49 protein-coding genes (2 of these 49 running past the window's edge) are annotated in these 56,271 nt (G+C 62.6%); 25 read left to right on the top strand and 24 right to left on the bottom strand.

Annotation, left to right across the window (positions count from 1 at the left end):
* On the top strand, positions 1-2,562 hold the 3' portion of the coding sequence (locus tag AC2CQI_RS11830; protein ID WP_484580261.1) for an NAD-glutamate dehydrogenase. Its footprint begins 2,304 nt before the window's first position; the window shows 2,562 of its 4,866 coding nt (coding positions 2,305-4,866); its start codon lies beyond the left edge, outside the window; it ends in the stop codon at positions 2,560-2,562.
* A gap of 66 nt (positions 2,563-2,628) precedes the next feature.
* Here the strand turns inward: AC2CQI_RS11830 and AC2CQI_RS11825 are convergent, their stop codons facing one another.
* Entirely contained in the window at positions 2,629-3,198 is a 570-nt protein-coding gene (locus AC2CQI_RS11825) for a hypothetical protein (RefSeq protein WP_484580260.1), read from the bottom strand.
* Positions 3,167-3,340: a helix-turn-helix domain-containing protein gene (locus AC2CQI_RS11820; RefSeq protein ID WP_484580610.1), complete on the bottom strand. Its 174-nt coding sequence runs from the start codon at positions 3,338-3,340 to the stop codon at positions 3,167-3,169. The genes AC2CQI_RS11825 and AC2CQI_RS11820 overlap by 32 nt, the downstream gene beginning before the upstream one ends.
* A gap of 111 nt (positions 3,341-3,451) precedes the next feature.
* Between AC2CQI_RS11820 and AC2CQI_RS11815 the strand changes: the two genes are divergently transcribed.
* Positions 3,452-4,486, top strand: a complete 1,035-nt coding sequence (locus AC2CQI_RS11815) for a DNA-methyltransferase (protein ID WP_484580259.1) — start codon at positions 3,452-3,454, stop codon at positions 4,484-4,486.
* A 374-nt stretch (positions 4,487-4,860) separates the two neighbouring features.
* Here the strand turns inward: AC2CQI_RS11815 and AC2CQI_RS11810 are convergent, their stop codons facing one another.
* Positions 4,861-5,163 (bottom strand): hypothetical protein, encoded by a 303-nt coding sequence (locus AC2CQI_RS11810; protein ID WP_484580609.1) that lies wholly within the window; start codon positions 5,161-5,163, stop codon positions 4,861-4,863.
* A 532-nt stretch (positions 5,164-5,695) separates the two neighbouring features.
* Here AC2CQI_RS11810 and AC2CQI_RS11805 point away from each other — a divergent pair.
* Both AC2CQI_RS11805 and AC2CQI_RS11800 read left to right on the top strand, forming a co-directional pair.
* Positions 5,696-5,938 carry a hypothetical protein gene (locus AC2CQI_RS11805; protein ID WP_484580258.1) on the top strand — a complete coding sequence of 81 codons (243 nt, stop codon included), beginning with the start codon at positions 5,696-5,698 and terminating at the stop codon, positions 5,936-5,938.
* Positions 5,939-6,081: 143 nt separating this feature from the next.
* Positions 6,082-7,104 carry a restriction endonuclease gene (locus tag AC2CQI_RS11800; protein ID WP_484580257.1) on the top strand — a complete coding sequence of 341 codons (1,023 nt, stop codon included), beginning with the start codon at positions 6,082-6,084 and terminating at the stop codon, positions 7,102-7,104.
* Positions 7,105-7,235: 131 nt separating this feature from the next.
* On the opposite strand, the gene AC2CQI_RS11795 is transcribed toward AC2CQI_RS11800, so the two are convergent.
* Together AC2CQI_RS11795 and ppsR are read right to left on the bottom strand one after the other, a co-directional pair.
* Positions 7,236-8,039 (bottom strand): HNH endonuclease, encoded by an 804-nt coding sequence (locus AC2CQI_RS11795; protein WP_484580256.1) that lies wholly within the window; start codon positions 8,037-8,039, stop codon positions 7,236-7,238.
* A gap of 161 nt (positions 8,040-8,200) precedes the next feature.
* Positions 8,201-9,019 carry a posphoenolpyruvate synthetase regulatory kinase/phosphorylase PpsR gene (gene ppsR / locus AC2CQI_RS11790; RefSeq protein WP_075804000.1) on the bottom strand — a complete coding sequence of 273 codons (819 nt, stop codon included), beginning with the start codon at positions 9,017-9,019 and terminating at the stop codon, positions 8,201-8,203.
* Between the two features lie 188 nt (positions 9,020-9,207).
* Between ppsR and ppsA the strand changes: the two genes are divergently transcribed.
* The 9 genes from ppsA (at position 9,208) to AC2CQI_RS11745 (ending at position 17,968) form a co-directional block, all read left to right on the top strand.
* Positions 9,208-11,583, top strand: coding sequence for a phosphoenolpyruvate synthase (ppsA, locus tag AC2CQI_RS11785; RefSeq protein ID WP_484580255.1), 2,376 nt, complete (start codon positions 9,208-9,210; stop codon positions 11,581-11,583).
* A 241-nt stretch (positions 11,584-11,824) separates the two neighbouring features.
* On the top strand, positions 11,825-12,823 hold the full coding sequence (locus AC2CQI_RS11780) for an alpha/beta fold hydrolase (protein ID WP_484580254.1): 999 nt from the start codon (positions 11,825-11,827) through the stop codon (positions 12,821-12,823).
* Between the two features lie 45 nt (positions 12,824-12,868).
* The gene (locus AC2CQI_RS11775) at positions 12,869-13,168 is read left to right on the top strand and encodes a Rieske (2Fe-2S) protein (protein ID WP_484580253.1); all 300 of its coding nucleotides are present in this window, start codon (positions 12,869-12,871) and stop codon (positions 13,166-13,168) included.
* Between the two features lie 97 nt (positions 13,169-13,265).
* Entirely contained in the window at positions 13,266-13,754 is a 489-nt protein-coding gene (gene rraA / locus AC2CQI_RS11770) for a ribonuclease E activity regulator RraA (protein ID WP_075806019.1), read from the top strand.
* 27 nt (positions 13,755-13,781) lie between these two features.
* Positions 13,782-14,777: a zinc transporter ZntB gene (locus tag AC2CQI_RS11765; protein WP_075806018.1), complete on the top strand. Its 996-nt coding sequence runs from the start codon at positions 13,782-13,784 to the stop codon at positions 14,775-14,777.
* A gap of 289 nt (positions 14,778-15,066) precedes the next feature.
* Complete coding sequence (locus AC2CQI_RS11760; RefSeq protein ID WP_075803014.1) at positions 15,067-15,312, top strand: CrfX protein; 246 nt, start codon at positions 15,067-15,069, stop codon at positions 15,310-15,312.
* Between the two features lie 2 nt (positions 15,313-15,314).
* The gene (locus AC2CQI_RS11755; RefSeq protein WP_484580252.1) at positions 15,315-16,139 is read left to right on the top strand and encodes a mechanosensitive ion channel family protein; all 825 of its coding nucleotides are present in this window, start codon (positions 15,315-15,317) and stop codon (positions 16,137-16,139) included.
* Positions 16,140-16,252: 113 nt separating this feature from the next.
* Positions 16,253-16,819, top strand: coding sequence for an RNA polymerase sigma factor SigX (gene sigX, locus AC2CQI_RS11750; RefSeq protein ID WP_042124229.1), 567 nt, complete (start codon positions 16,253-16,255; stop codon positions 16,817-16,819).
* A gap of 111 nt (positions 16,820-16,930) precedes the next feature.
* Entirely contained in the window at positions 16,931-17,968 is a 1,038-nt protein-coding gene (locus AC2CQI_RS11745; protein ID WP_075803016.1) for an OmpA family protein, read from the top strand.
* A 114-nt stretch (positions 17,969-18,082) separates the two neighbouring features.
* Here the strand turns inward: AC2CQI_RS11745 and cobA are convergent, their stop codons facing one another.
* From cobA to AC2CQI_RS11720, 5 genes are all read right to left on the bottom strand, one after another.
* Entirely contained in the window at positions 18,083-18,847 is a 765-nt protein-coding gene (gene cobA, locus AC2CQI_RS11740) for a uroporphyrinogen-III C-methyltransferase (RefSeq protein WP_484580251.1), read from the bottom strand.
* A gap of 29 nt (positions 18,848-18,876) precedes the next feature.
* On the bottom strand, positions 18,877-20,547 hold the full coding sequence (locus AC2CQI_RS11735) for a bifunctional protein-serine/threonine kinase/phosphatase (RefSeq protein ID WP_484580250.1): 1,671 nt from the start codon (positions 20,545-20,547) through the stop codon (positions 18,877-18,879).
* Positions 20,548-20,556: 9 nt separating this feature from the next.
* Positions 20,557-21,768, bottom strand: a complete 1,212-nt coding sequence (locus tag AC2CQI_RS11730; protein WP_484580249.1) for a nitrate/nitrite transporter — start codon at positions 21,766-21,768, stop codon at positions 20,557-20,559.
* Positions 21,769-22,091: 323 nt separating this feature from the next.
* Entirely contained in the window at positions 22,092-22,667 is a 576-nt protein-coding gene (locus tag AC2CQI_RS11725; RefSeq protein ID WP_075803020.1) for an ANTAR domain-containing response regulator, read from the bottom strand.
* A gap of 14 nt (positions 22,668-22,681) precedes the next feature.
* On the bottom strand, positions 22,682-23,872 hold the full coding sequence (locus AC2CQI_RS11720; RefSeq protein ID WP_484580248.1) for a CmpA/NrtA family ABC transporter substrate-binding protein: 1,191 nt from the start codon (positions 23,870-23,872) through the stop codon (positions 22,682-22,684).
* A 158-nt stretch (positions 23,873-24,030) separates the two neighbouring features.
* Between AC2CQI_RS11720 and AC2CQI_RS11715 the strand changes: the two genes are divergently transcribed.
* Positions 24,031-25,056: a quinone-dependent dihydroorotate dehydrogenase gene (locus AC2CQI_RS11715; RefSeq protein WP_484580247.1), complete on the top strand. Its 1,026-nt coding sequence runs from the start codon at positions 24,031-24,033 to the stop codon at positions 25,054-25,056.
* Positions 25,057-25,157: 101 nt separating this feature from the next.
* Here AC2CQI_RS11715 and rmf read toward each other — a convergent pair whose 3' ends face one another.
* A complete protein-coding gene (gene rmf, locus AC2CQI_RS11710; protein WP_009404525.1) occupies positions 25,158-25,373 on the bottom strand; it encodes a ribosome modulation factor in 216 nt (71 codons plus the stop codon).
* Between the two features lie 530 nt (positions 25,374-25,903).
* Between rmf and rlmKL the strand changes: the two genes are divergently transcribed.
* Entirely contained in the window at positions 25,904-28,096 is a 2,193-nt protein-coding gene (rlmKL, locus tag AC2CQI_RS11705) for a bifunctional 23S rRNA (guanine(2069)-N(7))-methyltransferase RlmK/23S rRNA (guanine(2445)-N(2))-methyltransferase RlmL (protein ID WP_484580246.1), read from the top strand.
* Between the two features lie 99 nt (positions 28,097-28,195).
* Complete coding sequence (locus AC2CQI_RS11700; protein ID WP_484580245.1) at positions 28,196-30,574, top strand: sensor domain-containing diguanylate cyclase; 2,379 nt, start codon at positions 28,196-28,198, stop codon at positions 30,572-30,574.
* Positions 30,575-30,693: 119 nt separating this feature from the next.
* Here AC2CQI_RS11700 and dacB read toward each other — a convergent pair whose 3' ends face one another.
* Positions 30,694-32,148 carry a D-alanyl-D-alanine carboxypeptidase/D-alanyl-D-alanine endopeptidase gene (gene dacB / locus AC2CQI_RS11695; protein ID WP_075803025.1) on the bottom strand — a complete coding sequence of 485 codons (1,455 nt, stop codon included), beginning with the start codon at positions 32,146-32,148 and terminating at the stop codon, positions 30,694-30,696.
* Between the two features lie 216 nt (positions 32,149-32,364).
* Here dacB and AC2CQI_RS11690 point away from each other — a divergent pair, with 216 nt between their 5' ends.
* Entirely contained in the window at positions 32,365-32,706 is a 342-nt protein-coding gene (locus AC2CQI_RS11690; RefSeq protein WP_075803026.1) for a YggL family protein, read from the top strand.
* A 40-nt stretch (positions 32,707-32,746) separates the two neighbouring features.
* Here the strand turns inward: AC2CQI_RS11690 and AC2CQI_RS11685 are convergent, their stop codons facing one another.
* From AC2CQI_RS11685 to AC2CQI_RS11655, 7 genes are all read right to left on the bottom strand, one after another.
* On the bottom strand, positions 32,747-36,388 hold the full coding sequence (locus tag AC2CQI_RS11685) for a transporter substrate-binding domain-containing protein (RefSeq protein WP_075803027.1): 3,642 nt from the start codon (positions 36,386-36,388) through the stop codon (positions 32,747-32,749).
* A complete protein-coding gene (locus AC2CQI_RS11680; RefSeq protein WP_484580244.1) occupies positions 36,385-37,011 on the bottom strand; it encodes a response regulator in 627 nt (208 codons plus the stop codon). Before AC2CQI_RS11680 ends, AC2CQI_RS11685 begins: the two co-directional genes overlap by 4 nt.
* Positions 37,012-37,323: 312 nt before the next feature.
* Positions 37,324-38,655 carry a deoxyguanosinetriphosphate triphosphohydrolase gene (locus AC2CQI_RS11675; protein WP_075803029.1) on the bottom strand — a complete coding sequence of 444 codons (1,332 nt, stop codon included), beginning with the start codon at positions 38,653-38,655 and terminating at the stop codon, positions 37,324-37,326.
* Between the two features lie 78 nt (positions 38,656-38,733).
* Entirely contained in the window at positions 38,734-39,897 is a 1,164-nt protein-coding gene (locus tag AC2CQI_RS11670) for an EAL domain-containing protein (RefSeq protein ID WP_075803030.1), read from the bottom strand.
* Between the two features lie 79 nt (positions 39,898-39,976).
* A complete protein-coding gene (locus tag AC2CQI_RS11665; RefSeq protein ID WP_075803031.1) occupies positions 39,977-40,321 on the bottom strand; it encodes a hypothetical protein in 345 nt (114 codons plus the stop codon).
* Positions 40,318-40,686 carry a phage holin family protein gene (locus AC2CQI_RS11660; protein WP_484580243.1) on the bottom strand — a complete coding sequence of 123 codons (369 nt, stop codon included), beginning with the start codon at positions 40,684-40,686 and terminating at the stop codon, positions 40,318-40,320. Before AC2CQI_RS11660 ends, AC2CQI_RS11665 begins: the two co-directional genes overlap by 4 nt.
* Positions 40,687-40,696: 10 nt before the next feature.
* The gene (locus tag AC2CQI_RS11655; protein ID WP_484580242.1) at positions 40,697-41,011 is read right to left on the bottom strand and encodes an ElaB/YgaM/YqjD family protein; all 315 of its coding nucleotides are present in this window, start codon (positions 41,009-41,011) and stop codon (positions 40,697-40,699) included.
* A gap of 312 nt (positions 41,012-41,323) precedes the next feature.
* On the opposite strand from AC2CQI_RS11655, the gene AC2CQI_RS11650 reads away from it, so the two are divergent.
* Positions 41,324-42,532, top strand: a complete 1,209-nt coding sequence (locus AC2CQI_RS11650) for an ammonium transporter (protein ID WP_075803034.1) — start codon at positions 41,324-41,326, stop codon at positions 42,530-42,532.
* Positions 42,533-42,654: 122 nt separating this feature from the next.
* Here AC2CQI_RS11650 and AC2CQI_RS11645 read toward each other — a convergent pair whose 3' ends face one another.
* The gene (locus tag AC2CQI_RS11645; RefSeq protein WP_484580241.1) at positions 42,655-44,613 is read right to left on the bottom strand and encodes a monovalent cation:proton antiporter-2 (CPA2) family protein; all 1,959 of its coding nucleotides are present in this window, start codon (positions 44,611-44,613) and stop codon (positions 42,655-42,657) included.
* A gap of 169 nt (positions 44,614-44,782) precedes the next feature.
* Between AC2CQI_RS11645 and AC2CQI_RS11640 the strand changes: the two genes are divergently transcribed.
* The 4 genes from AC2CQI_RS11640 to AC2CQI_RS11625 all read left to right on the top strand — a co-directional run bounded on the left by AC2CQI_RS11640 (position 44,783) and on the right by AC2CQI_RS11625 (position 46,909).
* A complete protein-coding gene (locus AC2CQI_RS11640) occupies positions 44,783-45,019 on the top strand; it encodes a glutaredoxin family protein (RefSeq protein ID WP_075803036.1) in 237 nt (78 codons plus the stop codon).
* A 121-nt stretch (positions 45,020-45,140) separates the two neighbouring features.
* Positions 45,141-45,572: a D-Ala-D-Ala carboxypeptidase family metallohydrolase gene (locus AC2CQI_RS11635; RefSeq protein ID WP_075803037.1), complete on the top strand. Its 432-nt coding sequence runs from the start codon at positions 45,141-45,143 to the stop codon at positions 45,570-45,572.
* A gap of 93 nt (positions 45,573-45,665) precedes the next feature.
* A complete protein-coding gene (locus tag AC2CQI_RS11630) occupies positions 45,666-45,974 on the top strand; it encodes a transcriptional regulator (protein ID WP_484580608.1) in 309 nt (102 codons plus the stop codon).
* Between the two features lie 50 nt (positions 45,975-46,024).
* Complete coding sequence (locus AC2CQI_RS11625; protein WP_484580240.1) at positions 46,025-46,909, top strand: pseudouridine synthase; 885 nt, start codon at positions 46,025-46,027, stop codon at positions 46,907-46,909.
* Between the two features lie 160 nt (positions 46,910-47,069).
* Here AC2CQI_RS11625 and AC2CQI_RS11620 read toward each other — a convergent pair whose 3' ends face one another.
* The 3 genes from AC2CQI_RS11620 to acnA all read right to left on the bottom strand — a co-directional run bounded on the left by AC2CQI_RS11620 (position 47,070) and on the right by acnA (position 52,422).
* The gene (locus AC2CQI_RS11620) at positions 47,070-48,635 is read right to left on the bottom strand and encodes a methyl-accepting chemotaxis protein (protein WP_075803040.1); all 1,566 of its coding nucleotides are present in this window, start codon (positions 48,633-48,635) and stop codon (positions 47,070-47,072) included.
* Positions 48,636-48,826: 191 nt separating this feature from the next.
* On the bottom strand, positions 48,827-49,588 hold the full coding sequence (locus tag AC2CQI_RS11615; RefSeq protein WP_484580239.1) for a CPBP family intramembrane glutamic endopeptidase: 762 nt from the start codon (positions 49,586-49,588) through the stop codon (positions 48,827-48,829).
* Between the two features lie 146 nt (positions 49,589-49,734).
* On the bottom strand, positions 49,735-52,422 hold the full coding sequence (gene acnA, locus AC2CQI_RS11610) for an aconitate hydratase AcnA (RefSeq protein WP_484580238.1): 2,688 nt from the start codon (positions 52,420-52,422) through the stop codon (positions 49,735-49,737).
* Between the two features lie 226 nt (positions 52,423-52,648).
* On the opposite strand from acnA, the gene rlmM reads away from it, so the two are divergent.
* The 3 genes from rlmM (at position 52,649) to AC2CQI_RS11595 (ending at position 56,246) form a co-directional block, all read left to right on the top strand.
* Positions 52,649-53,713: a 23S rRNA (cytidine(2498)-2'-O)-methyltransferase RlmM gene (gene rlmM / locus AC2CQI_RS11605; protein WP_484580237.1), complete on the top strand. Its 1,065-nt coding sequence runs from the start codon at positions 52,649-52,651 to the stop codon at positions 53,711-53,713.
* 18 nt (positions 53,714-53,731) lie between these two features.
* The gene (gene tusA, locus AC2CQI_RS11600; protein ID WP_484580236.1) at positions 53,732-53,974 is read left to right on the top strand and encodes a sulfurtransferase TusA; all 243 of its coding nucleotides are present in this window, start codon (positions 53,732-53,734) and stop codon (positions 53,972-53,974) included.
* A gap of 214 nt (positions 53,975-54,188) precedes the next feature.
* Positions 54,189-56,246, top strand: a complete 2,058-nt coding sequence (locus tag AC2CQI_RS11595; RefSeq protein WP_484580235.1) for a methyl-accepting chemotaxis protein — start codon at positions 54,189-54,191, stop codon at positions 56,244-56,246.
* Here AC2CQI_RS11595 and AC2CQI_RS11590 read toward each other — a convergent pair.
* A protein-coding gene (locus AC2CQI_RS11590) for an MATE family efflux transporter (protein WP_484580234.1) crosses the window boundary here: on the bottom strand, positions 56,233-56,271 show its 3' portion. It continues 1,329 nt past the right edge of the window; the window shows 39 of its 1,368 coding nt (coding positions 1,330-1,368); the start codon falls outside the window, past its right edge — the gene reads right to left on this strand; it ends in the stop codon at positions 56,233-56,235. The genes AC2CQI_RS11595 and AC2CQI_RS11590 overlap by 14 nt on opposite strands.

Below are 56,271 nucleotides of genomic sequence, written 5' to 3'. Positions count from 1 at the left end.
AACGGCCAGAACAAGTCCTACTTCAGCTTCAAGTTCAACCCCAAGCTGATCCCGGAACTGCCGAAACCGGTACCGAAGTTCGAAATCTTCGTCTACTCGCCGCGTGTCGAAGGCGTGCACCTGCGCTTCGGCAACGTTGCCCGTGGTGGCCTGCGCTGGTCGGACCGCGAGGAAGACTTCCGCACCGAAGTCCTCGGCCTGGTCAAAGCCCAGCAGGTAAAGAACTCGGTCATCGTCCCGGTCGGCGCCAAGGGCGGCTTCCTGCCGCGACGCCTGCCACTGGGCGGCAGCCGCGACGACATCGCCGCCGAGGGCATCGCCTGCTACCGCATCTTCATCTCCGGCCTGCTGGACATCACCGACAACCTCAAGGACGGCGGCGTCGTGCCACCGGCCAACGTCGTCCGGCATGACGACGACGACCCGTACCTGGTCGTCGCTGCGGACAAAGGCACCGCCACCTTCTCCGACATCGCCAACGGCATCGCCATCGACTACGGCTTCTGGCTCGGCGACGCCTTCGCCTCGGGCGGCTCGGCCGGCTACGACCACAAGAAAATGGGCATCACCGCCCGTGGCGCCTGGGTCGGCGTGCAGCGACACTTCCGCGAGCGTGGCATCAACGTACAGAAGGACGTCATCACCGTGGTCGGCATCGGCGACATGGCCGGCGACGTCTTCGGCAACGGCCTGCTCATGTCCGAGACCCTGCAACTGGTCGCGGCCTTCAACCACCTGCACATCTTCATCGACCCCAACCCGGACCCGGCCACCAGCTTCGCCGAGCGCAAGCGCCTGTTCGACCTCCCGCGTTCGGCCTGGAGCGACTACGACAGCAGCATCATGTCCGAGGGCGGCGGTATCTTCCCGCGCAGCGCGAAAAGCATCGCCATCACCCCGCAAATGAAAGAACGCTTCGCCATCGAAGCCGACAAACTCACCCCGACCGAGCTGCTCAATGCGCTGCTCAAGGCCCCGGTCGACCTGCTCTGGAACGGCGGCATCGGCACCTACGTCAAATCCAGCGAGGAAAGCCACGCCGACGTCGGCGACAAGGCCAACGACGCCCTGCGCGTCAACGGTGACGAACTGCGCTGCAAGGTAGTGGGCGAGGGCGGCAACCTCGGCATGACCCAGCTCGGCCGTGTCGAATTCGGCCTCAATGGCGGCGCCACCAACACCGACTTTATCGATAACGCCGGTGGTGTGGATTGCTCCGACCACGAGGTCAACATCAAGATCCTGCTCAACGAAGTCGTGCAGGCCGGTGACATGACCGAGAAGCAGCGCAACCAGCTGCTCGGCAGCATGACCGAAGAGGTCTCCAGCCTCGTCCTCGGCAACAACTACAAGCAAACCCAGGCCCTGTCCCTCGCGGCGCGTCGTGCCAAGGAGCGCATTGCCGAATACAAACGCCTCATGGCCGACCTCGAAAGCCGCGGCAAGCTCGATCGCGCCATCGAATTCCTCCCGTCGGAAGAGCAACTGGCCGAGCGTATTGCTGCCAACCAGGGCCTCAGCCGTGCGGAGCTCTCGGTCCTCATCTCCTACAGCAAGATCGACCTCAAGGAAGCGCTGCTCAAATCCCAGGTCCCGGATGACGACTACCTCACCCGCGACATGGAGACAGCCTTCCCGCCGTCGCTGGTGCACAAGTTCGCCGACGCCATGCGTCGTCACCGTCTGAAGCGTGAAATCGTCAGCACCCAGATCGCCAACGACCTGGTCAACAACATGGGCATCACCTTCGTCCAGCGGCTCAAGGAGTCCACGGGCATGAGCCCGGCGAACGTGGCGGGCGCCTACGTCATCGTGCGCGACATCTTCCACCTCCCGCACTGGTTCCGGCAGATCGAAGCGCTGGACTACCAGGTGCCGGCGGAAGTGCAGCTCACCCTGATGGACGAGCTGATGCGCCTGGGCCGTCGGGCTACCCGCTGGTTCCTGCGCAGCCGTCGCAACGAGCAGGACGCCGGGCGCGATGTCGCGCACTTCGGGCCGCAGATTGCTGCCCTGGGCCTCAAGCTCGATGAACTGCTGGAAGGCCCGACCCGTGAGCGGTGGCAGACCCGGTACCAGAGCTTTGTAGAGGCTGGCGTGCCGGAATTGCTGGCGCGGATGGTCGCGGGGACTACGCACCTGTACACCTTACTGCCGATTATCGAAGCGTCCGACGTGACCGGGCAGAATCCGGCTCAGGTGGCCAAGGCGTTCTTCGCCGTGGGTAGTGCGCTGGATCTGACCTGGTATCTGCAGGAGATCAGCAACCTGCCAGTGGAGAACAACTGGCAGGCGCTGGCTCGGGAAGCGTTCCGGGATGATATTGATCTGCAGCAGCGGGCCATTACGATTTCCGTATTGCAGATGGCGGATGCGCCGGAGGATATGGATGCAAGGGTGGCGCTGTGGATGGAGCAGCATCGGGTGATGGTGGAGCGGTGGCGGGCTATGTTGGATGACCTGCGGGCGGCTACTGGGACTGACTACGCTATGTATGCGGTGGCTAACCGGGAGCTGGTGGATTTGGCGTTGAGTGGGCAGTCGGCGGTTTTGCCGTCTTGATGTGAAATGAGAAAGCCCCGGCGATCATGCCGGGGCTTTTCTTGTTTTCTGCAAATGCGTCAGGCACTAAAAGTCGTCTGCGGTGAATCCACCGGCATCCGGTGGTGTTGGTGCTCTGCGTCGCGAGTAGAATTCCGGATGGTTTCCATGCACAAGCTTACCGTTTTCGACTACAAACGCGACTGGGATTTTAGGGTTGTTAATATCTCTCCCCCCATCCCCATGCCATTTGTCTTCCCATTTAGAGAAGTAAAAATCTAAGTCTTCGGGTTCTAGCACGTAGACTGCATCGAGTTCGATGTGTCTGTATACTGCAAACACCCAAGGGACCTTCCGGTACTTTGCTATGATCGTGGGGTTCATGTGGTGGTGAGTAGAAAAACTCCGCGTCAGCTCAATGTTTACTGACTTGAGCTCGTATTCCCTTCCGCTTGTATCGACTGCATCATTTCCTTCTCTGCCTGGCAGTACTCTTAAATTGAGCAGAAGCAAGACCTGAAGTAGTTTTCCCCCATTATCTTGGAAGATATCATCGATTCCATGAGCTGTAGCGAGTGCTTGGTACTCTGAGATGGCTGGCCAAATCTCCTGTAGATTTTTAAAGTCAGGGTGTGGCGTCAAGGGGGTCGCTGACAACTTTTTTCTCCTCCATTAGAAATGCAGGCGGGACACTTAAAGCAAGTGCAAGCCGCTCGATGTTATCAATCGATATATTCCTCTCTCCTCGTTCTACTGAGCCCACGTAGGTTCGATGAAGGCCTGACATCTCAGCTAACATTTCCTGAGACCAGCCAAGCCGTTCACGCGCAGCTCTCAGGTTCAATGCGAATGCACGTCGTGTCGGGGAGGGGTTTATCTTCTTGATCATGCGAGAGATAATGGTGACCTGATGACTATGGATCTACAGCCGATGAGTAGCATTTTGCCTTCCCTTAGCTCGAAATTAAAGCCCGCGTACCACACTGACAGAGGGGCAACCTTCATAGGTGATTCGCGGGAATTACTTGAAGAGCTGCCGGATAATAGTATTAATTTGGTAATGACTAGTCCGCCTTTTGCCCTTCAGCGGCAGAAGGAATATGGGAATTTGGATCAGTTTGAGTATATCGATTGGTTTTTAAGCTTTGCAGAGGTTGTATATAGAAAGCTTGCTCCTGATGGAAGCTTCGTTGTTGATTTTGGCGGGGCTTATATGAAGGGGGTGCCAGCTCGGAGTCTGTACAACTTCCGGGTTTTGATTCGTATGGTGGATGAAATAGGTTTTTTCTTAGCTGAGGACTTCTACTGGTTCAATCCTTCTAAATTACCCAGCCCAATTGAGTGGGTGAATAAAAGGAAGATGCGGGTCAAGGATTCCGTAAATACCGTGTGGTGGTTTAGTAAGACGGAGTGGCCGAAAGCTAATGTGAGTAACGTCTTGGCACCATATAGTGATCGGATGAAGAAGCTTATTGAGGATCCAGAGAAGTTTTATACGCCAAAAGTTCGCCCTTCTGGTCATGATATTGGCAAGAGTTTTAGTAAAGATAATGGTGGGGCGATCCCCCCTAATCTGTTGCAGATACCCAATTCAGAGTCAAATGGTCAATATCAGGCAGGTTGTAAATCTGTTGGTATAAAGGCGCATCCTGCGCGGTTTCCAGCAAAGCTGCCCGAGTTTTTTATTAAAATGCTGACGGAGCCAGGTGATCTAGTCGTCGATATTTTCGGTGGTTCGAATACTACCGGGCAAGTTGCTGAGGCTGAGGGGCGCCGCTGGATGACTTTTGAAAAGCTACCAGAATATGTTGCTGCGTCCGCCTTTCGTTTTACGGAGAAGGGAATGGCGCCTGAGAAAATGCAAAGCATATTCGATGGTATTATTAGTGGAGGGTCTGTGAATTTGTCAGAGTGTAGGGTTCAGCCAAATCTTTCACTCTTATAAAGAGTTGCTAAGTTAGTTGTGTGGGTGTTTTGTGATGGGTGTTGTTTTGAAGGGGTAGTCCAAGAGATGGCGTTGTCGCAAGGTTGAGTGAGGATCCAGTCATGGTGCTTCCTTTTGCATTTTGCACTCGTTGTTGTGTATCGCTGTTTCTATATTTATGAGTTGATTGAGCTCAAAGCCCGTAAAATTAAGGGCTTTGGGCTCGTGATGAATTGAGTTGGGCTTGTTCGTGGCGGCGTGGTTGCTTTTAGTTTTAATCGTGTTTTTTTGGGGGGCTCACTCTGAAGCAGAATGGTTTACTTTTAGGTTTCAGTGTTTGCTAGTCTGTGCTTTGTGTTCTGCTCTTCTTTTGCAAATCAATAATTTTATTTTTATTATTCCCAATGGCTTGGGATGTCAACTTCATAGTTCTTTGCGATAATCCTTAGTGTGGTAATTATTTCTGTGTGGCGTACATTTTGTATTTCCGCCCAGCTTTTTTTTGATTTTAGAAGGGTTTGTAGTTCTTCTAGGTTATACATTCCAAGTCTATAAAAGTTTCCCCAGGTTGGTGTGCCGAATAGGTTGTAAATAATATCTGTGCCATCCCGCTCACTTGCAAGGCGCTTCTCACCTAGTAGTTTTTCGAGCGCTGCTTCAGCTTCGTCGCGGTCGTCGTAAGTATTGAGTAGTTTCATTTTCATGCTAAATGTTTTCGAAAGGGGTGATGATACCAGATTGGTTTGGTATGAGCACTTCATGGGTCTCGCTAGATTATAATTCGGTTGTGTACGGTTTGATCAAGTGTGTGGCATTTAGCATGGAAAGTCTGCGTCTCGTCGCTTCAGTGCATGAGGCAGTCACATAATCCCTTTTTCGCTGGTTTCGGTCACGACTTCGGCTTGTCCCGAAAATTACGCATCTCGCCTCAAAAAATTCCCTGATTCCGACTTTCTTGTAGGTAATTTCCCAAGCATACTTCCTGACACCGTCTGGTGGTTGCCTCCCTTGGAAACGCTGCTACTCTTTGCCGGTCGTTACAAATCGACGACCGGATTAGCAGTCCGAACAAAGGTAACCACTAGCAACCTCCTATGGCGGCTGTGCGTGTGGGCGCCTTTGTGCGCGCCGGGTTTTTCCTTTGTCTCGGTCTGCTACCCACGTACAGTCGCCACCCTTCGTATAGCAGCGATGTGTGGCGATAAATTTGATTACAAAGGAAGAATCGCCATGAAAAAGCTCGTCCCCGATCCACCACCTGTTCTCTGCGTCGGCCCCGGCCTCTCCCATGAGGAAGCGATTAGGCGCGCCGCGGAACACCTCAACAGAGCAATTCTTGACTCTGCTTACCTTCCTGACCCGCCCGATGGTCGCCATAAGGAAATGCTCGACAGCGCACGGCTGAACATGAGGATTACCAAAGCGCTGTTGGCGCTTGCGGTAGCCGCTTCTCCTGTGACTGTGCCCGTGTAAGTGAGGCCCGTGGAGGCCGGCGACTAACAGCTTGATGTTCAGCATCGCCGGGCTCCATGGCCTTTAGATGGGCAAAGAGTTCTTCCACCTCGCTATTCCATTCACAAAGATGATCCCCATTGCTACAGTCTCGCCTCGACTTCATGGACGTATTGAGTATTAGTATGCCGGCGATGTGGATGATTCGGGGTGATGGCGGCCGTCTCTATGACGATTTCAGGGATCGTAATCTCGCCGCAATTGGTTGGGCTCGGTTAGCGCAGGTCGCGAAGCCAGGAGTGTCCCGGAAGGCACTGATCCAGGCCTATAAAGAGGTTGAGCCTGGGATCAAGGACGCAAGTGCCGTATCGGGTGCCTCACAGGTTTTCCGTTTTGTGAACGAGATCAGCGTGGGCGATACGGTCGTCACCTATTCCCCTGCGAACCGTACCTATCTGGTGGGCCGCTTCACCGGTGCGTGTCAGCTTCGCCCTGATCTGGCGGACGAAGGTATGTCTTTCACCAGGCCCGTCGAGTGGTACGTGGAGGAGGTTGATCGCGATAAATTGACTGGTGCGAGCAGAAACAGTCTGGGGTCCACGCTGACTGTGTTCAACGTCGCGGAAGATGCTCAGAAAGAGCTACTGGCACTTGCGACTGGTAAAAAGATTTCCGGTACGCCAAAAGATGCCATTGAAGATGTGGAAACCTTGGAAGACCCATTGAAAGGTGTCCAGGAAATAGCTTTCGAGCGGATCAAAGACCAGATCAACAGCTTAGAGTGGGACGAGATGCAGGAGCTCGTTGCCGGGATACTGCGTGCTATGGGCTATAAAACGCTTGTATCGCCTGCCGGTGCTGATCGAGGAAAAGACATCATCGCTTCTCCTGATGGGTTCGGGTTTGAGCCGCCTCGGATCGTAGTAGAGGTGAAGCATCGAAATGCCCGCATGGGGAGCAACGAGATTCGCAGCTTCTTGGGCGGTCGGCACAAAGACGACCGGGGGCTGTATGTGAGTACCGGCGGTTTCACAAAAGAAGCTTTATATGAAGGAGAGCGGGCGAACGTTCATCTGACTATGTGGACGCTGGACGAACTTGCTCGCACGCTGATGGCTCACTACCCAGCGACGGATCCTGAGACCAAACGTTTGGTACCGTTGACCTACTTTTACGTTCCCGCGTAAACGGATTCTGAGTCCTTAGTTGTCGACCTCAGTCCAATCAAAAAAGACGTCCTCGGACGTCTTTTTTTATATTTGCTGGCTTGGGGGAGGGGAGCTTTCAAGCTGTCAGGTGATCACGACGTCATGTGGTTTCAAGTGTCGGCTACCCACCGCCCACGGATCATCCTTTTCAACTCGTCAAGACTCAACGTCATATCCCGCTTCCGATGTACTACCGCGTGGCAGTTTGCACACAGCGTCACGAGGTCAGTTTCCGGATCCACATCTTTCTCCCCACCAAAGTCCGAAATCGGCACCACGTGATGAACATGGATAAAGCCCTTCGCGTGCTCGCCATAGGCTTGCTCGAAATCAAACCCACACGCCTTGCACTCAAGCCCGTGGAAGGCGATAGCTTTCAATCTCAGATCTTTCCGGCGCTCGTATCGTGTTAAAAAGTAGCTGGACGTGCTGCCTTCTTTGGCTGATTCGAAGGTTAGTGGATCATCTTCGATGTCTGGAGTATCAGTTTGAGGCTGCGGGGGTAGGAGCTTCGCATGGTTCAGAATGGCATCGCGATCTGCCTGGGAGACCTGGCGAACGCCATCACGCCAGTAGTTTTTTACCCGGCTGGCCGGGATCGTCTCCAGATACTCGCCGCCAATTTTCGCGGGGACGGCGCTTTCAAATGGAGTGAAGTCTTCGACAAATGCGAAGAGATCACCCTTGTCACTGTTCGTATCGGGATAGACCTTTCCGATGCGTGCAACCCCAAAGTAGTGTGGAGCGTTGCTGAGGCGGGCGGAAGCGAAGGTTTTGTCGGTGATGCGGCCTTTGTAGTAGACCACCTCGGTTCCCTGAACGAGCAAGTCTCGGTAACGCTTGGGGAAGTGATAGACGGAGCCCGTTTCATCTTCCCATTGCGAAGTGTCGTTTTCGGTGATGACGACAGGCATTTCCATTTCCCCTTTCGTGATGGCAAAAGCCTATCAAAAAAGAGGAAATTTCCTACAGCTTGTTTGTGGATTTACACGTTCGTCGGTGTTGGAGTCTGGGGCCGCCTTTCGGTCCTTCGCGAGCAAGCCACGCTCCTACCTGGGAAGCGGCGCCGTTGAGGTTACTTAAACCGCCGCTCCACCCCCCTCTCCACCAAAATCTTCGCCGAAATCTCCTCCACCGAAAAATGCGTGGAATTGATATGCGGAATATTCTCCCGCCTGAACAGATTCTCCACCTCCCGCACCTCAAACTCGCACTGCGCAAAGCTCGCATACCGGCTATTCGGCTTCCGCTCATGCCGAATCGCGGTCAACCGATCCGGATCAATCGTCAACCCAAACAACTTGTTCTGATGCTTCTTCAACGCCGCCGGCAGCTGCAGCCGCTCCATATCGTCTTCGGTCAGAGGGTAATTGGCCGCCCGAATCCCAAACTGCATAGCCATGTACAGACAAGTCGGCGTCTTCCCACACCGCGACACGCCCACCAGGATCAGGTCCGCCTTGTCGTAGTAATGCGTCCGCGCCCCGTCATCGTTATCCAGCGCAAAGTTCACCGCCTCGATCCGCTCCATGTAGTTGGAGTTGCCGCCGATCGAGTGCGATTTCCCTACGGAATACGACGAGTGGGCCGTGAGCTCCTGCTCCAGCGGGGCGAGGAAGGTGGAGAAGATGTCGATCATGAAGCCGTTGGAGGTCGCGAGGATCTCGCGGATGTCCTGGTTGACGATGGTGTCGAAGATGATCGGGCGCACGCCGTCACGCTCGGCCGCAGCGTTGATCTGCTGGACCATGACACGGGCCTTTTCGACGCTGTCGATGTACGGCCTGGTGAACTTGTTGAACGGAATGTTCTCGAATTGAGCCAGGAGACTTTGTCCGAGGGTCTCCGCGGTGATGCCGGTGCCGTCGGAAATGAAGAAGGCAGATCGTTTCATTTGCGCCATGGGCCTTAAGCTGGTGACGATTCTTGGATATGATAGGTTCGGTTTGCCGAACGCCATCGGAACGACATCGTCGGCATTCTCACTTATTTTCCAGGTCCAGGCCACAAGCGCCCGGCCAGTCCCACAGGGGATTCGCCGGCGTCCTGAGCTTTTCCAATACAGTTAGTGGAGAGATCACCTTGGTAGAGTACGTAGTTTCCCTCGATAAGCTCGGCGTCCATGATGTGGAGCACGTAGGGGGCAAGAACGCATCCCTGGGCGAGATGATCAGTAACCTCGCCGGTGCCGGCGTTTCCGTACCAGGCGGCTTTGCCACTACGTCCCAGGCGTACCGCGACTTCCTCGAGCAGAGCGGCCTGAACGACAAGATCCACGCGGCCCTCGACGCCCTGGACGTAGACGATGTCAACGCCCTGGCCAAGACCGGCGCTCAGATCCGCCAGTGGGTGATGGAAGCCGAGTTCCCGGCCCGCCTGGACGCGGAAATCCGCACCGCCTTCGCCGAAATGGCCAACGGCAACGAGAACATGGCCGTGGCCGTGCGCTCCTCCGCCACCGCCGAAGACCTGCCCGACGCGTCCTTCGCCGGCCAGCAGGAAACCTTCCTGAACATCCGCGGCGTGGACAACGTGATCCGCGCAGCCAAGGAAGTCTTCGCCTCGCTGTTCAACGACCGCGCCATTTCCTACCGTGTGCACCAGGGCTTCGACCACAAGCTGGTCGCCCTGTCCGCCGGCGTGCAGCGCATGGTCCGTTCGGAAACCGGAACGGCCGGCGTGATGTTCACCCTCGACACCGAATCGGGCTTCCGCGACGTGGTCTTCATTACCGGTGCCTACGGCCTGGGTGAAACCGTCGTACAAGGCGCGGTCAACCCGGACGAGTTCTACGTCCACAAGAACACCCTCGAAGCCGGCCGCCCGGCCATCCTGCGCCGCAACCTGGGCAGCAAGGCGATCAAGATGATCTACGGCGACGAAGCCAAGGCCGGTCGTTCGGTCAAGGTGGTCGATGTGGATCGCGCCGACCGCGCGCGCTTCTGCCTGACCGACGCCGAAGTGGCCGAGCTGGCCAAGCAGGCGATGATCATCGAGAAGCACTACCAGCGTCCGATGGACATCGAGTGGGCCAAGGACGGCGACGACGGCAAGCTGTATATCGTCCAGGCCCGTCCGGAAACCGTGAAGAGCCGCGCCAGCGCCAACGTGATGGAGCGCTATCTGCTGAAAGAGAAGGGCACCGTGCTGGTCGAAGGCCGTGCCATCGGTCAGCGCATCGGCGCCGGTAAAGTCCGCGTGATCCACGACGTATCGGAAATGGACAAGGTCCAGCCGGGCGACGTACTGGTCTCCGACATGACCGACCCGGACTGGGAACCGGTGATGAAGCGCGCCAGCGCCATCGTTACCAACCGCGGCGGCCGTACTTGCCACGCAGCGATCATCGCTCGTGAGCTGGGTATTCCTGCAGTGGTCGGTTGCGGCAACGCCACCCAGGTCCTGAAAGATGGCCAGGGCGTGACCGTTTCCTGCGCCGAAGGCGATACCGGTTTCATCTTCGAAGGCGAGCTGGGCTTCGATGTGCGTCAGAACTCCGTGGACGCCATGCCTGACCTGCCGTTCAAGATCATGATGAACGTCGGCAACCCGGACCGCGCCTTCGACTTCGCCCAGTTGCCGAACGCCGGTGTGGGCCTGGCCCGTCTGGAATTCATCATCAACCGCATGATCGGCGTGCACCCCAAGGCACTGCTGAACTACGCGGGCCTGCCGCAAGAGCTGAAAGAGAGCGTCGACAAGCGCATCGCCGGCTACAACGACCCGGTCGATTTCTACGTCGAGAAGCTGGTCGAGGGCATCAGCACCCTGGCTGCTGCGTTCTGGCCGAAGAAGGTCATCGTGCGTCTGTCGGACTTCAAGTCCAACGAATACGCCAACCTGATCGGCGGCAAGCTGTACGAGCCGGAAGAAGAGAACCCGATGCTGGGCTTCCGCGGTGCCTCGCGCTACATCAGCGAGTCGTTCCGTGACTGCTTCGAGCTGGAATGCCGTGCGCTGAAGCGTGTGCGCAACGAGATGGGCCTGACCAACGTCGAGATCATGGTGCCGTTCGTGCGTACCCTGGGCGAAGCCAGCCAGGTGGTCGACCTGCTCGCCGAGAACGGCCTGGGCCGCGGCGTCAACGGCCTGCGCGTGATCATGATGTGCGAACTGCCGTCCAACGCCATCCTGGCGGAAGAGTTCCTCGAGTACTTCGACGGCTTCTCCATCGGCTCCAACGACCTGACCCAGCTGACCCTGGGCCTGGACCGCGACTCCGGGATCATCGCGCACCTGTTCGATGAGCGGAATCCGGCGGTGAAGAAGCTGCTGGCCAACGCCATCCAGGCGTGCAACAAGGCGGGCAAGTACATCGGGATCTGCGGTCAGGGTCCTTCGGACCATCCGGACCTGGCCAAGTGGCTGATGGAGCAGGGCATCGAAAGCGTGTCCCTGAACCCGGACTCCGTGCTGGAAACCTGGTTCTTCCTGGCTGAGGGTCAGGCTCCGGCTTGATGGGCTAGTTGGATAGGCGCCGGCATTCTCTCGGGGATGCCGGCGCTTTGCTTTTTATTCCGGGTGTGTTCAGTGTGTGTTTTGGGGCTGCTTTGCAGCCCTTCGCGAGCAAGCTCGCTCCCACAAGGTATGCACAAATCCTGTGGGAGCGAGCTTGCTCGCGAAGGGCCGCAAAGCGGCCCCAATTGGCTTAACTGACTGGCATCAAGCACAGCCGCGCCCTTTTTCGTACAAGAAACCTATGCAAAGCAGCAGTTCCTTATTTCCCGTAGCCCTGCTCAGGGCCGAACGTTGCGGCGACCTGAGCGAGGACGTGTACCGCCTGAAGGCCGGCAACAGCCCTGACCCGAGTGTCGAGCTGGCACTGACCCGCCTTGGCCTGGCCGATCAGGAGCAGGCCCGGGGCGTGCCGGTGATCCTTCTGCACGGCAGCTTTTCCAACCGGCGCTTCTGGTTCTCGCCCAAAGGCATCGGCCTGGGCGCCACACTGGCGCGCGCCGGCTTCGATGTATGGATCCCGGAAATGCGTGGCCACGGCCTGTCGCCGCGCAATCGCGACTATGCGCGCAACCGCGTGGCCGATTACGCGGGCTACGACCTGCCGGCCATCGCCGCCTTTATCAATGAAATAACCGGGCAGCCAGCACACTGGCTCGGCCATTCCCTCGGCGGCACCACCCTGGCTGCGGCCCTGGGCGGGCGCTACCTGGACGAGTCGCTGATCGCCAGCGCGGCCTTTTTCGGCACCCAGGTCAGCCGCACCTACTGGCCGCTAAAGATCCCGCCGGTGGAGTGGGGCAGCCGCCTGCTGCTCAAGCGCTTCCCGCATATCTCCGGTTCACGCCTCAAGCGCGGGCCGGAAGACGAGCCGATCGGCCTGGCGATAGAAAGCATGCGCTGGTTCGGCCTGTTCGGGCGTTTCGGCGAGAAGGACCGCGACTGGTGGGCCGGTCTGGCCGAAGTCCGCGTGCCAGTGCTGGCCGTGGGCGGGGCAGGGGACTTCCAGGACCCGGTCTGGGCCTGTCGCAAGCTGTTCGAGCAGATCGGCAGCGAGGACAAGCGCTTTATCACCCTCGGCGTAGCCCACGGATTCGACAACTTCGGCCATGTGGATATGCTGGTGAGCAAGCCCGCGCAGGCACAGGTCTGGCCGCTGGTGGAGCGCTGGTTGCGCGATCCGCTGTCGATGGTCGAGGGTCCAGCAACCGAGGAAGTTTCTCCGGAGCCGGTTAGCGGCTAAGATGTGACGTTTTTCGGATTTATGGTCACTTTTTGAGTTTTTGCCATGTTCGTTGCCCTCGAGCGTTTGATCAATCTGCAGGACGGTTACCGCAAGACCTTCCGGGTCAACGGCCAAGGGTTGTTGCTCCTGGTTGTGGATAACCGCCCGGTGCTGCTCGAAGACCGTTGTCCCCATCAAGGCGCGCCGCTGGCCCAAGGGACCCTCGAGGGCGATGTGCTGCGTTGCCCGCGTCATGGTCTGGCGTTCAACCTGTCTTCTGGCCGGGCCTTGCAGCCGGGGTGTCCGGCCTTGAACCTGTTCAAGCTGGCCTACGAGGGTGACCGCATCGGCATTGACCTGTAGGCTGGATCTGGTCTAAAGCCGTATTGCCAGATTTCGTCCGTTTCAGTGATCGTGAATTCCGACATTCATCCATCTTGGTTCTGACAGGAGTTTTCCCATGCATTACGTAACGCCCGATTTGTGCGACGCCTACCCTGAGCTGGTGCAGGTGCTGGAGCCGATGTTCAGCAACTTCGGCGGTCGCGATTCGTTCGGCGGCGAGATCGTCACCATCAAGTGCTTCGAGGACAACTCGCTGGTCAAGGAGCAGGTGGAGCTCGACGGCAAGGGCAAGGTCCTGGTGGTCGACGGCGGCGGTTCGCTGCGCCGTGCGCTGCTGGGCGACATGCTCGCCGAGAAGGCGGCGAAGAATGGCTGGGAAGGCCTGGTGATCTACGGTTGCGTGCGCGATGTGGACGTCCTGGTGCAGACCGACGTCGGCGTGCAGGCCCTGGCCAGCCACCCGATGAAGACCGACAAGCGCGGCATCGGCGACCTCAATGTCGCGGTGACCTTCGCGGGTGTCACTTTCCACCCTGGGCAGTATGTTTATGCGGACAACAATGGCGTGATCATCTCGCCAAGCCCGCTGAAGATGCCTGAGTAATCCCTTAGACAGGACGATGGAGTAAGGATGTTCGAGGAAGAAAACGCGCAGTGGGGGCTGGTTCATGCCCTGGTTCTCGATGGCAGGGGCGGTGCGCGTTCCATCGCTCGGACTGAACTCGATGCCCTGCAACTGCAGCCGGAGGAAAGCCTCTGGCTGCACTGGGACCGCGGGCATCCGCAGACCCAGACCTGGTTGCGCCAGGACAGCGGGCTCAATGAGTTTTCCTGCGACCTGCTGCTGGAAGAAAACACCCGGCCGCGCATGTTGCCGCTGCCGGATGCGCAGATGCTCCTGTTTCTGCGTGGCATCAACCTGAATCCCGGTGCCGAGCCTGAAGACATGGTCTCGGTGCGTATCTTTGCCCAGGCGCAGCGGGTGATCTCGCTGCGCCTGCGGCCGTTAAGGGCGACCGATGAGTTGTTGCAGCAACTGGACGAGGGGCGTGGACCGCGTACGGCCTCGGAGTTGTTGCTGGGGCTGGCGCAGTTGCTGACGGACAAGATCCAGGCGGTGGTGTCGGACCTTTCCGAGCTGGTGGATGACGAGGAAGAGAAGCTCGAGGCTGACGAGCGTTATGCGCCTGATCATGGTGCCTTGCAGCAGATGCGTCGCCGCGCTGCTGGCTTGCGGCGGTTTCTTGCGCCGCAGCGGGAGATCTATGCGCAACTGGCGCGCAATAAATGGCCTTGGTTCTGCGAAGACGATGCCGACTACTGGAACGAGCTGACCAACAGCCTGATTCGCTATCTCGAAGAGCTGGAACTGACCCGGGAGCGGGTGGCGCTGGTGCTGGAGAGTGAGGATCGACGGTTGAATGAGCGGATGAACCGGACGATGTATCGGTTCGGGATCATTACCTGCATTTTCCTGCCGATGAGTTTCCTGACCGGGTTGCTGGGCATCAATGTGGGTGGCATTCCCGGGTCTGAGAGTCCGTATGGCTTCCTTTATGCCAGTTTGCTGGTCGTTGGCCTGGCCCTTGGTCAATGGTGGCTGTTCCGCCGCCTGCGGTGGGTCTGACGGGTGTTGCGCTGCCCCGTAGGAGCGTGGCTTGCCCGCGAAGGACCGCAAAGCGGTCCCCAAACCATCCAGCACGACTCGTCGGTCAAGCAACATTCTGGATTCACAAGGACTATGCGACAGCATCCCTCCAGGCACTCGTGCTGGCAGGTTTTGGGAGCGCTATCGCACTCCATCGCGGGCAAGCCACGCTCCTACAGGGCTTGTGCATGTTCGTTAAGAGGACGAATTGTTCATGTGACCTGTGGGACGAGCGTCTCGTCTTTGACTGACATCACGCGAGGTGCCCATGCACGATCCGTTTGAACAATCCCTGCGAGACATGCTCAAGGCGTCGCCCTCCGGCCAGGAGCGCGATGATGACGCCTGCCTCGGACGTGTCCTGAAAACCGCCAACCGCCAGGTCGGCGCCGGCGATATGTTCAGCCTGCTTGGCCGCTGGGGCCAGGCACTGATGATCGCCATCAATAATGGCTCGGCGCACGTGGCGCCGGTTCGCCGCACCGCTTCCAAAAAAGCTGATAAGGCCGATTGAATATGGAACTTGATCTCTGGACCCAGAGCCTGGTCACCGCAATGACCGCGTTGTGGACCAAAGTCGCGAACTTCATCCCCAACCTGTTTGGCGCCCTGGTCGTCGTGCTGCTCGGCTTCGTGGTCGCCAAGCTGCTCGATACCCTGCTCTCCAAACTCCTGGCCAAACTCGGCCTGGACCGCCTGATGAGCGGCACCGGCCTGACCAAGATGCTCAGCCGCGTCGGCATCCAGGTGCCGATCTCGACCCTGATCGGCAAGATCGTCTATTGGTTCGTGCTGCTGGTGTTCCTGGTCTCCGCCGCCCAGTCCCTGGGCCTTGAACGCGTCTCGGCCACCCTCGACATGCTCGCCCTGTACCTGCCGAAAGTCTTCGGCGCGGCACTGGTCCTGCTGGCCGGCGTGCTGCTGGCCCAGGTCGCCAACGGCCTGACCCGCGGCGCCGCCGAGGGCATCGGCCTGGAATACGCCGCCGGCGTCGGGCGCATCGTCCAAGGCCTGGTGATCATCATCAGTATCTCGGTGGCCATCAGCCAGCTCGAGGTCAAGACCGACCTGCTCAACCATGTGATCGTCATCGGCCTGATTACCGTTGGTCTGGCCGTGGCCCTGGCCATGGGCCTGGGCAGCCGGGAAATTGCCGGGCAGATCATCGCCGGCATTTATGTGCGCGAGCTCTACCAGGTCGGGCAGGAAGTGCGGATTGGCGACGTCGAAGGCATGATCGAAGAGATCGGCACGGTGAAGACGGTGGTCCTGACCGACGACGGCGACCTGGTCTCGCTGTCCAACCGGACACTGCTGGAGCAGCGGGTCAGTAGCCGCTAACCGGGCAAATCTCTGCTAATGTATGCCGCCGCAAAACTGCCCCCTCCGGGCGGGCGGCGACGAATACCTGACTGTCGGCCTGATTTGTTTTGAATAGAACCTCCCCGCTGCCCATGCGTTACGACCCCCGCGAACTCACCGATGAGGAGTTGGTGGCGCGTTCGCATGAGGAGCTTTTTCATGTCACCCGCGCCTATGAGGAACTCATGCGGCGCTATCAGCGAACCCTTTTTAACGTTTGTGCACGTTATCTTGGGAACGATCGCGATGCCGACGATGTCTGTCAGGAGGTGATGCTGAAGGTCCTCTATGGGCTGAAGAACTTCGAGGGTAAATCCAAGTTCAAGACCTGGCTCTACAGCATCACTTATAACGAGTGCATTACCCAGTACCGCAAGGAGCGACGCAAGCGCCGGTTGATGGATGCCCTGAGCCTGGACCCCGTCGAGGAGGCCTCTGAAGAGAAGTCGCCGAAGCCGGAAGAGAAGGGCGGACTGGACAGGTGGCTGGTTCATGTGAACCCCATCGACCGTGAAATCCTGGTGCTGCGATTTGTCGCAGAGCTGGAGTTCCAGGAGATCGCCGACATCATGCATATGGGCTTGAGCGCGACGAAAATGCGCTACAAGCGCGCACTGGACAAGCTGCGCGAGAAATTTTCAGGGCAGATTGAAACTTAGTCTGTCGGAAAATTCTCTAACGGTTCGGTGAGTTCTGCTAAACTTGCCGACGAGTTGTCCCCCGGATATTGGTGGGGACTGCTTAACAATCACCAAATGGGGATTTAACGGATGAAATTGAAAAACACCTTGGGCTTGGCCATTGGTTCTCTGGTTGCCGCCACCTCCTTCGGCGCACTGGCTCAAGGCCAAGGCGCTGTTGAAGTTGAAGGCTTCTACAAGAAAGAATACTTCGACAGCCAGCGCGACTTCAAAAACGACGGCAACCTGTTCGGTGGCTCGATCGGTTACTTCCTGACCGACGACGTCGAACTGCGTCTGGGCTACGACGAAGTTCACAACGCTCGTGGCGAAGATGGCAAGAACATCAAGGGCTCGAACACCGCCCTGGACGCTCTGTACCACTTCAACAACCCAGGCGACATGCTGCGTCCGTACGTTTCCGCTGGTTTCTCCGACCAGAGCATCGGCCAGACCGGCCGCGGTGGTCGTAACGGTTCCACCTTCGCCAACCTGGGCGCTGGTGCCAAGCTGTACTTCACTGACAACTTCTACGCCCGTGCCGGCGTTGAAGCCCAGTACAACATCGACCAGGGTGACACCGAGTGGGCACCAAGCGTTGGTGTCGGCCTGAACTTCGGTGGTGGCTCCAAAGCCGCTCCAGCTCCGGCTCCTGCTCCAGTTGCTGAAGTCTGCTCCGACAGCGACAACGATGGCGTCTGCGACAACGTCGACAAGTGCCCAGACACCCCAGCCAACGTTACCGTTGACGCTGATGGCTGCCCGGCTGTTGCCGAAGTCGTTCGCGTTGAGCTGGACGTCAAGTTCGACTTCGACAAGTCGGTCGTCAAGCCAAACAGCTACGGCGACATCAAGAACCTGGCTGACTTCATGAAGCAGTACCCATCCACCACCACCACTGTTGAAGGTCACACTGACTCCGTCGGTCCTGACGCTTACAACCAGAAACTGTCCGAGCGTCGTGCAAACGCCGTCAAGCAGGTTCTGACCCAGCAGTACGGTGTTGAGTCGAACCGCGTTCAGTCCGTTGGCTACGGCGAAACCCGCCCAGTTGCCGACAACGCCACTGACGCTGGCCGCGCCGTTAACCGTCGCGTAGAAGCTCAAGTAGAAGCTCAAGCCAAGTAATTGGTCTGAAGCACTACTGAAAAACCCGGCCTCGGCCGGGTTTTTCTTTTTCCGAGCTTTAAGCCGCAAGCCTCAAGCTGCAAGAAAAGGCATTCGCGGCGCTTGCTGCTTTTCTTATGACTTGCAGCTTATGGCTTGCAGCCCCTGCTCATTCAGCCCCAGAACGTTCGACGCTACACCTGCCACCTCGCCGATCACCAGGATCGCCGGGCTTTTCAGTTCGAAGCCCGCAGCATCCACATCCATCCGCCCCAGCTGGCTGCGGCACTCCCGTTGCCCGGGCAGGGACGCGTTCTCGATCATTGCCACCGGCATATCCACATCCATTCCCCCCGCCAGCAGCCCGTGCTGGATCGCCTTGAGACGGGCCACGCCCATGTACACCACCAGGGTCATGCCGCTTTGCGCCAGGCCCTGCCAGTTCAACTCGCTGTCGTCCTGGGTGTGGGCGGTGACCAGGGTCACGCCACGACTCACGCCGCGCAGGGTCAGGGGAATGCCGCAGCGTGTGGCCCCCGCCAGACCCGCAGTGATCCCGTTGACCAGTTCCACCTCGACGCCGCGTTCTGCCAGCCAGTCGGCTTCCTCGCCACCCCGGCCGAAAATGCACGGATCACCACCTTTCAGGCGCACCACGCAACGCCCTTGCCGGGCATGGCGCAGCATCAGGCGCTGGATAAACGCCTGGGGCGTGGAACGGCAGCCGCCGCGCTTGCCGACCCGGATCACCCGCGCCTGCGGGCAGTGTTCGAGGACTGCCGGGTTGACCAGGTCGTCCAGCATCACCACTTCGGCTTCCTTCAGGGCGCGTACCGCCTTCAAGGTCAGCAGCTCCGGATCGCCAGGGCCAGCGCCGACCAGCCAGACTTTTGCATTCATGGTGTCATCCTCATCAGGTTTGGGCGCCGTCAGCCTTTTAGCAGGCAGATCAGCAGAATCAGGTTGAGCAGCAGGGAGAACAGCGCCAGGCCGCGCCAGACCTTCAGCGGCTCGCGTTCCAGCAAGGGTTTCGGGCGCAGGGTCAGGGGCTGGTGTTCGCCCTGGTCGAGCAGCAGCAGCCATTGCTCGGCGGTTTCGAAGCGCTGGCGTGGGTCGCTGGCGATGGCCTGGGCCAGATTGCGCTCCAGCCATTCCGGGACATCCGGGCGCAGGCGCGCGGCGCTGGTCGGTGTACCAAAACGTGGATGCTGGAACGCCTCGATCTCGCCGTAGGGGTAATGCCCGGTCAGCAACCAGAACAGGCTGACGCCCAGGGCGTACAGATCCTGCTGCAAGGCCGGAGCTTGCCCGTCGAAGGCTTCCGGTGCGATGAACGACGGCGTGCCGGGCAGTTCGTGGGCATTGTCCTCGGACAGGCCGGGGCAGAAGGCTAGACCGAAGTCCAGCAGGCGAACCTGACCGTCGTCACCCAGGTGCAGGTTTTCCGGCTTGATATCGCGGTGGAGGATATTGCGCCGGTGCAGCATGCCCACTGCGCGCAAGGACTGGCGGGCGATATCCAGCCACTGTGGCAGGGGCAGCGGGCCGTGCTGCTGGAAGTACTGGGCCAGGGTCACGCCCGAGTATTCGCGCATCAGGTAATACAGGTGCTGGCGCTGATTGCCCGGATGCACCTCGGGGAAGCAGCGCCCGGCGACCCGACGCAGGAACCATTCCTCCATCAGCAGGCTTTGCTGGGCGCCGCTGTCCTGCTCGCGGCTGGCGGGCAGGGTTTTCAGCAGCCAGGGTTGTTGCTGGCGATCGAGTACGCGGTAGAGCAGGGATTGCCGGCTCTTGCCCACCACCGCATCGACGGTCCAGCCCTCGAACGCCTGGCCCGGGCGCAGGTGTGGCGGTAATGGCCATTGCTGCAGCTGCGCCAGGGTATCGCCGAGGCTGGCGGCGCCGGGCTCGTCAACCCGGACCAGCACGGCACTGGCGTTGTCCTGGCTGCCGGCGAGGTGAGCCATGCGCACCAGGGTGTCGGCGGCCTCTTGCAGGTCCGGAGTATCACGCAGTACCCCGGCGATCTGCTGTTCGTTGAGCACGCACCAGACGCCATCGCTGAGCAGGACGAAGTGTTCGCCCTGCTGCAACTCGCCCTCCAGATAGTCCACCAGCAGATGTTCATCCAGGCCGAGGGCGCGCTTGAGCACGTGCTGCATGCCGGGTTGGTCCCAGACATGGTCCTGGCTGATACGGCGCAACTGCCCGGTGTGCCAGCGATAGACCCGGCAATCGCCGACATGGGCCAGGGTAAAGCGCTGGCCACGCAGGACCAGGGCACTCAGGGTGGTCAGCAGTGGCTGCCCGCCACCATTGGCGCGCAGCCAGCGGTTCTGTGCCGACAGCAGCCGATCCAGGGCCTGGGCCACGCCCCAGGTCGGCGGCGTGGCGTAGTAGTCCATCGCCAGCGCCTGCAGGCTGGCCCGCGCGGCCAGTCCGCCATCGGCGCACTGGCTGACGCCGTCGGCGAGGGCGAACAGATAGCCTTTGCTCGCCGCCAGTTCCGGTGCGGGGGTAACCAGGCGCGTGGCGTCCTGGTTTTCTTCCCGTGGACCGCTGGCGCTGGCCTGGGCGGTGCTCAGTCGCAGGCTCATGGAAGATCCTTAGACCCGCGCCGCAGTCACGGCAGCGGAGCCCCAGGTGGTGCGCCAGCGGCGCTTGACGCCATGCAGGCCGAACCAGGCCAGCACGCCGAGGCTGGCGAACAGCCACAGGCCAAGCTGGTAATCGCCGCTGTGCTGCTTGATCGCGCCGAGGCCAGCCGCCAGCAGGAAGCCACCGATACCGCCGGCCATGCCGATCAGCCCGGTCATCACCCCGATTTCCTGGCGGAAGCGCTGCGGCACCAGTTGGAACACCGCGCCATTGCCTGCACCGAGACCGAGCATGGCGGCCACGAACAGGCCCAATGCTGCCACCGAGCTCGGCAGGTTGAAGCCCACCGCGGCAATGCAGATCGCCGCCACGCTGTACATGCCCAGCAGGGTGCGGATACCGCCGAAACGGTCGGCCAGGGCGCCGCCCAGCGGGCGCATCAGGCTGCCGGCGAAGACGCAGGCGGCGGTGTAGTAGCCGGCCTTGACCGGGTCGAGGCCGTACTGGTCGTTGAAGTAGCCGGGCAGGGCGCTGGCCAGGCCGATAAAGCCGCCGAAGGTGACGCTGTAGAAGAACATGAACCACCAGCTGTCACGGTCGCCCAGGGCCTTGAGGTAATCGGCCACGGCCTTGGGTTTCGGGCGTTGTGGTGCGTTGCGGGCGAGCAGGGCGAACAGCACGAGGGTCAGCACCAGCGGCAGCACGGCGAAGCCGAACACGTTGTTCCAGCCGTAGGCCGCAGCCAGGATCGGCGCCAGCAGGGCAGCGAACACCGTACCGGAGTTGCCGGCACCAGCGATGCCCATGGCCTTGCCCTGGTGTTGTGGCGGGTACCACTGCGAGGCCAGCGGCAGGGACACGGCGAAGGACGCGCCGGCTACCCCGAGGAACACGCCGAGCAGCAGGGCCTGCTCGTAGCTGTTGACCCCCAGCTTCCAGGCGCTGAACAGCGCGACGATGACGATCACCTGGCCGATCAGGCCGGCGGTCTTGGGCGAGAGGCGGTCCACCAAAATGCCCATGACGAAGCGCAGGATGGCCCCGGCGAGGATTGGCGTGGCGACCATCAGGCCGCGTTGTTGCGGGGTGAGTTGCAGGTCGGTGGCAATCTGCACCGCCAGCGGGCCGAGCAGGTACCAGACCATGAAGCTCAGGTCGAAATACAGGAAAGCGGCAAACAGGGTCGGGACATGCCCGGATTTCCAGAAGCTCGTATTCATGGGGACACCTCACGGGGCTGAAACAAAAAACGCCGCTTCCCGGCTCGCATGGGGGCGAGGGGGAGAGCGACGTCTTTGTCGGTATTTGGTTTTTGGGCAGCCGCCGTTGGCTACCGGAGGATTCTTAGCAAGAGGTGGGCCAGTTCCCTGTGTATTGCCTGAACCGGCCTCATCGCTGGCAAGCCAGCTCCCACAGGGTCCGCACTGGTTTTGAGTATTGTGTGGTGCCTGCCAGTGGTGAATCTGCTGGCTACCTCAGTCGCTTCAGGCGCCGCGATCCCTGTGGGAGCTGGCTTGCCAGCGATGAGGCCCGAGAGAGCACCTCATCCCAACAAGTCATGCATCGCAATGATCTGCTCCGCCACCTGCACCAGCTTCTGCTGCTTGCTCATGGCCTGCCGGCGCATCAGGGTGTAGGCCTGTTCCTCATCGCAGTCCTTCATCTTCATCAACAGGCCTTTAGCCAACTCGATCCGCTTGCGCTCCGCCAACTGCTGGTCCCGGGCCTGCAGCTGCGCCTTGAGCGCCTGGTCACTCTCGAAGCGGGCCATGGCCACATCCAGGATCGGCTGCAAGCGCCGCGCATGAATCCCCTCGACGATATAGGCACTGACCCCGGCCTGGATCGCCTGGCGCATCACCCCCGGGTCATGCTCATCGGTAAACATCACGATCGGCCGCGGCAGGTCGCGGCTGACCAGCACCACCTGGTCCATCACATCACGGCCGGGTGACTCGGTATCGATCAACACCACATCCGGGCGCACCGTTTCGACGCGCGCCGGCAAGTCGATGGTCAGGCCAGACTCCTCGATCACCTCGAAACCGGCCTCCACCAGCGCCGCACGCAGGCGACCAACTTTCTTCTCGGTGTCGTCGATCAACAGGATTCGCAACATCAGGGCAACTCCCGTTAAAGGTCGGACAAGGCGTGAAGACGGAAACCATGGGCATAGCCGCGAGGGTCGCTGCCATCCCAGATGCTGCCGTCGATCAACTGGCTGCTGCGCATCGAGGCCACCGGGCAGTCGATACCCAGGCTGGTCGCCGCATCGCGATACAGGCCCAGTTGCTGGACCTCTCGGGCCACGGCGAGGTAATCCGGGTCTTCGCGCAGCAGGCCCCAGCGTCGGAACTGGGTCATGAACCACATGCCATCCGACAGATACGGCACATTGGCCCGGCCGTCGTTGTACAGGCTCAGGCCATGGGCGTCGTGCCAGTGGTTGCCGAGGCCGTCGCTGTAATCACCGAGCATGCGCGGCTCGATATCCGCCAGCGGTGCGTCGAGGTAGTTCTCGGCACTCAGCAGGCGCGCGGTGGCGCTGCGGTTTTCCGGGCTTTCCTCGATAAAGCGGCTGGCCGCCAGCACCGACGCCACCAGGGCCCGGGCGCTGTTCGGGTGCTGCTGGGCAAAGCTCGCAGTGGTGGTCAGGACCTTTTCCGGGTGATCCGGCCAGATCGACTGGCTGGTGGCCAGGGTAAAGCCCATGTGCTGGTTCACCGCATTGGCCGACCAGGGTTCGCCCACACAGAAGCCATCGATCCGCCCGGCACGCAGGTGGGCGAGCATCTGCGACGGCGGTACCACCACGCTGTTGACGTCCTCAAGGGGATGGATGCCCTGGCTGGCGAGCCAGTAATACAGCCACATGGCGTGGGTGCCTGTGGGAAAAGTCTGGGCGAATGTCAGTTTTGTCCGACTTTGGTGCACGTGACGTTCCAGTGCTTCAGGACTGGTCACGCCAATGGCCTGCAGGTCCGGCGACAGGTTGATGCTCTGGCCGTTGTGGTTCAGGCCCATCAGCACAGCCATGGGCGTCGCCGCCACGCCGCCGATGCCCAGATGCACGGCGTAGGTCAGGCCGTACAGGCTGTGGGCAGCATCCAGTTCGCCGCTGAGCAAACCATCGCGCAGCCCGGCCCAGGAGGTCTGGCGCTTGAGGTTGAGGGTCAGGCCGTGGGGCTGGGCAAAGCCCTGGGTGGCGGCGACGACCAGGGGCGCGCAGTCGCTCAGGGCCATGAAGCCGATGTTCAGGCTGGTCTTTTCCGGGGCGTCGCTGCCATGCAGCCAGGCCAGGGGAGAGGGAGAAATCGTGGTCATCGCAATGCAATCGCCGGGCAGGTAAAGCGCTCGGCCGACGCACAAGCGAGCGCCGGCCCCATGCAAGGCTTAAAGCAACCCATATGCCAAGGGCCTGTCCTGCAAACCCCGGCGTGGCTATAATCGCCACCTCTCCAAATCCTGAGCCAAGCCCGCCCATGTATAACCTGGCCCGCCAGCTGTTGTTCAAACTGTCCCCGGAAACGTCCCACGACCTGTCGCTCGACCTGATCGGTGCCGGCGGCCGCCTGGGCCTCAATGGGCTGTTGACCAAGGCCCCGGCGCGTTCGCCGGTGACCGTCATGGGCCTGCTGTTCCCCAACCCGGTGGGCCTCGCCGCCGGCCTGGACAAGAACGGCGCGGCCATCGACGGCTTCGCCCAGCTGGGCTTCGGCTTCGTCGAGATCGGCACCGTGACCCCGCGTCCGCAGCCGGGCAACCCCAAGCCGCGGATCTTCCGCCTGCCGGAAGCCGAGGCGATCATCAACCGCATGGGCTTCAACAACCTCGGCGTCGACAACCTGATCAACCGCGTGCGCGCCTCCAGCTACAAGGGCGTGCTCGGGATCAATATCGGCAAGAACTTCGACACCCCGGTCGAGCGCGCTGTCGACGACTACCTGATCTGCCTGGACAAGGTCTACACCCACGCCAGCTACATCACCGTCAACGTCAGCTCGCCCAACACCCCGGGCCTGCGCAGCCTGCAGTTCGGCGATTCGCTGAAGCAACTGCTCGACGCCCTGGCCGTGCGCCGTGAAGAACTGGCCCTGGCCCACAACAAGCGCGTACCGGTGGCGATCAAGATCGCTCCGGACATGACCGACGAAGAGACCGCGCTGGTCGCGGCGGCCCTGCTGGAATCGGGAATGGACGCGGTGATCGCCACCAACACCACCCTCAGCCGTGAAGGTGTCGAGGGTCTGGCGCATGCTGACGAAGCGGGTGGCCTGTCCGGTGCGCCGGTGCGCGAGAAGAGCACCAACACCGTGAAGGTGCTGGCGGGGGAGCTGGCAGGTCGCATGCCGATCATCGCTGCGGGCGGTATCACCGAAGGCCGTCATGCGGCCGAGAAGATCGCTGCCGGTGCGAGCCTGGTGCAGATCTACTCGGGCTTCATCTACAAGGGCCCGGCGTTGATCCGTGAGTCGGTGGACGCTATCGCTGCGATGCCTGGCCGCTGAATCGCGGCCATTAAAAAGGGCCCCGAAAGGGGCCCCTGGGCCGCAGCCCGCCGCCCGGATAGGGCGCGCATGTGAATCGGTTAAACGGTTACGCTCCTCGATCAGCCAACGGCGTGAACTTCGTTGAGTCGGTGGATACCTGCGGTGCCGGTCATGCCATCCCAGTTGTCGCCTCGTCCTTCACGCCAGCCATTGATCCATGCCTGGCGTACGGACGGCAGGGTGAAGGGGCAAAGCTCGCGGGATTTGCCGGTAACTCCGTATTGATAACCACGTGAAAATGCTCTTTCCAACGGATCACGCTTAAGTCTTCTCATAGGGTACTGCCCTCATTTGTTGACTGTAATGTCCCGTCGACCTCGTCTGAGGTCGGGCAGATTCTTTCTGCCGGTTTTGCGCTCGCTGCCGGCGTGGCGAGCAGAAGTGTCGTACCGTTGCGGTCACGACCTGAGTTGAGTTCTAACCAATGGGACGGACCGTGTGAACGAACAAATTGTCATAAGCACGTAACCTTTCCATGGGTCAGGGGATAAGTAAAAAATTGCTACGGAAGGAGATCCCGGGTAAAGCCAACTATCATCAGGAGTTACCCGGCCTTTGCAGCAAAAGGCCATCGCGGAGAAGATTTTCCGGCGCTGGCCGATAAAACGACGAAGGGTCGCATTCGCATCCTTCAGCAACAGAATTTTTCGTTCTGCCCGACGATCAAAGCCTTTTTGCTTTCCGCGAAAAGGCATCGCGGGTGGCCCGGCACCTCAAGGTGCCACTCGAGTGCTTGCCGAAGGCACTCGATCAAACTTCGAAGGGCGATGCGTTCGTTCCTTCACTACAAGGCTGGATTTGACCCATGTCGGACCGTTTCGAACTCTACCTCACCTGCCCCAAAGGCCTGGAAGGCCTGCTCGCCGATGAGGCGCGCAGCCTCGGCCTGGAAGATGTGCGCGAGCACACTTCGGCCCTGCGCGGCTCGGCCGATATGGAAACCGCCTATCGCCTGTGCCTCTGGTCGCGCCTGGCCAACCGCGTGCTGCTGGTGCTCAAGCGCTTCAACATGAAGAACGCCGACGACCTGTACGACGGCGTCCACGACGTCGACTGGCAGGAACACCTGGACGCCGCCGGCACCCTGGCCGTGGAGTTCAGCGGTCATGGCTCGGGCATCGACAATACCCACTTCGGCGCCTTGAAGGTCAAGGACGCCATCGTCGACAAGCTGCGCAACGCCCAGGGCGAGCGCCCGTCGATCGACAAGCTCAACCCCGACCTGCGCGTGCACCTGCGCCTGGAGCGCGGTGAAGCCATCCTGTCCCTCGACCTGTCCGGCCACAGCCTGCACCAGCGCGGCTACCGCCTGCAGCAGGGTGCCGCGCCGCTCAAGGAAAACCTCGCCGCCGCGGTGCTGATCCGCGCCGGCTGGCCGCGTATCGCCGCCGAAGGCGGGGCCCTGGCCGACCCGATGTGCGGCGTCGGTACCTTCCTCGTCGAGGCGGCGATGATCGCCGCCGATATCGCGCCGAACCTCAAGCGCGAGCGCTGGGGCTTCACCGCCTGGCTGGGTCACGTGCCGGCGCTGTGGCGCAAGGTTCACGACGAAGCCCGTGCCCGCGCCGAGGCCGGCCTGGCCCGTCCGCCGCTGTGGATCCGCGGTTATGAAGCCGACCCGCGGCTGATCCAGCCGGGCCGCAACAACGTCGAGCGCGCCGGCCTGAGCGAGTGGGTGAAGATCTACCAGGGCGAAGTCGGCACCTTCGAGCCGCGCCCGGACCAGAACCAGAAAGGCCTGGTCATCAGCAACCCGCCGTATGGCGAGCGTCTTGGCGACGAAGCCAGCCTGCTCTACCTCTACCAGAACCTCGGCGAGCGCCTGCGCCAGGCCTGCCTCGGCTGGGAAGCGGCGGTGTTCACCGGCGCCCCGGACCTGGGCAAGCGCATGGGTATCCGCAGCCACAAGCAATATGCCTTCTGGAACGGCGCGCTGCCGTGCAAGCTGCTGTTGATCAAGGTGCAACCGGACCAGTTCGTCACTGGCGAACGTCGCTCCGCCGAGCGCAACCAGGACGACGAGCGCCCGGTCCAGGCCGTGGCCGCCGAGCCGGCGCGCCTGAGCGAAGGCGGGCAGATGTTCGCCAACCGCCTGCAGAAGAACCTCAAGCAACTGGGCAAGTGGGCCAAGCGCGAGCACGTCACCTGCTACCGCCTGTATGACGCCGACATGCCGGAATACGCCCTGGCCATCGACCTGTACCAGGGCTGGGTGCATGTGCAGGAATACGCCGCACCGCGCTCGGTCGATCCGGAAAAGGCCCAGGCCCGCCTGTTCGACGCCCTTGCGGCCATTCCCCAAGCCCTGGGCGTCGACCAGAGCAAGGTGGTGGTCAAGCGTCGCGAGCGCCAGAGCGGCACTCGCCAGTACGAGCGCCAGGGCGCCCAGGGGCAGTTCCTCGAAGTCAGCGAAGGCGGGGTCAAGTTGCTGGTCAACCTGACCGACTACCTCGACACCGGTCTGTTCCTCGATCACCGCCCGATGCGCATGCGCATCCAGCGCGAGGCCGCCGGCAAGCGCTTCCTCAACCTGTTCTGCTACACCGCCACGGCCAGCGTGCACGCGGCCAAGGGCGGCGCGCGCAGCACTACCAGCGTCGACCTGTCGAAGACCTACCTGGACTGGGCGCGGCGCAACCTGTCGCTCAACGGCTACTCCGACAAGAACCGCCTGGAGCAGGGTGATGTGATGGCCTGGCTGGAGAGCAACCGCGAGCAGTACGACCTGATCTTCATCGACCCGCCGACCTTCTCCAACTCCAAGCGCATGGAAGGGGTGTTCGACGTGCAGCGCGACCACGTGCAACTGCTCGACCTGGCCCTGGCCCGCCTGGCGCCGGGCGGCGTGCTGTATTTCTCCAACAACTTCCGCAAGTTCCAGCTCGACGAGAACCTGCAGGAGCGCTACGCGGTGGAAGAAATCAGCGCCACTACGCTGGACCCGGACTTCGCCCGCAACAGCAAGATCCACCGCGCCTGGCGCATCCAGGCCCGGTGATCTGAATGACGACTCCGGGGCTCTCGAAGATGTGGCGACTTGCTATTATTGAAGAGAGCCCTGAGAGCCGTTACCGGCTGGCGTCCTGAGTGCTTGCCCATGTCGAAGCCGAAGATGCTCGGTTTTATCAGCGAAGAAGTGTCCGCCTGGCTGGTGGCCTTCGTCGCCCTGGTGGTCGGCGGCCTGCTGACCGCCTTGCTGGCGCTCGCCGCCCACAAGCTGTATCAACAGCAACTGGCGCAGCGCTTCGAGCTGCTGGCCAACGAGCGCTATAGCCGCATCGAGGAACGCCTGCAGGACCAGGTGCAACGCCTGGACGGCCTGCGGCGTTTCTTCGTCTTCGCCCAGGAAATCACTCGCGACGAATTCGACGGTTATGTCCGGCCTTTGCTGCACCGTTCCCAGGCCTATTCCTGGTCGCCACGGGTCAGCGCAGGGGATCGGGCGGACTTTGAACGCCAGGGCCGCAAGCTGTTTGGGCCCACCTTCGGCATTCGCGAGGTGGGTGATGGCGGTGCCCTGCAGCCGTCACCGCAGCGGCCGCTGTACTACCCGGTGCTGTTCAGCCAGACCCTCAGCCAGTTGCCGCCGCCGCTGGGTTTCGACCTGCTGTCCCAGCCGCTGCGCCGCGATACCGTGCAGCGGGCCACGACACCGGGTTCGATGGCGGTCTCGGCGCCTCTCGACCTGATCGGCGTGGCGCCGGCCTACAGCCGCGGCATGCTGATGGTGGCGCCGGTGTTCGCGGCCGATGCCACTGGCGGTGAGCCCAAGGGCTATGTAATGGCGGTGCTGAGCATGCGCCAACTGATGGCCGACGGCCTGCCCAGTGCGGCCGAGGACAACCTGGTGGTGCGCATCGTCGACCTGTCGTCTCTGGCGGGGCCGGAGTCGCTGTTCGAGTCGGGCAACGAGGCCGCCGATTCGCCGCTGCGGGTGCGCAAGGTTCTGCACCTGGCGGATCGCAGCTATCAACTGGATATGTCTCCCAGCCAGGAGTTTCTCCACGACAACCGTTCCTCGGCCATGGCCGTCGGTTTTGTCGGCGGCCTGTTGAGCCTGCTGCTCAGTGCCTTGCTGTTCAGTCTGTTCAGCCAGCGCCAGCGCGCCCTGACCCTGGTCGAACAGCGCACCGCCGAGCTGCGGGTCAGCGAGCAAAGCCTGCGTGATACCCATAACCAGCTGCGCAGCGTGCTGAATGCGGCAACCGAGGTGGCGATCATCGCCACCGATCTGCACGGAGTGATCAGCACCTTCAATGCTGGCGCCGAACGCATGCTTGGCTACAGCAGCGAAGAAGCGCTGGGCAAGCTGACCCTGGAGCACCTGCTGCTGCCAGAAGAAGTCCGTGAGCGCGCGCGTTCCATGAGCCTGCGCTTCGGTCGCGAGATCAGTGCCAACCAGGCGCTGCTGGTGGACAGCGTGCCCACCGCCGACGAAGAGCCCGGCGAGTGGACCCTGCGCCGCAAGGACGGCAGCTTGCTGCCGGCGAACATGCTGGTGACCGCGGTGCTCGATGAGTACGGGCTGTGGGTCGGGCATCTGGCGATCTGTATCGATATCACCGAGCGCAAGCGTGTGCATGAAGCGCTGGAGGCCCGTGACCGCCTGCTGGAAAAGCTCACCGCCCAGGTACCGGGCGGTATCTACCAGTTCCGCCTCAACCCCGATGGTACGTCCTGTTTCAGCTATTCCAGCGAAGGGTTGCGGGATATCTATGAAGTGGAGCCGGCGTTGCTGCGCCAGGATGCGACTACGGTGTTCGAGCGTATTCACCCGGACGATCTGGCGCGGGTGCGGTTCTCGATCCGCGAGTCTGCCGACCAGTTGACGCCGTGGCGTGAGGAATACCGGGTCAACCTGCCCAAGGCCGGCTTGCGCTGGGTGCGCGGTGAGGCGACGCCCGAGCCGCTGCCGGATGGCGGCACCTTGTGGCATGGCTATCTGACGGACATTTCCGACCTCAAGCGGGTCGAGGAAGAACTGCGGGCGCTGTCGGTGACCGACTCGCTGACCGGTATCCATAACCGTCGTTACTTCCAGGAGCGGCTCAAGGCCGAGCTGGAGCGGGCCCAGCGTGGCGGGCAGGATCTGGCGGTGATCATGCTCGATATCGACCACTTCAAGCAGATCAACGACCGTTTCGGGCATGCGGTGGGCGACCTGGTGTTGCAGAGCTTGTGTCAGCGTATCAGCCATCGGCTGCGGCGTACCGATGTGTTCTGTCGGTTGGGCGGGGAGGAGTTCATGGTGCTCTGCCCGGGAAGCACCGCCAGCCAGGCGCACTCGCTGGCGCTGGAGCTGTGGCAGGGCGTGCGCAGCGTGCCGGTGGATGGCGTGGGGCGGGTGACGGCGAGCTTTGGTGTGGCCGGGTGGCGGCCGGGGGAAGGGGCGGATGCCTTGCTGCTAAGGGCGGACTCGGGTGTCTATGCCGCCAAGCAGGGCGGGCGCGACCGGGTCGAGGCCGAGCAGCTCTGATCTTTGTCGCTCATGCGGGCCTCATCGCTGGCAAGCCAGCTCCCACAGGTTCGGCAGCGACGCGGACACTGTGGGAGCTGGCTTGCCAGCGATGAGGCCATCAGCAACAGCACAAAATCTCAGGGCTGGCTCGCCACCGCGCCTTTAGGCTGCTTGTACAGATCCAGCAACACCTGGTCCAGCACCGCCGAAGCGCCCCAAGGCCGCGGGTCGTTGAGGATCGCCGTCACCGCCCAGGTGGTGCCGTTACTGTCACGGCTGAACCCGGCAATCGCCCGCACGGTGTTCAGGGTCCCGGTCTTGATATGCGCTTCGCCGGCCATCGCCGTGCGTTTCAGACGCTTGCGCATGGTGCCGTCCATGCCCGTCAGCGGCAGCGAGCTGATGAACTCCGCAGCATAAGGACTCTTCCACGCCGACTGCAGCATGGTCGCCATCTCCCGCGCACTGACCCGCTCGGCACGGGACAGCCCGGAGCCGTTCTCCATCACCAGGTGCGAGGCGATGATGCCTTTCTTGGCCATCCACTGCCGTACCACCCGCTGCGCCGCCTTGGCATCATCGCCGTCGGCATCGGTACGGAAACGCTGGCCCAGGCTGAGGAACAGCTGCTGGGCCATGGTGTTGTTACTGTATTTGTTGATGTCGCGGATGATCTCCACCAGATCCGGCGAGAAGGCGCGGGCCAGCAGGCGGGCATTCTTTGGCACGTCCTCGACCCGGCTGCGGCCCTGGATGGTGCCGCCCAGTTCGCTCCAGATCGCCCGCACCGCGCCAGCGGCGTAGGTCGGGTGGTCGAGCAGCGACAGGTAGGTCTGCGAGTTGCAGCCATCACCCAGTTGGCCAGTGACCGTGACGCTGACGCCATCGGCCTGGACCACCGGGTTGTAGCGCACATCCCCCGTGCATTGCTTGCTGGCCACGGCCTTGACCTGGTTATCGATGCGGATGCTGGCGATCGGCGGTTCCACCGACACCAGCACGCGGCCGCCATCATTGCGGGCGACGAAGCGCAGGGCCTTGAGGTTGACCAGCAGCGAGTCCGGCTTGACCAGGAACGGCTTGTTCTCGTCGCCGCCATCGTCGTTGAACTGCGGCAGTTGCGGCTGGATGAAGTGGCTGCGGTCGAGCACCAGGTCACCGGTGATGGTCTGCACGCCGTTGGCGCGCAGGTCGCGCATCAGCAACCAGAGCTTTTCCATGTTCAGCTTGGGATCGCCGCCACCCTTCAGGTACAGGTTGCCGTTGAGCACCCCGTTGCTCAGCGGGCCGTCGGCGTAGAACTCGGTTTTCCACTGGTAGGTCGGGCCGAGCATTTCCAGGGCGGCATAGGTGGTGACCAGCTTCATGGTCGAGGCCGGGTTGACCGAGACATCGGCGTTGAAAATGGTCGGGGTGCCCGGGCCGTTGAGCGGGATCATCACCAGGGACAGGGCGGAGTCGTCGAGCTTGTTGGCCTTGAGCGCCTGTTGCACCTTGGGCGGCAGGCTGGAATTGGCGGGTGCGGCATGGGCCGGCAGGGCGAGGGGCAGGAGCAGGCCGGCGAACAGCAAGGAGCGGAGGGATGGGGTCATAAGCACGTGAACCCTGCATGCAGAAGGATGAAATGAAACGGGGCTGTACAGGATGATGGCCCCGGTTGAAAAAATGATAGCGCGCATTATGCCCCAAGCCTGTGCCGGCGTGCGTCGGGTTTGCGCGCAATGGTCACGGTTTTGTCGGGTTTTCCCGGGCAGAAGGGTGGCGAAACTGGTAAAGTGCGCGGCGTTATTACTCAAGAGGATTGTTTCATGGCTACCAACCGTTCCCGCCGTCTGCGCAAAAAGCTCTGTGTAGACGAATTCCAGGAACTGGGTTTCGAGCTGAACCTGGGCTTCAAGGAAGACCTGAGCGATGAAGCCATCGACGCCTTCCTCGATGCATTCCTGGCTGAAGCCATGGATGCCAACGGCCTGGACTATGTAGGTGGCGACGACTTCGGTCTGGTCTGCCTGGCCAAGCGTGGCTCGGTCAACGAAGAGCAGCGCGCCGCCGTCGAAGCCTGGCTGAAAGGCCGCAGCGAGCTGACCAACATCGAGCTCAGCCCGCTGGTCGACGCCTGGTACCCGGAAAAGCCGATCAATCAGGCTTGATGGACGTTTCGCGGCAGCCCAAGGGCTGCCGCGTTGCTTTTCAGCCTTTGCCTTCCTCGCCGACGTCCGTCGCGTCCGGCAGACTCTCCAGGGTTTGCCGCAGGGTCTGGTCGACCCGCTTCATCTGATACAGCACTTGCCGCTTGCGCCGCCTGAGCACGGGCTCCGGAGCGTAGCGCGCACAGACTTCCTCGAGTTTTTCGCAGGCCAGGATCAGCTCTTCGGCCTGGACGATACGTGCCACCCCAAGAATCTGGTGGGCGACATTTTTCAGCGGCTGCGGGTTGCCATGGGTGTCGATGGCGCTGAGCCGTTGCTGGTCTTCCGGGCTGCTGCGCAGCAGGGTTTCCAGCAGGCGCCGCAGTTCCTGCGGGCAATCGCCGATGATCGGCTGCAGGCCACTGAGGTCAAGCAGGGCGGGGGCGCTTTGCAGCGGTACGCCGGCCAGGCGCTGGCCAAGGGTGTGCAGGCCGATGGGCTTGAGCAGGCAGTCGTCCATGCCGGCCTGCAGGCAGTGCTCGCGGACCTCCGGCTGGGCGTTGGCGGTATAGCCGAGGATGGTGCAGGGCGGGCGTTGCTGCTGGCGCTCCGCCTCGCGCACGGCCTGGGTGAACTGGTAGCCGTTCATGCCCGGCATGTTGCAGTCGACGATCAGTACATCGAAACGTGCTTCGCGCCATAGCGCCAGGGCCTGCTCGCCGTTGTCGACGCAACGGTAGTGCACGCCGAGGAACTGCAGTTGCTGCGCCACCAGTTGCAGGTTGGCCGGATGGTCGTCCACCACCAGGACCTGCAAGCCGGCACTGGGCATCGGTGGTGCGGTCTCGCAGGGTTGTGGCTCGGCGCTTTCCGGCAGGCTGCGCAGGGGCAGGATGATGCGGATCTCCGTGCCTTCGCCGGGCTTGCTGAACAGGCTCAGCTTGCCGCCCATCATTTCGCACAGGCTGCGGCTGATCACCAGGCCCAGGCCGGTGCCGCTGCGCGCCTGGGCGCTGTCCGGCTCGACCTGGACGAAGGGCTGGAACAGGCGTTGCTGGTCGTCGGCGGAGATGCCCACGCCGGTGTCGCACACCGACAGCTCCAGTTGCAGGTCATGCCGGGCACTTTCGCCGCCTTCGGGCAGGCTGGAAAGGGCGAGGTCGATCCGAACCTGGCCCCAGGTGGTGAACTTGATCGCGTTGCTCACCAGGTTGGAGAGGATCTGCCGCACCCGCAGCGGGTCGAGCAGCACGTCGCGGTTGGCGCTGCGGGAGATGATCAGGTTGAGTTCCAGGCCTTTGTCCCGGGCCAGGCCCTCGAAGACCTGGCCCACCGCCTGCACCAGCTGCGCCGGATTGGCCCGCTCGGGGCTGAGGTTGAGGTGCCCGGACTCGATGCGGGCGATATCGAGGATATCGCCGATCAGCGCCAGAAGGTCGCGGGCCGAGCGGTAGGCAACCTCGATGGCCGGGCGCTCCTGCTCGGGGTCGCCGGTGCGCTTGAGGGCCAGTTCGAGCATGCCGATCAGGGCGTTCATCGGTGTGCGGATTTCGTGGCTCATGGTCGCCAGGAACACGCTTTTCGCGCGGTTGGCCGCATCGGCCTGCTCCTTGGCCAGGCGCAGGTCATGGATCAGCTGGCGGCGCTCGCTGATATCCAGCCAGCCACCGATGATGCCCTTCACCTCGCCGAGGGAGTCGCGGTAGGGCAGGACCCAGTGATAGATGGTCTGCTCGGTGTCCTTGAGCATCAGCGGGCGGTCGACGATCAGTGGCCGGCCCTCGTTCATCACCCGCAGGTAATCGGCCTGGATCTTGCGCGCATCGTCGCTGACGCCCAGGGGCGCTTCGTGGATCGACTTGCCCAGGACCGCCTCGAGCTTCACGCCGATGGCCTGCAGGTAGCTGTCGTTGCAGGTCTGCAGCAGGCCCTCGCGGTCGCGGACATAGATGGGGTGGGGAGTGCCGTTGACCATCGCGCGCATGAATTCGAGCTGGTCGCTCAGGGCCCGCTCGGCGGCCTCGCGTTGCTTGATCTGGCGACGCATCCAGGCATTCCAGGCCAAGGACAGGAGCAGCAGGACCAGGGTGCCGAGGATGATCTTGAGGATGCTTTGCTGGTGGCTCTGCCAGTAGGAGTAGGAGCCGCTGTAGCTGCGCCAGCGGCTGTTGATAATGCCCATTTCCTCGGGGACGATGCTGGTCAGGGCCTTGTCGATGATCGACGCCAGTTCCGGATCATGGCGTGAGGTGGCCAGGGAGAAGGTCGCCGGGATATCGCTGACGGTGGCACGGATCACTAGGTGACGCTGGGTGGTCAGGTTGAAGTTGGCGTTGATCAGCGCCATGACCATGCCGTCCACCTGGCGGTTGCTCAACATGCCGGCGGCGGCGGCGGTGTCCTCGGTGGAGACCAGTTGGATATCCGGATAGCGCTGGCGGATGCCTTCGTTGAGCAGGTTGCCGCGACTGACGGCGAGGCGCCGGCCTTGCAGTTGTTCGAGGGACTGGGGCGCGTCCTTGCCGTCGCGGGTGACCAGGACGTAGGAGTTTTCCAGGTACGGACGGCTGATATGCAGTTCCGCTTCGCGTTCCGGGCTGCTGGAAATGGCTGCGATCAGCTCGGCGTGGTCGTGCTTGACCTGGTCGATCATGTCGCTGATGCCGTTGCTGCGCTTGATCTCGAAATGCAGGCCGGTGCGCAGGCGGATCAGTTCCAGCAGGTCGGCGGCGATGCCGCGCAGGTTGCCGGAGCGGTCGAAGAAGGTCAGCGGTGCGGCGTGTTCGTCCACCGTGACCCGCACCACCGGATTCTTCTCCAGCCATTGCTCCTCGCTGGGTGACAGTTGCAGCTTGCGGTCGGTGAACAGCATGCTGCTGCCGGCGCTCCAGCGCTGGAAGATGCTGGCGCGGGTGGTACTGGTGACCGCTTCGAGGGTCTTGTTGACCAGGGTCAGCAGGATCTGCTCGTTCTGCTGCACGGCGAAGCCGAAGCCGGTGGCTTCGTGCTTGGCGAAATTGGCCATCTTCAGATTGCGCAGGTGGCTCTGGTTGAGCAGGTAGTGGGTCGACAGGGTGTCGCCGAGGAACACGTCGGCCTGGTCGAAGGCCACCGCATTGAGGGCGTTGTGGTAGGAACTGTAGGTGCGGATGCTGGCGTAGGGATAGGTCGCGCGCACATCGGCCAGCGGCAGGTAGTGCTCGATCATGCTCAGGCGCAGGTCCTTGAGCCCGGTATCCAGTGGCCGGGTCTCGTTTTCCCGGGTCACCAGTACCGGCTGGTCCTCGGCGTAGGGCTGCGACAGGACCACGCCGGGGACGGCAAGGTCGTAGCTGTTGGCGCTGCCCAGCAGATCGATGCGCCCGGCGACCAGGGCCTGCAGCGCCAGGTCACGGCTGGCGAAGCGCTGGATCCGCACCGGCAGGCCGAGGGTGGCGCCGAGCAGGCCGGCGTAGTCGGCGGTGACGCCTTCGTAGTCGCGACCGCTGGCGGTCAGGTCGAAGGGCGGGTAGTCCGGTGCCGACACGCCCAGGACCAGCTCGCGATGGTTGTGCAGCCAGGCCTGCTGTGCCGGTGTCAGGGCGATCCGCAGCGGCACCTGGGCGCTGCGGCTGAACAACTTGAGGGTGTCTTGCGCCGGCGGGTTCGCCAGCGCCTGCCCGGGGCCGAGGCCGAGCAGCAAGGCAAGCAACAGGGCTTTCATACCAGCTCGTTGCGCTTGGCCATTTCGATCAGCTCCACCAGCGAGCGCGCCCTGAGTTTGTGCATCAGGCGTTTCTTGTAGGTGCTGACGGTCTTGTTGCTGAGGAACATGCCCTCGGCGATTTCCTTGTTGCTGCGGCCCTGGGCGAACAGTTGCAGGACCATCAGCTCGCGATCGTTCACCAATTTGAAGCGTTCTATTTCTTCGGGGATATCAAGCTGCTGGCGCAACGGGATGATGGCCTGGCTGGGGAAGTAGTTATAGCCGGAAAGTACCGCGCGAATGGCACTCAAGAGTTCACTGAGGTCTTCCTGCTTGCAGACATAGCCGCAGGCACCGGAGAGCATGCAGCGGATGGCGAACAGCGCCGGCGATTGCGCGGTGAGCACCAGGATCTTCAACGACAGCGACATGGTGTTGAAGCGCGACAGCACCTCCAGGCCGTCCAGGCGGGGGATGCCGATATCGAGGATGACCAGGTCCGGCGGGCTCTCGCGGACCATCTGCATGGCGTCGACGCCGTTATCGGACTCCCCGGCGATCCGATAGCCTTCGTTCTCCAGCAGCATTCGCAGGGCCAGGCGAATGACAGGATGGTCATCGACAATAAATACAGAGTGCATGCTCAATCTTCCAAAGGAATGCTTGTAGAGGCCGCACCATAGCCCAGATAAGAAGCCTGCACGTAAATAGAGTGGGGGTCAGCTTTAATATAGGAAATTTCCTACTTTGTATTTTCTTAATGGCTACAAAGTTGTTTGGGAAGTTTCCATTTTTAGTGCAGGAAGATGGAGGCAAAGAGCCATGCACCATATCGTTATACGGAACAACACGGACCTTGTGGGAGCTGGCTTGCCAGCGATAGCTTTGGTGAATTCACTATGGCAATCGCTGGCAAGCCAGCTCCCACAGGGTCCGAGTAGTCCTTTCGAATGTCAGATCGGGCTCGACCGCCCCGTCATCTCCCGCGCCATCTCGCTGGCGTAGCTGTCGGTCATTCCGGCGATGAAGTCGATCATCCGCAGGAACGCCGCATGCAGCGAGCCATTCGGATCCGGCGCGTTGTTGCCGAGCAGGTCGAGGATGCGCCGGTGCTTGAATGACGGGCTGCGCCCGCCATGCTGCTCCAGGGCAGCGCCACAGAAGGAGTTGAGGAGAATCTCCAGGGTGGTGTAGGCACCGATCTCGTGCAGGGTCTTGCGCTTGTCCTGGAAGATCTTCTTGCGCGCAATGTCCTTGGCCTGCAGCACGCAGCGCTTGGCCGGGCCGTCCATGTGCTCCACCAGGTCGCCCTGCAGGGTGCCGGCCAGCAGCGCCTCCTGCTGCTCGACGAAGGCCCGCGCCGCGGCGTTGGTCAGGTGCTCGATGGCCTTGCCACGGAGGATCGCCAGCTTGCGCCGCCGCGAGTCCTGCGGGCCGAGCTGGCGGTAGGTTTCCGGCAGGTCGTCGCCCACCAGGCCGAGCAACAGCGCTTCCACCTCGGGATAGTCCAGCAGGTCCATCTCCAGGCCATCTTCCAGGTCGATCAGGGCGTAGCAGATGTCATCCGCCGCCTCCATCAGGTACACCAGCGGATGCCGGGCCCAGCGCTGGTTGTCCAGCAGCGGCAGGCCGAGCTTGTGGGCGATCTGCTCGAGCAGCGGCAGCTCGCTCTGGTAGCAGCCGAACTTGTGCTTCTTGTAGCCGAGGGCATCGGCGTGGCGCGCGGTCCAGGGGTATTTCAGGTAGGTGCCGAGGGTGGCGTAGGTCAGCCGCGTGCCGCCGTCGAACTGGTGGTATTCCAGTTGGGTCAGCACGCGGAAACCCTGGGCGTTGCCTTCGAAGTTGAGGAAGTCGGCGCGTTCGGCATCACTCATGCCGTCCAGCCAGCCACGGCCGGCGGCCTGCTGGAACCAGTGGCGGATGGCGTCTTCGCCGGAGTGGCCAAAAGGCGGGTTGCCGATGTCATGGGCCAGGCAGGCGGACTGCACGACCATGCCCAGGTCACTCGGCTCGCACCAGTCCGGCAGGGCCTCGCGCAGGGTTTCGCCGACGCGCATGCCCAGCGAGCGGCCGACGCAGCTGACTTCCAGGGAGTGGGTCAGGCGGGTGTGGATATGGTCGTTGCTGGTGACCGGATGCACCTGGGTCTTGCGCCCCAGGCGGCGGAAGGCGCCGGAGAAGATGATGCGGTCATGGTCCTTGTGGAACGGGCTGCGGCCCAGTTCCTCGGAGCTGTGCAGGGTTTTGCCGAGGCGTTCACGGGTAAGCAGGGTGTGCCAGTCCAAGGCCAGCCTCCATAAATAAAGAGCCCATAACAAAGGGCAAGGGCCTAGCTTCCCGTTTTCCAGGCCCCCGCCGCAAGCTCAAAGTCCGGCGGCGTCGACATCAATCAGTAACAACCGGCGTCCGCTGTCGAAAAACTGCCCTGCGGTCAGGCAGTACTGGTTGGTCGTCGCATCGCGGTAGGTGTTGGACAGGATCAGCCGCCGCTCGTCCCAGCCCTCGGCCAGCAGGTGGTAGAAGTAGGGGCGCCACGACCAGTTGTGCCCCAGGTAGCTGGAGTCTACGTGCCAGCCCTGCTGGCGCCATTCCAGGTTCGGTGTCAGTTGGGTGCCGTGGCGGTCGCAGAGGAAGAAGCGCAGCAGCCAGGGATAGGCCTTGAGGTCCGGCAGTTCCTCCAGCGAGGCATTGGCCATGACCCAGCGCTGCAACTGCGGCATCAGCTCCACCAGTTGCTGGCGCCGCTGCATCAGCCTGGCGCGCTCGGCCAGCTTGCTCTGTACGTACTGCTCGCGCAGTTGGGCGAAGCGCCCGGCGAAGGTCTGCGCCGGGAAGAACCCGGGCTCGGCACCGGCGAAGAGAAACCCTTGCAGGTAGCGCGCACCGCATTCCAGGGCGAAGTTCAGCTCGGCCTCGGTCTCGACGCCCTCGGCGATGATCACGCAGCCGGTTTTCTCGGCCATCTGCGCCAGGGCCTTGACCACCTCGCTGCTGGGACCGCCGCGGGCCGCTGCCTGGAACAGGCGCATATCCAGCTTGAGGATGTCCGGCTGCAGCGACAGTACCCGGTCCAGTTGCGAGTAGCCGGCGCCGAAGTCGTCGATGGCCACTCGTGCCCCGGCTTCGCGGTAGCGCTGCACCACCATGGCCAGGCGCTCGCGATCGCCGCCGGTCTCGGTGATCTCGAACACCACCCGCCGCGGATCGACGCCTTGCTGCTGCAGTTGTACCAGGCTTGGCAGGGGGTCGCCGGGTTGCACTTCGCTGACCCAGCGCGGCGAGATATTGAGGCTGAGGAACCAGTCTTCGGGAGCCTGGTGGAATTGTCTGAAAGCCTGTTCCCGCAGGGTCCGGTCGAGTTTCAGCAACTCGGCGGAGGGGATGTTCGGGTCGTTGAACAGCGGCCCCACCGAACGCAGTTGGCCATCGCCCCGGCGCAGGCGGCCCAGGGCTTCGACGCCAGCGATACGGCCAGTGGCGGTGTCGATGAACGGCTGGAAACAGGCGAGCGGTTGCTCGTCGGACACGGCGACTCCTTGTTGTTCTAGAACGCATAAGGGTGGCGGACCACCCGGTCAGCGTTCTGCAAGAATGCCGCCAGTTCGCTTACGGGCGTTTCGGCGGCTGCTGCATGAACAGGCGAATCAATGGCAGAAGGCTACTGGTGAGCTTGGTCAGCCGGCTCAGGTTGCCGCTGCGCGCGCCCTTGCCGGTGATGAAACCCAGCAGGACCACGGCACCGATGCCCCACAGCGGCGCATGCTTGATCCCCAGGCCGCCTTGCAGCCCGCTGTGCAGGCTGTCACCCATGCTGCGCAGGCGCGTCAGGGGTTGCAGGGCATTGCCGGCTTCGTTGCGGATTTCCTGGCGGTGCATTTCCATGCGCAGGCGCACCATGGCCTTGCGCAATTCACGGCGGTCGGTGGTCTGGGGCAGTTCAGGCAGGCTCATGGCAACAGGCGCTCCCGGTCCTTGGCAAGTTCTTCGAGGGTGCCGCGGAACGGCGACAGTTCGTCATGCACCGCAGCTTTCAGGCGGACTGCGCAGAACACCGCGGCGACGCCGTAGAACACGCAGAGGCCGATGATGCCGGCCAGACGATAGGTGTCCCAGAGCAGTACCAGCAGCAGTGCCGACAATGCGGTCAGCAGGAGCAGGGCGAAGACCAGCGCCAGCCCGGCGAACAGCAGCAGGTTCAGGGTGCGGGCCTTCTGCTCCTGCAATTCGATGCCGAACAGTTCCACATGACCGTGCAGCAGGCCGAGGATGGCCGCGCCGAGGCGCCGCGAGGATGAGCCGGGGGATTGGTTTTCCATGGCCCGGCCCTCAGCGCCGACTGGCCAGCAGACCGATCAGGAAGCCCACGCCGGCAGCGATGCCGATGGATTGCCAGGGGTTGGTCTGCACGTACTCTTCGGTGCTGGTCAGCGCCGCCTGGCCACGTTCGCGCAGGTCATTGTTGGTCTGTTGCAGGGTTTCCCGGGCGCGCAGCAGGTTGTCGTGGATCTGCGCGCGCAGTTCGTCGGCCTGGTCGCCGGCGAGGGTGGCCGTGTGTTCGAGGAGTTTCTCGGTGTCGCGCACCAAGGTCTGGAAATCGGCCATGAGGATTTCCTGGGCGGTTTGTGCCTGTTTGCTGGCCATGCGGTTCTCCATGAAAGGTGGGCAATTGGAATTTCGAGTGTAGGGCGTCGCTGAAGGTTCAGTGATATTTGCTGCTGGTACAGCAATTGCTTCGCACTGGTGCGCCTGGCTTGGCGCCTGCGCCGTTTCCGGGCGTGGGCCCTTGCGGAGGGCCGTGGAACCATAACCCAATTCAACACAACCCTCGGAAAAATCACCTCGCACAGGTTTCTCCACCCAAGGATGGGCGCCTGACTGATCCAGTCTGGTGCGTCACGGAAGGCTCTCGAACCGCTTTGGTGCTTTTTTCCTTTTTGCAGGTCTGCCGACTTCATGGAAAATTTGCAAAGCGCCGTGGACTCCCTGGTCCAGGGCTCCAACACCCTGTTCATCCTCCTCGGCGCGGTCATGGTACTGGCCATGCACGCCGGCTTTGCCTTCCTCGAAGTCGGCACCGTGCGCCACAAGAACCAGGTCAACGCCCTGTCGAAGATCCTCAGCGACTTCGCCGTGTCGACCCTGGCCTACTTTTTCATCGGCTACTGGCTGTCCTATGGCACGCATTTCCTCCACCCGGCGGCGACCCTCGGCGCCGAGCATGGCTATGGCCTGGTGAAGTTCTTCTTCCTGCTGACCTTCGCTGCGGCGATCCCGGCGATCATTTCCGGTGGCATCGCCGAGCGTGCACGCTTCGCCCCGCAACTGTGCGCGACGGCGTTGATCGTCGCCTTTGTCTACCCGTTCTTCGAAGGCATGGTCTGGAATGGCAACTTCGGGGTGCAGGCCTGGCTCGAAGCGACCTTCGGCGCGCCATTCCATGACTTCGCCGGCTCCGTGGTGGTGCACGCCATGGGCGGCTGGCTGGCGCTGGCGGCGGTGCTGCTGCTAGGCCCGCGAAATGGTCGTTATCGTGAAGGGCGACTGGTCGCCTTTGCGCCGTCGAATATTCCGTTCCTGGCGTTGGGCTCGTGGATCCTGATCGTTGGCTGGTTCGGCTTCAACGTGATGAGCGCCCAGACCCTGCCTGCGGTCAGCGGCCTGGTGGCGGTCAACTCGCTGATGGCCATGGTCGGCGGCACCGTGGCGGCGCTGCTCGTCGGGCGCAATGACCCGGGCTTCCTGCACAACGGCCCGCTGGCCGGGCTGGTGGCGATCTGCGCCGGCTCCGACCTGATGCACCCGGTGGGCGCGCTGGTGACTGGCGCAGTGGCGGGGGCGTTGTTCGTCTGGTGCTTCACCGCGACCCAGAACCGCTGGAAGATCGACGATGTGCTCGGTGTGTGGCCGCTGCATGGCCTGTGCGGGGTCTGGGGCGGGATCGCCTGCGGGATCTTTGGCCAGCAGCTGTTCGGCGGGCTGGGCGGGGTGAGTTTCGTCAGCCAGTTGATCGGTACTGTGGCCGGGGTGGTGGTGGCGCTTGCCGGTGGTTTCATCGTCTACGGTCTGATCAAGCGCGTGCATGGCCTGCGCCTGAGTCAGGAGCAGGAGTACTACGGCGCCGACCTGTCGATCCACAAGATCGGCGCTACCAGCCAGGACTGAAATGCTTTCTGAGGGGCAACACTGGCCCCTGTGGGAGCTGGCTTGCCAGCGATTGCAGTAGTGAAATCACCATAGCAATCGCTGGCAAGCCAGCTCCCACAGGGGTAGTGGTGCTCCCGCCATTAGCGGCCGGCTAACAATCGCGCCTCGCTGGCCTTGATCGCACTGAGCGGCCCGCACACCAGCACCGAATCCCCGGCATGCAGACAGGTGCCAGTATTCAGCGCCAGCTCGGTGCCATTGCGCTGCACCGCCTGCAACTCCACGCCCAGTTGCTCCAGGGTCAGCTCATCCAGCCGCCGCCCGCAGGCATAGGCATTGGACGGCAACTGCACCGCATGCATCAGCACCTTGGGCTGGCCTTCGCTGTCCACCAGGTCGGTCTGCGCGCCCTGGTAGAAGCCCTGCAACAGGCGATAGCGACTCTGTCGCACTTCTTCCACCGTCTGCCGCACCCGCTCCTCCGGCACGCCCAGCATCACCAGGGCATGGGAGGCCAGCATCACGCTGGACTCCAGCACCTCCGGCACCACAGCACTGGCCCCGGCGGCGCGCAGTTCGTCGCGCAGGCTGTCGTCGCGGGTGCGCACCAGGATCGGGATCTGCGCATTGCGCTGGCGCGCGGCCTTGAGCACGTGCATCGCCACTTCGGTGTTATCCACCGCGACCACCAGCAGGCGCGAGCGCTCCAGGCCGATGGCTTCGAGCAATTCACCGCGCCGCGAATCGCCGTAGTGCACGCAGTTTTCGCCGGCCGCCGCCTCCTGGACCCGCACCGGGTCGTCGTCCAGGGCGATGAAAGGCAGTTGTTCGCGGCGCAGGAAGCGGCCGATGGACTGACCGACCCGGCCATAACCGCAGATGATCACGTGGCCCTTGATGTCGGCGCTCTGCGCTTCGATTTCTTCCAGATGGATCTCTTCGTTGGGCTTGCGGTGCAGGCGCAGGGCCACGGCCGGGGCGGCACGCAGCAGCAGCGGGGTGACCAGCATCGAGCAGAAGGTCGCGGCCAGCAGCAACTGGCCGAGTTCGGCGGGGAGCAGGTTGCTCTGCTGCATCTGCGCCATCAGGGCGAAGCAGAACTCGCCGCCCTGGGCCAGGGCCAGGCCGCTGCGCCAGGCGGTTTCCGCATCGCTGCCGCGCACCCGCACCAGGGCGGCGACGACCAGGCCCTTGAGCAGCAGCAGGCCAAGGGTGAGACCAAGAATTTCCAGGCCGTTGCTGGCGAACAGGTGCAGGTCGATCAGCATGCCGATACTGACGAAGAACAGGCCCAGCAGGATGTCGCGGAACGGACGGATATCCGCCTCGATCTGGTGCCGGTAGTTGCTCTCGCCCAGCAGCATGCCGGCAAGGAAGGCGCCGAGGGCTGGCGACAGGCCGAGCAGGTGGGTCAGCCAGGCGGTGAGCAGGACGATCACTAGCGCCAGCAGCACGAACAGCTCGGCGGAGTGGGAGCTGGCCACCTCATGGAACAGCCGCGGCAGCAGCCAGCGGCTGGCCAGGAGCAGGCCGACGAAGAGGATCACGGTCTTGCCCAGGGTCAGCGGCAGGGCCCAGTACCAGGCCTGGCTGGTTTCCCCGGCGAACACCGGGACCAGCGTGAGCAAAAGGACCGCGACCACGTCCTGGAACAGCAGCACGCCAATGGCGTTCTGCCCGTGGCTGCTGAAGATTTCGCCGAGGCTGGTCAGCTCCTTGGAGACGATGGCGGTGGAGGAAAGCGCCAGGCCACCGCCCAGCAGCAAGGCCGCCGTGCTCGGCATGCCCAGCAGCGACAGGGCCCCGGCCAGGGCCAGGCCGCAGCACACTACTTGCAGGCTGCCGAGGCCGAAGACCACCTTGCGCAGGGCAAGCATCTTCGACAGGGAGAACTCCAGGCCGAGGGAAAACAGCAGGAACACCACGCCCATTTCCGCCAGGTCGGGCAGTTCCTCGCTTTCGTTGACCCAGTCCAGCGCCGTCGGGCCGACGAACAGTCCGACGCACAGGTAGCCCAGTACCGGCGGCAATTGCAGACGCCGGAAGACCGCGATGACAACCAGCGACGACGCCAGGATGATCAGCAGGTTTGCGAACACACCACACACTCCCTGTAAAAAACAGCAAAAAAACGTCTAGGGTACAGCGATCCGGGTGCCGCTCCGTTGATCAGGATCAACAGGTCGGGTCGCGCCGGAGCGCGCCTCGACGGACCGGGAGCGCCATCCTAGAATGGACCTCCCGTTCACTTTGTATCGGTATTTTTCAATGCTTCCTGAATGCCAATTGTTCGGCACCCTGGGTTGCCACCTGTGCGAAGTCGCCGAGGCGCTGCTGATGCCGCTGGTCGAGCATGGCCTGCTGGTGGAGTTGGTGGATATCGCCGACGACCAGGCGCTGTTCGAGCGCTACGGCCTGCAAATCCCGGTGTTGCGCCGCTGCGACAGCGGCGCCGAGCTGAACTGGCCGTTCGATGCGGACCAGGTGGTGGCTTTCCTCGGGTAGGCCGTTGCTTCACATTTTGATGCACAAGTGCGCATGCAATCGTCATCGCGGCGGTTGGAGAATCCGTTGGCAGCGGCCTTGATGGTCGCTGCGGATTTCCCAAGCCAAAGGAGTGGCAAGCATGTTCCTCACCCCCCATTTCACCCTCGCCGAAATGACCGCCTCGCAGATCGCCAACCGCGCCGGGCTGGACAACAACCCGGACAGCCAGGTCATCGCCAACCTGGTGGAGCTATGCAAGACCCTTGAATCGGTGCGCAGCCTGGTCGGCCAGCCGATCCTGATCACCAGCGGCTATCGCTGCGAAGAGCTCAATCGCCGGGTCGGCGGTTCGTCCTCCAGCGCCCATGTCCAGGGGCTCGCCGCCGACATCATGGCGGTCAGCCTGACGCCGCGGCAGCTGGCGCAACGGATCCGCGACAGCGACCTGGACTTCGACCAGCTGATCCTCGAGTTCGACGGCTGGGTTCATCTGGGCCTGTCTGGCCAGCGCCAGCGCCGCCAGGTGCTGACCATCCGCAAGGGCACCGGTTATCTGCCGGGCCTGCAATGAATCGTTACGTCATTGACGTTCAACCCGCCTGCCTCCTATGCTGTATATAAGTACAGTATGCGGGGCGGGCAGCTTCATGCCCGGAGAAACATGATGGTCAACGTCGAACAACTGAAATCCAGCGTCAATCGCATGTCCGTCGATGAGGTGCGCGAGGCCGTGGTGGAATTGCGCCTGGACGGCCTGGTCACCGACGAGCGCACGCCGTTCGGCAAGGTCCACTTCAACACCTGCTTCGCCGAGATCGAAGCCCTGTTCCAGCGTGCCGGCTTTCACCGGCCGCTGGATGTGGTGGGGTACGAAGGCCAGGCCTATGCCTTGTACGACGCCAGCCGCTGGGAGGCGGTGGATGTGTTGCGCTGGCTGAAGGCCGCCTGCGATGCCGCGACCGAGGCTGGCTGAGACGGCGCTCATGCCGGATAATGCGCGGCTCCCAGGTTGCGAGTCTTTTCATGAGCACTGTTTTCGATCCGGCCAGCCAGCAGGCCAGTACGGTCTGCCTGCCGCCGGGCAACTGGTCCACGGTGCTGGACTGCCTGTGCGAGCACTTCAAGGCGATCGGCCGTGAAGCCTGGCTCGATCGCTTTGCCCGCGGGCGGGTGCTGGATGCCCAGGGGCAGCCGATCGCGCTCGACCATCCCTACCGGGTCGGGCTGCGTATCCACTATTTCCGCGAAGTCCCCAATGAAAAGCCGATCCCGGTGCTGGAGGACATCCTGCATGTGGACGAGCATCTGGTGGTGGCCGACAAGCCGCATTTCCTGCCGGTCACGCCGACCGGCGAGTATGTCGAGCAGACCTTGCTGCGCCGCCTGATCCGTCGGCTCGACAACCCTCATCTGGTGCCGTTGCACCGGATCGACCGGCACACCGCCGGGCTGGTGCTGTTCTCGGCCAATCCGCAAAGCCGTTCGGCGTACCAGCAACTGTTCCCGACCCGGCAGATCGACAAGCAGTACCAGGCGATTGCCCCGGCCTTGCCGGCGGTGGCGTTTCCGTTGGTGCACAAGAGCCGCATGGCCAATGGCGAGCCGTTCTTCCGCATGCAGGAAGTGCCGGGGGTGAGTAATAGCGAGACCCATGCCGAGGTGCTGGAGACGCGCGGGAAGCTGTGGCGCTACGGGCTGTCGCCGGTGACCGGCAAGACCCATCAGTTGCGCGTGCATATGGCCGCGCTGGGGGCGCCGATCTGCAATGACCCGTTCTATCCCGAGGTGCTGCAGGGCGAGGATGATTATTCCAAGCCGTTGAAGCTGCTGGCGCGGAGCCTGAGGTTCAAGGATCCGCTGACGGGGGAGGAGCGGTATTTCGAGAGTCGTTTGAGGCTTGATTGGTGAGGTGACTTTCAGGGCCTCATCGCTGGCAAGCCAGCTCCCACAGGGTCCGCGGCGCCGCTGAACCCTGTGGGAGCTGGTTTGCCAGCGATGAGGCCCGTAAGACCAACAAAAAAGGCCCGGAAGCTCAACACTTCCGGGCCTTTCGCATTTCAACCGACTGTCAGCGGTTGAACCGCTCCACCAACGAATACTGCGTCGTCGCCGTATGCGTCAGCTCTTCACTGAGCAACGCCGAATGCTGCGCCTGCTCCGAGGTTTCATCCGCCAGCGCGGCGATGGTGCTGATATTGCGGCTGATCTCCTCGGCCACCGAGCTCTGTTGCTCGGTAGCGGCCGCGATCTGGGTCGCCATGTCGGTGATATTGGCCACGGCCTCGCTGATACCCACCAGCGCCTGGTCCGCTTCCATCACCCGCTGCACGCCTTCCTCGGCCTGGCGATGCCCGGCTTCCATGGTCTGCACAGCGTTGGAGGCAGTCTGCTGCAACTTGGCGATCAGGCTGTGGATCTGCCCGGTGGACTCGCTGGTGCGTTGCGCCAATTGGCGAACCTCGTCGGCTACCACCGCGAAGCCACGGCCCATCTCGCCGGCCCGGGCCGCTTCGATGGCGGCGTTGAGCGCCAGCAGGTTGGTCTGGTCGGCGATGCCCTTGATCACATCCACCACGCCACCGATCTCGTCACTGTCGCGAGCGAGCTGGGTCACGGTCTGCCCGGTTTCACCGACGGCAGTGGACAGGCGCTGGATGGCGTCGCGGGTTTCCCCGGCGATGCTGCGGCCACGGTCGGTCAGGCGATTCGCTGCCTGGGTGGCGTCGGCGGTGCGCTGCACGTGGTTGGCCACTTCCTGGGTAGTGGCAGCCATCTGGTTGACCGCAGCGGCGACCTGCTCGGTCTCCACGCGCTGGCGCTCCAGCCCGGACGAGCTGTTGTGGGCCAGGGCGTCGGACTGACGGGCCTGTTCGTTGAGGTGCTCGGCGGTGTCCTGCAGACGGGTCAGGCAGGTCTTCAGGCGCGCGTCCTGGCTGAGCATGGCCATTTCCAGGCGGGCCTGGACGCCACGGCTGTCGGTATACATCTGGGCGATCAGCGGATCGGAGGTGGTCTGTTCGGCCAGGCGCAGCAGGCGCTTGAGACCGCGCTGCTGCCAGCTCAGGCCGAGCAGGCCCAGCGGCACCGAGAGCGCGGCGGCGAGGGCGAAGCCCCAGGAATGACCCAGCCAGATGCCGATCAGGAAGCCGATCTGGCTGACCATGATGAACGGCAGCCAGTCCTGCAGCACGGGCAGCCACTTGTCGCGTTTCGGAATCGCCGACTTGCCGTCGTTGATGCGCTTGTACAGGGCTTCGGCGCGGCGAACCTGCTCGGCGGTCGGCTTGACCCGCACCGACTCGTAGCCCACCACCTGGTTGTTCTCGAAGATCGGCGTGACGTAGGCGTTGACCCAGTAATGGTCGCCGGACTTGCAGCGGTTCTTGACGATGCCCATCCATGGCAGGCCCTGCTTGAGGGTCGACCACATATGGGCAAAGACGGCCGGCGGCACGTCCGGGTGGCGCACCAGGTTGTGCGGTGCGCGCATCAGCTCGTCGCGGGAGAAGCCGCTGATCTCGATGAAGGCGTCGTTGCAGTAGGTGATGACACCCTTGGCATCGGTAGTCGAAATCAACCGTTGTTGGGCAGGGAAAGTCCGTTCTCTCTGGGTAATCGGCTGGTTGTTGCGCATAAGCTGTTCAATCCGCAAGGCTTTCGTGAGGTATCGGCAGATACACGAAAATATTGAATGAATATTTGGGTTTTATTGATCTTGCTCAATATTCGTTTGAAGCGCTTGAGCTAAGCGAAATCATCACGTTCGTGTAATTTGCGCGCATTCTTTCACATTTTCGCAACATAAGTCAGGCAGTGACCGATGGTTCATGTTGTCGCGAGTGGCGGATAGGTGAACAGGGTGAAGTGCGCGAGGTTCAGCCCGAAATGGGCCAGCAGCGCCGCCGGCAGTCCGCCATGGCGCCAGGCTAACCCGTAACCGGCGCCGGCCAGTGTTGCCAGGGCGACCCAGGCCCAGCCGCCACCGACGTGGGCCAGGCCGAAGAGCAGGGCGCTCAGAACGAGGGCGGGGTTGGCGCCGACAAGGCGTTGCAGGCCGCCCTGAAGGTAGCCGCGGAACAGGGCTTCCTCCACCAGGCTGACCAGCAGCAGGTTGTTGGCGACCCAGAGCCAGGCGTCGGGTGGCCATTTTGGGGACCAATGCACCAGGTCGATAAGCCAGGCGAGGGCGAGGCATCCGGCAAGGGTGATGGTGCCCGCCAGTAACGCCAATCCCGGCCGGGTTCGGCGCGGCATGATGATCCATGGACAGGCCAGCAGTAGCCAGAAGCCGATCAGGGGCTTGTCCAGGTTCAGGTTCATGGAGAGGGTCGCGGCGTCCGGGGTGAAGCGGACCTGATCGAAAACCCGGGCGTTGTTGAAACCGGGGAGCCAGTGCAGGGCCAGGCCGAGGGCCAGCAGGATGAAGAGCGCATGGCCGGCGATTTTCCAGCGCTGGTGTCGGACCATCCAGCCACTGGCCAGCAGCAGGAGGAAGGCCGGCAGGGTGGCAAGGCCGAGGCTGCCGTGGGTGAGGGCCAGGGCGTAGCCGGCGGTCAGGAGGGTGAGGAGGAGCTTTTGAGAGGGCATGCAGCTTCGACTGCAGTGATGGCGTTCAGGACACCGGGTTTTGTGGTGTAGCTGATGGCCTCATCGCTGGCAAGCCAGCTCCCACAGGTCCAGCGGTGCACGCGGTCCCTGTGGGAGCTGGCTTGCCAGCGATTGCTAGAGTGGGATCACCGCCCAATCATCTGCCGCAACACATAATGCAGAATCCCCCCGGCCTTGAAGTATTCCACCTCATTCAGGGTATCGATCCGGCACAGCACCGCGATCTCCTCGACACCGCCATCCTCCCGGGTAATCCGCAACTTCAGGCTCATATGCGGCTCGATCTTCACCCCGTCCAGCCCGAGGATGTCGATCTTCTCCCGCCCGGTCAGCCCCAGTTGCTTGCGATCCTGCCCGGCACTGAACTGCAGCGGCAGCACGCCCATGCCCACCAGGTTGGAGCGGTGGATCCGTTCGAAGCTCTCCGCCAGCACCGCCTTGACCCCCAGCAGGTTGGTGCCCTTGGCTGCCCAGTCGCGGCTCGAGCCGGTGCCGTATTCCTGCCCGGCGATCACCACCAGCGGCGTGCCTTCGTCGCGATAACGCATGGCCGCATCGTAGATCGCCAGCTTCTCGCCGGTCGGCACATGCAGGGTATTGCCGCCTTCCTCACCGCCCAGCATTTCATTGCGGATGCGGATATTGGCGAAGGTCCCGCGCATCATCACTTCATGGTTGCCGCGCCGCGAGCCATAGGAGTTGAAGTCCTTCGGTTCCACGCCCTTGTCCCGCAGGTAACGCCCGGCCGGGCTGTCGGCCTTGATATTGCCGGCCGGGGAGATATGGTCGGTGGTCACCGAATCACCCAGCAGGGCGAGGATCCGCGCGCCATGCACGTCGGCGATTTTCGGCGGCGGGCCGGAAATGCCGTCGAAGAACGGTGGGTGCTGGATATAGGTGGAATCGTCCTGCCACACGTAGGTCGCCGCTTGTGGCACTTCGATGGCCTGCCACTGTTCATCCCCGGCAAAGACCTCGGCATATTCCTTGTGGAACATCCGCGTATCCACCTGGGCCACCGCCGCCGCGATTTCCTGCTGGCTCGGCCAGATATCCCGCAGGTACACCGGCTTGCCATCGGCGCCCTGGCCCAGCGGGTCGTTGCTCAGGTCGATGCGCACCGTGCCCGCCAGGGCATAGGCCACCACCAGTGGCGGCGAGGCCAGCCAGTTAGTCTTGACCAGCGGATGCACCCGGCCTTCGAAGTTGCGGTTGCCGGACAGCACCGAGGCCACCACCAGGTCGGCCTTGGTGATCGCCGCCTCGATCGGGTCGGCCAGCGGGCCGGAGTTGCCGATGCAGGTGGTGCAGCCGTAGCCCACCAGGTCGAAGCCCAGCTGATCCAGATAGGGCGTCAGCCCGGCGGCCTTGTAGTAATCGGTGACCACCTTGGAACCCGGCGCCAGCGAGCTCTTCACCCAGGGCTTGCGTTGCAGGCCCTTTTCCACGGCCTTTTTCGCCAGCAGCCCGGCGGCCATCATCACGCTGGGGTTGGAGGTGTTGGTGCAGGAGGTGATCGCGGCGATCACCACGGCACCGTCCTTCAGGGTGTGTTCCTTGCCCTCGAAACCGAAGCTGATCTCGCCATGCCCGTCGGCAGTGGCCTTGCGTACGTTGAGGCCGAGGAAATCATCGAAGGCCTGGCTCACCCCGGGCAGGGCGACCCGGTCCTGCGGGCGTTTCGGCCCGGCAAGGCTGGCCTGCACCTCGCCCATGTCCAGCGCCAGGCTGTCGCTGAACAGCGGCTCCTGGCCCGGTTCGCGCCACAGGCCCTGGGCCTTGCAATAGGCTTCGACCAGTTCGACGCTTTCCGGCGGCCGCCCGGAAAGCCGCAGGTAATCCAGGGTCACCGCATCCACCGGGAAGAAGCCGCAGGTGGCGCCATATTCCGGGGCCATGTTGGCCAGGGTGGCGCGGTCGGCCAGGGGCAGGTCGGCCAGGCCGTCGCCGTAGAATTCGACGAATTTGCCCACCACGCCCTTCTTGCGCAGCATCTGCGTCACCGTCAGCACCAGGTCGGTGGCGGTGATGCCCTCGCGCAGCTTGCCGGTGAGCTTGAAGCCGATCACCTCGGGAATCAGCATCGACACCGGCTGGCCGAGCATGGCCGCCTCCGCCTCGATACCGCCGACGCCCCAGCCGAGCACGCCGAGGCCGTTGATCATGGTGGTGTGGGAGTCGGTGCCGACCAGGGTGTCGGGGAAGGCATAGGTGCGGCCGTGTTCTTCACGGGTCCAGACGGTGCGCCCGAGGTATTCCAGGTTGACCTGGTGGCAGATCCCGGTGCCCGGCGGCACCACGCGGAAGTTGTCGAAGGCGTTCTGGCCCCAGCGCAGGAAGGCATAGCGCTCGCCGTTGCGCTGCATCTCGATATCGACGTTTTCGCCGAAGGCGGCGGGGCTGGCGTAATGGTCAACCATCACCGAGTGGTCGATTACCAGGTCCACCGGCGACAGCGGGTTGATCCGCTGCGGGTCGCCGCCGGCCTTGGCCATGGCGGCGCGCATGGCGGCCAGGTCGACCACCGCCGGTACGCCGGTGAAGTCCTGCATCAGTACCCGCGCCGGGCGGTACTGGATCTCCCGGTCGGAGCTGCGCTCCTTGAGCCAGTCGGCCAGGGCCTGGAGGTCGGCGCCGGTGACGGTTTCGCCGTCTTCCCAGCGCAGCAGGTTCTCCAGCAGCACCTTGAGCGACATCGGCAGGCGGCCCAGGTCGCCGAGGGCTTTCGCGGCGTCGGGCAGGCTGTAGTAATGGTATTCACGGCCGCTTACGGCCAGGGTCTTGAGGGTTTTCAGGCTGTCGAGCGAGGACATTGACCAACTCCTTCTGCGCCGGTGCGCGGCTGTCTTCCTTGCTGCGGCCGCTGCACCGCCTCTTTCACGGTCCGCACGGCACGGACCTGGCTGCACGGTCAGGTTAGCTCCGTTTGCCCTGACCGACCATTAACTGGACCGGCGGGGCGTGTCGCCAGTTCCGAAAGTCCTTTATCATTCGCCGATTTTCCACCGGGGCGCATGGCGTCCCCGTCCGGAGTGAGTAATGAATACCCTGTTCCTGCATTGCCGACCTGGTTTCGAGAGCGAGGTCTGTTCCGAGATCAGCGAGCACGCCGCGTTGCTCGGCGTCGCCGGCTATGCCAAGGCCAAGCCGCAGACCGCCTGCGCCGAGTTCATCTGCAACGACGCCGAAGGCGCTGCGCGGATCATGAGCGAGTTGCGTTTCAAGCAACTGATCTTCCCCCGCCAGTGGGCCCGGGGCAGCTTCGTCGAGTTGCCGGAAACCGATCGCATCAGCGTGCTGCTGGAGCACCTGGCCGACTATCCGGTGGCTGGCAGCCTGTGGCTGGAAGTCATGGACAGCAACGACGGCAAGGAACTCTCGACCTTCTGCCGCAAGTTCGAAGTGCCGCTGCGCAAGGCCCTGCTCAAGGCCGGGCGCCTGGTGGACAACGGCCCGGGCCCGCGCCTGCTGCTGACCTTCGTCAGCGGTCGCCGCGTGTTCCTCGGCCTGGCCGAGGCGGACAATTCGGCCATGTGGCCCATGGGCATCCCGCGCCTGAAGTTCCCCCGCGAGGCGCCAAGCCGCTCGACCTTGAAGCTGGAAGAGGCCTGGCACCACTTCATCCCCCGCGAGCAGTGGGAGCAGCGCCTGTCCGACGATATGATCGGCGTCGACCTCGGCGCCGCGCCGGGCGGCTGGACTTACCAACTGGTCAAGCGCGGCATGCTGGTCACTGCCATCGACAACGGGCCGATGGCCGAGAGCCTGATGGACACCGGGCTGATCCAGCACCTGATGGTCGACGGCTTTACCTGGAAGCCCAAGCAGATGGTCGACTGGATGGTCTGCGACATCGTCGAGAAGCCGGCGCGTACCGCGGCGATGATCGAGGAATGGCTGGGCGACGGTCACTGCCGCGAGGCGGTGGTCAACCTCAAGCTGCCGATGAAGCAGCGCTATGCCGAGGTGCGGCGCCTGCTGGAGCGTATCGAAGAGGGCTTCAAGGCGCGCAAGGTCAAGGTCTCCATCGGCTGCAAGCAGCTCTATCACGACCGCGAGGAAGTCACCTGCCACCTGCGCCGCCTCGACATCAAGCCATGCTGAATCACGGAGTTTATTGAGATGACCGATTTCACCCCTGACGCCGTGCTCGACGCCACCGGCCTGAACTGCCCGGAGCCGGTGATGATGCTGCATCAATACGTGCGCGACCTGGGCGCCGGTGGCTTGCTCAAGGTGATCGCCACCGACCCCTCGACCCGCCGCGATATCCCCAAGTTCTGCGTGTTCCTCGGGCATGAGCTGGTGCAGCAGGAAGAAGAGGCCGGCACCTACCTGTACTGGATTCGCAAGAAGCTCGACTGACACCCCTGGCTGTTACTCCACTGTTTCCTCCGGTGACGCCTGCACCGGTACTGTGCATGGAATGGATGCCAGCCTTCTGGCTGCATCCTTTCCTTTACTGCCTCCCTCCTGACTTCCCTGTATCCGGCACATACGTTGCTAGCTAAACGCTATCACCCTGAGCGCCTGCAGAAACGATTGCGCTCCAGGGTCCCCCTATGCGCAGGAGTGAGTCATGAATCGTCTGTTGTCACCGGGTGCGCGTTTGTTGGGGCGTTTCGGTTTTGCGCGCAAGTTCCAGTTGCTGTTCCTCTTGTTCATGCTGCCGCTGGTGTTCAGCCTCGGGCTGATCGGCATGGATTACCGCGACCGCCTGGCGGTGATCGCCGGCGAGCAGTCAGGGGTCCGCCAGTTGCTGGTGCTGGATGACCTGGAGCGCGAGCTGTCGGCCCAGCGTTATCGGGCGGCGCGCTGGAAAGCCATCGATATCCTCCGTGAACCCACCGCCGAAGCCCGTCAGTTGATGAGCGAGATCGATGCTGCGCTGCCGCGTATCGATCAGGCCCTGAAAAACCTCAAGGCGACCCTGGACCAGGAAAAAGCCGGCGCCGACACCCTGGCCCGCTTTGAGTCCCTGCAAGGCTCGTTGGCCGGCCTCGACAGCCAGTCCCTGCGCGGCGTCGGCTGGTGGCCGGACGGTTATGACCGCTTCACCGCCGGCATCGGCAATCTGCAGGCGCTGCGCGAGCAGATCGCCATGGACACCGGCTTGATCCTCGATCCATGGCTGGAAACCTACCTGCTGATGCAGCTCTCGACCCAGCAGACCCCGGACCTGATCGAGCGCATCGGACGCATGGCCAGCATCGGCCAGACCTCGGTGGTCTCCGGCCAGTTCAGCCTGCAGAGCCGCCTGCAGATGCGCGACCTGCGCAGCCGTATCGGTGACGCCCGGGAGCAGATGGTCAAGACTGCCGGCTCCCTGCAAACCCGTCTGCCGCCCGAGCTGCAAGGCTGGGGCAACCGCTACGGGGCGAGCCTGAAGGGGCTCGATGCCGAGCTGGCGGTGCTGGACGATGGCGTTTTCGGCGGCTCGATCAAGCTCAAGCCCGCCGAGTTCGAGGCCAGTATCGGTCGCCTGCTGGACGATATGTTCGGCCTGCGTGGCGCGTCGTTGCAGTCGCTGAACGAGCGCCTGGACTACTACCACGCCAAGTCCAACCGCGAATTCATCCCGGTGGGTGTGACCATCGGCCTGTTGCTGCTGCTCGCGCTGTACCTGTTCGCCTGCCTGCAAGCCTCGATCCGCCGCAGTGCCAGCGGCATCACCACCCTGGCCGAGTCGCTGCGTGACGGCAACCTGTGCGTCGAGGTGTCGGTGCAGGGGCGCGATGAACTGGCGGTGATCAGCCAGGCGCTGAACGTCGCGGTGGTGCAGTTGCGCGCCAGCCTGCTGGGGGTCAATCACGAGACCCGGCAACTGGGCTCGGCGGTGCAGACCCTGAATGTCCAGGCCAACGGCACCCTGCAGGATGTGGAACGGCAGCAACAGCAGATCAGCCAGATCGCTGCGGCGGCGACCCAGTTGGCGGCAACGTCGCAGGAAGTGGCGCGAAGCTGCGAGCACGCCTCCGACAGTGCCCGGCAGACCCGGCGCATTGCCGAGGACAGCAACCGCGACAGCCAGCGCACCACCGACAGCATCCAGCAGCTCAACCGCCGCCTGACCGATACCGCCGAGGCGCTGCAGCGGGTCAGCGAGCAGGGCCAGCAGATCCAGTCGGTGGTGGACGCGATTCGCGGTATTGCCGAGCAGACCAATCTGCTGGCGCTCAACGCCGCCATCGAGGCGGCGCGGGCCGGGGAGCAGGGCCGCGGCTTTGCCGTGGTGGCGGACGAGGTACGCAGCCTGTCCCAGCGTACCCAGGCGTCCACGGCGCAGATTGCCGGGACGGTGGACAGCCTGCGCACCACGGTGACCCAGGCGGTCAGCTTGATGGAAGCCGCCTGTGGTCAGGCGGTCCAGGATGCCCAGTCGGTGACCGGGCTGGGCCAGCGCTTGGGCGAGATCGCCGGGGCGGTGCAGGGCGTGACTGACACCCTGGCGCAGATCCTCACCGCGGTGGAAGAGCAGACCGGCACCGCCGATGAAGTCAGCGGCAATATCCAGCAGGTGGACCAGGCTGCCGGGCGCTTGCTGGATGGCGCCCGGGCAGTGAACCAGGCGGCGGATACCCTGAGCCAGGGCAGCCGCGCGCTCAACGACAATACCGCGCGCTTCAACCTGGGCTGAGCTGCCCCTTGCGGATATGCCGGCG

This window comes from Pseudomonas sp. P2S-1 (assembly GCF_057197725.1).
The sequence above is the reverse complement of the archived record's forward strand: the minus strand, read 5'-3'. Positions and strand labels throughout refer to the sequence as shown.

What these genes read in the sequence shown, in the direction of transcription:
- cobA (WP_484580251.1), bottom strand. Translation starts at nt 18,847, where the DNA reads ATGAATGCAAAAGTCTGGCTGGTCGGCGCTGGCCCTGGCGATCCGGAG.
- AC2CQI_RS11595 (WP_484580235.1), top strand. Translation starts at nt 54,189, where the DNA reads ATGAATCGTCTGTTGTCACCGGGTGCGCGTTTGTTGGGGCGTTTCGGT.
- dacB (WP_075803025.1), bottom strand. Translation starts at nt 32,148, where the DNA reads ATGACCCCATCCCTCCGCTCCTTGCTGTTCGCCGGCCTGCTCCTGCCC.
- AC2CQI_RS11725 (WP_075803020.1), bottom strand. Translation starts at nt 22,667, where the DNA reads ATGTTGCGAATCCTGTTGATCGACGACACCGAGAAGAAAGTTGGTCGC.
- AC2CQI_RS11625 (WP_484580240.1), top strand. Translation starts at nt 46,025, where the DNA reads ATGAGCACTGTTTTCGATCCGGCCAGCCAGCAGGCCAGTACGGTCTGC.
- AC2CQI_RS11685 (WP_075803027.1), bottom strand. Translation starts at nt 36,388, where the DNA reads ATGAAAGCCCTGTTGCTTGCCTTGCTGCTCGGCCTCGGCCCCGGGCAG.
- AC2CQI_RS11665 (WP_075803031.1), bottom strand. Translation starts at nt 40,321, where the DNA reads ATGAGCCTGCCTGAACTGCCCCAGACCACCGACCGCCGTGAATTGCGC.
- AC2CQI_RS11690 (WP_075803026.1), top strand. Translation starts at nt 32,365, where the DNA reads ATGGCTACCAACCGTTCCCGCCGTCTGCGCAAAAAGCTCTGTGTAGAC.
- AC2CQI_RS11800 (WP_484580257.1), top strand. Translation starts at nt 6,082, where the DNA reads ATGGACGTATTGAGTATTAGTATGCCGGCGATGTGGATGATTCGGGGT.
- AC2CQI_RS11755 (WP_484580252.1), top strand. Translation starts at nt 15,315, where the DNA reads ATGGAACTTGATCTCTGGACCCAGAGCCTGGTCACCGCAATGACCGCG.
- AC2CQI_RS11715 (WP_484580247.1), top strand. Translation starts at nt 24,031, where the DNA reads ATGTATAACCTGGCCCGCCAGCTGTTGTTCAAACTGTCCCCGGAAACG.
- AC2CQI_RS11810 (WP_484580609.1), bottom strand. Translation starts at nt 5,163, where the DNA reads ATGAAACTACTCAATACTTACGACGACCGCGACGAAGCTGAAGCAGCG.
- AC2CQI_RS11765 (WP_075806018.1), top strand. Translation starts at nt 13,782, where the DNA reads ATGTTCGAGGAAGAAAACGCGCAGTGGGGGCTGGTTCATGCCCTGGTT.
- AC2CQI_RS11820 (WP_484580610.1), bottom strand. Translation starts at nt 3,340, where the DNA reads ATGTTAGCTGAGATGTCAGGCCTTCATCGAACCTACGTGGGCTCAGTA.
- AC2CQI_RS11760 (WP_075803014.1), top strand. Translation starts at nt 15,067, where the DNA reads ATGCACGATCCGTTTGAACAATCCCTGCGAGACATGCTCAAGGCGTCG.
- AC2CQI_RS11660 (WP_484580243.1), bottom strand. Translation starts at nt 40,686, where the DNA reads ATGGAAAACCAATCCCCCGGCTCATCCTCGCGGCGCCTCGGCGCGGCC.
- rlmKL (WP_484580246.1), top strand. Translation starts at nt 25,904, where the DNA reads ATGTCGGACCGTTTCGAACTCTACCTCACCTGCCCCAAAGGCCTGGAA.
- acnA (WP_484580238.1), bottom strand. Translation starts at nt 52,422, where the DNA reads ATGTCCTCGCTCGACAGCCTGAAAACCCTCAAGACCCTGGCCGTAAGC.
- AC2CQI_RS11680 (WP_484580244.1), bottom strand. Translation starts at nt 37,011, where the DNA reads ATGCACTCTGTATTTATTGTCGATGACCATCCTGTCATTCGCCTGGCC.
- ppsR (WP_075804000.1), bottom strand. Translation starts at nt 9,019, where the DNA reads ATGAAACGATCTGCCTTCTTCATTTCCGACGGCACCGGCATCACCGCG.
- AC2CQI_RS11775 (WP_484580253.1), top strand. Translation starts at nt 12,869, where the DNA reads ATGTTCGTTGCCCTCGAGCGTTTGATCAATCTGCAGGACGGTTACCGC.
- rraA (WP_075806019.1), top strand. Translation starts at nt 13,266, where the DNA reads ATGCATTACGTAACGCCCGATTTGTGCGACGCCTACCCTGAGCTGGTG.
- AC2CQI_RS11620 (WP_075803040.1), bottom strand. Translation starts at nt 48,635, where the DNA reads ATGCGCAACAACCAGCCGATTACCCAGAGAGAACGGACTTTCCCTGCC.
- AC2CQI_RS11745 (WP_075803016.1), top strand. Translation starts at nt 16,931, where the DNA reads ATGAAATTGAAAAACACCTTGGGCTTGGCCATTGGTTCTCTGGTTGCC.
- rlmM (WP_484580237.1), top strand. Translation starts at nt 52,649, where the DNA reads ATGAATACCCTGTTCCTGCATTGCCGACCTGGTTTCGAGAGCGAGGTC.
- sigX (WP_042124229.1), top strand. Translation starts at nt 16,253, where the DNA reads ATGCGTTACGACCCCCGCGAACTCACCGATGAGGAGTTGGTGGCGCGT.
- AC2CQI_RS11635 (WP_075803037.1), top strand. Translation starts at nt 45,141, where the DNA reads ATGTTCCTCACCCCCCATTTCACCCTCGCCGAAATGACCGCCTCGCAG.
- AC2CQI_RS11650 (WP_075803034.1), top strand. Translation starts at nt 41,324, where the DNA reads ATGGAAAATTTGCAAAGCGCCGTGGACTCCCTGGTCCAGGGCTCCAAC.
- AC2CQI_RS11655 (WP_484580242.1), bottom strand. Translation starts at nt 41,011, where the DNA reads ATGGCCAGCAAACAGGCACAAACCGCCCAGGAAATCCTCATGGCCGAT.
- AC2CQI_RS11640 (WP_075803036.1), top strand. Translation starts at nt 44,783, where the DNA reads ATGCTTCCTGAATGCCAATTGTTCGGCACCCTGGGTTGCCACCTGTGC.
- AC2CQI_RS11700 (WP_484580245.1), top strand. Translation starts at nt 28,196, where the DNA reads ATGTCGAAGCCGAAGATGCTCGGTTTTATCAGCGAAGAAGTGTCCGCC.
- AC2CQI_RS11630 (WP_484580608.1), top strand. Translation starts at nt 45,666, where the DNA reads ATGGTCAACGTCGAACAACTGAAATCCAGCGTCAATCGCATGTCCGTC.
- AC2CQI_RS11795 (WP_484580256.1), bottom strand. Translation starts at nt 8,039, where the DNA reads ATGCCTGTCGTCATCACCGAAAACGACACTTCGCAATGGGAAGATGAA.
- AC2CQI_RS11780 (WP_484580254.1), top strand. Translation starts at nt 11,825, where the DNA reads ATGCAAAGCAGCAGTTCCTTATTTCCCGTAGCCCTGCTCAGGGCCGAA.
- AC2CQI_RS11720 (WP_484580248.1), bottom strand. Translation starts at nt 23,872, where the DNA reads ATGACCACGATTTCTCCCTCTCCCCTGGCCTGGCTGCATGGCAGCGAC.
- AC2CQI_RS11805 (WP_484580258.1), top strand. Translation starts at nt 5,696, where the DNA reads ATGAAAAAGCTCGTCCCCGATCCACCACCTGTTCTCTGCGTCGGCCCC.
- tusA (WP_484580236.1), top strand. Translation starts at nt 53,732, where the DNA reads ATGACCGATTTCACCCCTGACGCCGTGCTCGACGCCACCGGCCTGAAC.
- rmf (WP_009404525.1), bottom strand. Translation starts at nt 25,373, where the DNA reads ATGAGAAGACTTAAGCGTGATCCGTTGGAAAGAGCATTTTCACGTGGT.
- AC2CQI_RS11730 (WP_484580249.1), bottom strand. Translation starts at nt 21,768, where the DNA reads ATGAATACGAGCTTCTGGAAATCCGGGCATGTCCCGACCCTGTTTGCC.
- AC2CQI_RS11735 (WP_484580250.1), bottom strand. Translation starts at nt 20,547, where the DNA reads ATGAGCCTGCGACTGAGCACCGCCCAGGCCAGCGCCAGCGGTCCACGG.
- AC2CQI_RS11815 (WP_484580259.1), top strand. Translation starts at nt 3,452, where the DNA reads ATGACTATGGATCTACAGCCGATGAGTAGCATTTTGCCTTCCCTTAGC.
- AC2CQI_RS11615 (WP_484580239.1), bottom strand. Translation starts at nt 49,588, where the DNA reads ATGCCCTCTCAAAAGCTCCTCCTCACCCTCCTGACCGCCGGCTACGCC.